Origin of the sequence: Lentimicrobium sp. S6 (genome assembly GCF_013166635.1) — a bacterium.
Taxonomy (GTDB): Bacteria; Bacteroidota; Bacteroidia; order Bacteroidales; family UBA12170; genus UBA12170.
Genome location: NZ_JABKBZ010000043.1, coordinates 1 through 46,681 on the forward strand (window position 1 = coordinate 1; position 46,681 = coordinate 46,681).

General features: G+C 35.3%; 40 protein-coding genes. 9 read left to right on the plus strand and 31 right to left on the minus strand.

The annotated features are described in order from the left end of the window. A partial coding sequence (locus HNS40_RS13950) for a T9SS type A sorting domain-containing protein (protein ID WP_172281853.1) occupies window positions 1-1,401 on the plus strand: 1,401 nt, incomplete at its 5' end. 330 nt (window positions 1,402-1,731) lie between these two features. On the opposite strand, the gene HNS40_RS13955 is transcribed toward HNS40_RS13950, so the two are convergent. From HNS40_RS13955 to HNS40_RS13985, 7 genes are all read right to left on the minus strand, one after another. After that, window positions 1,732-2,790, minus strand: a complete 1,059-nt coding sequence (locus HNS40_RS13955) for a DUF4421 family protein (protein WP_172281855.1) — start codon at window positions 2,788-2,790, stop codon at window positions 1,732-1,734. 194 nt (window positions 2,791-2,984) lie between these two features. Continuing rightward, window positions 2,985-5,057, minus strand: a complete 2,073-nt coding sequence (locus tag HNS40_RS13960) for a response regulator (protein WP_172281857.1) — start codon at window positions 5,055-5,057, stop codon at window positions 2,985-2,987. A 4-nt stretch (window positions 5,058-5,061) separates the two neighbouring features. Next, window positions 5,062-5,865 carry an MBL fold metallo-hydrolase gene (locus HNS40_RS13965; protein ID WP_172281859.1) on the minus strand — a complete coding sequence of 268 codons (804 nt, stop codon included), beginning with the start codon at window positions 5,863-5,865 and terminating at the stop codon, window positions 5,062-5,064. A 171-nt stretch (window positions 5,866-6,036) separates the two neighbouring features. Continuing rightward, the gene (locus tag HNS40_RS13970; protein WP_172281860.1) at window positions 6,037-7,170 is read right to left on the minus strand and encodes a response regulator; all 1,134 of its coding nucleotides are present in this window, start codon (window positions 7,168-7,170) and stop codon (window positions 6,037-6,039) included. Window positions 7,171-7,175: 5 nt separating this feature from the next. After that, complete coding sequence (locus tag HNS40_RS13975; RefSeq protein WP_172281862.1) at window positions 7,176-7,751, minus strand: DUF4136 domain-containing protein; 576 nt, start codon at window positions 7,749-7,751, stop codon at window positions 7,176-7,178. A 124-nt stretch (window positions 7,752-7,875) separates the two neighbouring features. Then, on the minus strand, window positions 7,876-8,484 hold the full coding sequence (locus HNS40_RS13980; RefSeq protein ID WP_172281863.1) for an RNA polymerase sigma factor: 609 nt from the start codon (window positions 8,482-8,484) through the stop codon (window positions 7,876-7,878). Beyond that, window positions 8,475-9,596: a glycosyltransferase gene (locus HNS40_RS13985; protein WP_172281865.1), complete on the minus strand. Its 1,122-nt coding sequence runs from the start codon at window positions 9,594-9,596 to the stop codon at window positions 8,475-8,477. Before HNS40_RS13985 ends, HNS40_RS13980 begins: the two co-directional genes overlap by 10 nt. 200 nt (window positions 9,597-9,796) lie before the next feature. Between HNS40_RS13985 and tgt the strand changes: the two genes are divergently transcribed. Together tgt and HNS40_RS13995 are read left to right on the plus strand one after the other, a co-directional pair. Beyond that, entirely contained in the window at window positions 9,797-10,927 is a 1,131-nt protein-coding gene (tgt, locus tag HNS40_RS13990; protein ID WP_172281866.1) for a tRNA guanosine(34) transglycosylase Tgt, read from the plus strand. Window positions 10,928-10,930: 3 nt separating this feature from the next. Beyond that, entirely contained in the window at window positions 10,931-12,013 is a 1,083-nt protein-coding gene (locus HNS40_RS13995) for an LptF/LptG family permease (RefSeq protein WP_172281868.1), read from the plus strand. 271 nt (window positions 12,014-12,284) lie between these two features. On the opposite strand, the gene HNS40_RS14000 is transcribed toward HNS40_RS13995, so the two are convergent. From HNS40_RS14000 to ettA, 3 genes are all read right to left on the minus strand, one after another. Beyond that, window positions 12,285-13,292 carry a hypothetical protein gene (locus tag HNS40_RS14000; RefSeq protein WP_172281869.1) on the minus strand — a complete coding sequence of 336 codons (1,008 nt, stop codon included), beginning with the start codon at window positions 13,290-13,292 and terminating at the stop codon, window positions 12,285-12,287. A gap of 512 nt (window positions 13,293-13,804) precedes the next feature. Continuing rightward, window positions 13,805-15,058, minus strand: a complete 1,254-nt coding sequence (locus HNS40_RS14005) for a sugar MFS transporter (protein ID WP_172281871.1) — start codon at window positions 15,056-15,058, stop codon at window positions 13,805-13,807. 35 nt (window positions 15,059-15,093) lie between these two features. After that, a complete protein-coding gene (gene ettA / locus HNS40_RS14010; RefSeq protein ID WP_172281873.1) occupies window positions 15,094-16,785 on the minus strand; it encodes an energy-dependent translational throttle protein EttA in 1,692 nt (563 codons plus the stop codon). Between the two features lie 656 nt (window positions 16,786-17,441). On the opposite strand from ettA, the gene hutI reads away from it, so the two are divergent. Further along, window positions 17,442-18,683, plus strand: a complete 1,242-nt coding sequence (gene hutI, locus HNS40_RS14015; RefSeq protein WP_172281921.1) for an imidazolonepropionase — start codon at window positions 17,442-17,444, stop codon at window positions 18,681-18,683. A 564-nt stretch (window positions 18,684-19,247) separates the two neighbouring features. On the opposite strand, the gene nhaD is transcribed toward hutI, so the two are convergent. The 15 genes from nhaD to HNS40_RS14090 form a co-directional block, all read right to left on the minus strand. Beyond that, window positions 19,248-20,642, minus strand: coding sequence for a sodium:proton antiporter NhaD (gene nhaD / locus HNS40_RS14020; RefSeq protein ID WP_172281875.1), 1,395 nt, complete (start codon window positions 20,640-20,642; stop codon window positions 19,248-19,250). 204 nt (window positions 20,643-20,846) lie between these two features. Continuing rightward, a complete protein-coding gene (locus tag HNS40_RS14025) occupies window positions 20,847-21,416 on the minus strand; it encodes a 1-acyl-sn-glycerol-3-phosphate acyltransferase (protein ID WP_172281877.1) in 570 nt (189 codons plus the stop codon). A 24-nt stretch (window positions 21,417-21,440) separates the two neighbouring features. Continuing rightward, window positions 21,441-22,517 (minus strand): endonuclease, encoded by a 1,077-nt coding sequence (locus HNS40_RS14030; protein ID WP_172281879.1) that lies wholly within the window; start codon window positions 22,515-22,517, stop codon window positions 21,441-21,443. A gap of 85 nt (window positions 22,518-22,602) precedes the next feature. Next, the gene (locus tag HNS40_RS14035; protein WP_172281880.1) at window positions 22,603-22,992 is read right to left on the minus strand and encodes a hypothetical protein; all 390 of its coding nucleotides are present in this window, start codon (window positions 22,990-22,992) and stop codon (window positions 22,603-22,605) included. 10 nt (window positions 22,993-23,002) lie between these two features. After that, window positions 23,003-23,362 carry a DsrE/DsrF/TusD sulfur relay family protein gene (locus HNS40_RS14040; protein WP_172281882.1) on the minus strand — a complete coding sequence of 120 codons (360 nt, stop codon included), beginning with the start codon at window positions 23,360-23,362 and terminating at the stop codon, window positions 23,003-23,005. A gap of 160 nt (window positions 23,363-23,522) precedes the next feature. After that, the gene (locus tag HNS40_RS14045) at window positions 23,523-24,527 is read right to left on the minus strand and encodes a DUF1028 domain-containing protein (RefSeq protein WP_216663710.1); all 1,005 of its coding nucleotides are present in this window, start codon (window positions 24,525-24,527) and stop codon (window positions 23,523-23,525) included. Between the two features lie 87 nt (window positions 24,528-24,614). After that, on the minus strand, window positions 24,615-25,631 hold the full coding sequence (gene aroF / locus HNS40_RS14050) for a 3-deoxy-7-phosphoheptulonate synthase (protein ID WP_172281884.1): 1,017 nt from the start codon (window positions 25,629-25,631) through the stop codon (window positions 24,615-24,617). A 4-nt stretch (window positions 25,632-25,635) separates the two neighbouring features. Continuing rightward, the gene (trpA, locus tag HNS40_RS14055) at window positions 25,636-26,397 is read right to left on the minus strand and encodes a tryptophan synthase subunit alpha (RefSeq protein WP_172281885.1); all 762 of its coding nucleotides are present in this window, start codon (window positions 26,395-26,397) and stop codon (window positions 25,636-25,638) included. Window position 26,398: 1 nt separating this feature from the next. Continuing rightward, window positions 26,399-27,574, minus strand: a complete 1,176-nt coding sequence (trpB, locus tag HNS40_RS14060) for a tryptophan synthase subunit beta (protein WP_216663709.1) — start codon at window positions 27,572-27,574, stop codon at window positions 26,399-26,401. Beyond that, window positions 27,571-28,194 (minus strand): phosphoribosylanthranilate isomerase, encoded by a 624-nt coding sequence (locus tag HNS40_RS14065; RefSeq protein WP_172281887.1) that lies wholly within the window; start codon window positions 28,192-28,194, stop codon window positions 27,571-27,573. The genes trpB and HNS40_RS14065 overlap by 4 nt, the downstream gene beginning before the upstream one ends. Beyond that, complete coding sequence (trpC, locus tag HNS40_RS14070) at window positions 28,188-28,988, minus strand: indole-3-glycerol phosphate synthase TrpC (RefSeq protein WP_172281890.1); 801 nt, start codon at window positions 28,986-28,988, stop codon at window positions 28,188-28,190. The genes HNS40_RS14065 and trpC overlap by 7 nt, the downstream gene beginning before the upstream one ends. Next, entirely contained in the window at window positions 28,985-29,974 is a 990-nt protein-coding gene (trpD, locus tag HNS40_RS14075) for an anthranilate phosphoribosyltransferase (protein WP_172281892.1), read from the minus strand. The genes trpC and trpD overlap by 4 nt, the downstream gene beginning before the upstream one ends. After that, window positions 29,971-30,555 carry an aminodeoxychorismate/anthranilate synthase component II gene (locus HNS40_RS14080; RefSeq protein WP_172281894.1) on the minus strand — a complete coding sequence of 195 codons (585 nt, stop codon included), beginning with the start codon at window positions 30,553-30,555 and terminating at the stop codon, window positions 29,971-29,973. The genes trpD and HNS40_RS14080 overlap by 4 nt, the downstream gene beginning before the upstream one ends. 10 nt (window positions 30,556-30,565) lie before the next feature. Further along, window positions 30,566-31,978 (minus strand): anthranilate synthase component I family protein, encoded by a 1,413-nt coding sequence (locus tag HNS40_RS14085; protein WP_172281896.1) that lies wholly within the window; start codon window positions 31,976-31,978, stop codon window positions 30,566-30,568. Window positions 31,979-32,377: 399 nt separating this feature from the next. Next, on the minus strand, window positions 32,378-33,583 hold the full coding sequence (locus HNS40_RS14090; protein WP_172281899.1) for a DUF4407 domain-containing protein: 1,206 nt from the start codon (window positions 33,581-33,583) through the stop codon (window positions 32,378-32,380). A 356-nt stretch (window positions 33,584-33,939) separates the two neighbouring features. Here HNS40_RS14090 and HNS40_RS14095 point away from each other — a divergent pair, with 356 nt between their 5' ends. Continuing rightward, a complete protein-coding gene (locus HNS40_RS14095; RefSeq protein WP_172281901.1) occupies window positions 33,940-34,758 on the plus strand; it encodes a choice-of-anchor J domain-containing protein in 819 nt (272 codons plus the stop codon). 98 nt (window positions 34,759-34,856) lie between these two features. Here the strand turns inward: HNS40_RS14095 and HNS40_RS14100 are convergent, their stop codons facing one another. From HNS40_RS14100 to HNS40_RS14115, 4 genes are all read right to left on the minus strand, one after another. After that, window positions 34,857-37,154 (minus strand): TonB-dependent receptor, encoded by a 2,298-nt coding sequence (locus tag HNS40_RS14100; protein WP_172281903.1) that lies wholly within the window; start codon window positions 37,152-37,154, stop codon window positions 34,857-34,859. 534 nt (window positions 37,155-37,688) lie between these two features. Continuing rightward, on the minus strand, window positions 37,689-37,871 hold the full coding sequence (locus HNS40_RS14105; protein ID WP_172281905.1) for a hypothetical protein: 183 nt from the start codon (window positions 37,869-37,871) through the stop codon (window positions 37,689-37,691). A 94-nt stretch (window positions 37,872-37,965) separates the two neighbouring features. Then, the gene (locus HNS40_RS14110; RefSeq protein ID WP_253916365.1) at window positions 37,966-38,364 is read right to left on the minus strand and encodes a GtrA family protein; all 399 of its coding nucleotides are present in this window, start codon (window positions 38,362-38,364) and stop codon (window positions 37,966-37,968) included. A 9-nt stretch (window positions 38,365-38,373) separates the two neighbouring features. Next, a complete protein-coding gene (locus HNS40_RS14115; protein ID WP_172281907.1) occupies window positions 38,374-40,155 on the minus strand; it encodes a M20/M25/M40 family metallo-hydrolase in 1,782 nt (593 codons plus the stop codon). Window positions 40,156-40,288: 133 nt separating this feature from the next. On the opposite strand from HNS40_RS14115, the gene HNS40_RS14120 reads away from it, so the two are divergent. Genes HNS40_RS14120 through HNS40_RS14135 form a run of 4 tightly spaced genes read left to right on the plus strand, consistent with a single transcriptional unit; the run spans window position 40,289 to window position 43,479 of the window. Next, window positions 40,289-41,272, plus strand: coding sequence for a T9SS type A sorting domain-containing protein (locus tag HNS40_RS14120; RefSeq protein ID WP_172281909.1), 984 nt, complete (start codon window positions 40,289-40,291; stop codon window positions 41,270-41,272). Further along, a complete protein-coding gene (locus HNS40_RS14125) occupies window positions 41,272-41,976 on the plus strand; it encodes a 16S rRNA (uracil(1498)-N(3))-methyltransferase (RefSeq protein WP_172281911.1) in 705 nt (234 codons plus the stop codon). The genes HNS40_RS14120 and HNS40_RS14125 overlap by 1 nt, the downstream gene beginning before the upstream one ends. A 10-nt stretch (window positions 41,977-41,986) precedes the next feature. Next, a complete protein-coding gene (locus tag HNS40_RS14130; RefSeq protein ID WP_172281913.1) occupies window positions 41,987-42,646 on the plus strand; it encodes a DUF4159 domain-containing protein in 660 nt (219 codons plus the stop codon). Window positions 42,647-42,651: 5 nt separating this feature from the next. Continuing rightward, window positions 42,652-43,479, plus strand: coding sequence for a transketolase (locus tag HNS40_RS14135; RefSeq protein ID WP_172281915.1), 828 nt, complete (start codon window positions 42,652-42,654; stop codon window positions 43,477-43,479). Here HNS40_RS14135 and HNS40_RS14140 read toward each other — a convergent pair. After that, window positions 43,462-43,956 carry a DUF5362 family protein gene (locus HNS40_RS14140; protein WP_172281917.1) on the minus strand — a complete coding sequence of 165 codons (495 nt, stop codon included), beginning with the start codon at window positions 43,954-43,956 and terminating at the stop codon, window positions 43,462-43,464. The two genes, HNS40_RS14135 and HNS40_RS14140, sit on opposite strands and share 18 nt — an antisense overlap. Window positions 43,957-44,035: 79 nt before the next feature. Further along, window positions 44,036-46,150 carry a peptidylprolyl isomerase gene (locus HNS40_RS14145; protein WP_172281919.1) on the minus strand — a complete coding sequence of 705 codons (2,115 nt, stop codon included), beginning with the start codon at window positions 46,148-46,150 and terminating at the stop codon, window positions 44,036-44,038. Window positions 46,151-46,681: the final 531 nt, after the last annotated feature.

Below are 46,681 nucleotides of genomic sequence, written 5' to 3' on the forward strand. Positions count from 1 at the left end.
TCTAACCAAGGTACTTGGACTGATGTTTTCACCATTGAAATACATCCTGACAATATAGTATATATGCCAGAGCTGGCTTATGCTGCTCACAACTTCGACCCTGCTGGCGAAGATGATGACAACCTTCCTGAAGGTGGAGAAACCATCAGAATGCCAGTAAGTCTTTTCAATTCTGGAAACCAAATGGCTACTGGTACTGAAGCTATCCTTTCTACTCAAGATCCTGATATCACTATCACCGATAATTCTGAAAATTATGGGGAAGTGAATATCAATGGTGAAGAATGGTGTGATTACGATTATAATTTTGATATTGCAACAGGAATCACTCAAGAAAGAGATGTGGAATTCACCTTAGACATTACTTCTAATGAAGGCACTTGGACTGATACTTTTATCGTAACCATTTATCCTGATAATGAAACTCCTTTACCGAATTTAGTGTACCAATCTCATTATTATGTTCAAGCAGGTGAAGACGATGATGACCTCCCAGAAGGTGGCGAATCCATCAGAATGCCTATAGAAATATTAAATTCTGGTGTTGCTAAAGCCAATGGTGTATCTGCTACTATTTCTACCACAGACCCATCTATTACAATTACAGATGATTTCGAATACTATCCTCCAATAAGCCCTAGTAACGATAAGTGGTCTGACTATAATTTCAACTTCGATATTGCACCTGGTATCACTCAAGCGCGCTTTGTAGAGTTTGCTATTGAAATGAATTCAGATGAAGGAACATGGATAGACTTCTTCTCTCTTGAAATTTTCCCTGACAACAGTTTACTTATGCCAGAACTTGTTTATTTTGATCATGAAATAGATGATACTGATTCTGATGAAAGTGATGGAGATGGTATTCCTGAATCTGGAGAATCTGTACAGCTACCAGTGAGAATTTACAACGAAGGCAACGGAATGGCCAATAATGTTTCTGCAGTACTTTCTTGTGATGATCCACATATTCAATTAGTGGACATTAACGAAAATTATGGAGATATTGATGCACTAGAGACCGAATGGAGTAATTATTCATATGATTTTGTAATATCGCCTAATTGTCCAGCGAAAGATGTCATGTTTACCTTGGAAATTACTTCCGATGAAGGAAGCTGGACTAGTTATTTTGCAATATCAATTTCAGAACCTGACAGTAAAGATATGACTTACCCTAATCCTAGTAATGGAACATTCAAAGTTCTATCTACAACACTTGATGGTAGCTATAAATATCAATTATTAGATATTTCTGGTAATGAAATACATAATGGGGAAGTATTTATTGCCAATCATCATGAACCGGTTATGAAATTTGATGGTTTGGTAACAGGAATATATTTCTTGAAGCTAGATAATGGTACTGAAATAAGAATGCAAAAAATTATTATTCAATAATTTTTAATAAACAATATGAAGCGAGCTTTATTCATTTAAAGCTCGCTTTTTTTTGAATAGTGCTCTGTAAAATTGTTTCTAATGTCTTTCTTTTATCTCTAAACTAATCAAAGGAACCAATGTTTTGAGCATAGTGAGCTGATTAGCAGCCATTAAAAAAAACTCAGAACTTGTGCACTGAAAGACAAAATTAAGGGCAAAATCTGATTATTTAATTTTACTATTCCTAATGTAAAATTTCGGAGTGGAAGTCCTTTAAATTCCTGATGACAATCTTTATCTTTTAGCTAATCAATAATTGAAATTAGATATTAATTTGTTACTTAGTAGCTAATCTAAAAACACATACTTCATCCAATTCCTTTTTTTAATAGGGAAGCGGTAACCAACAAAGATTTTAAGATATGTATAAGAAGTAGTTGCGTACCTATCAGCGAAGAGGTCACTGGCATAAATATCGGCTACAGCGAACACTCCTCCATAAAAACGTTTTCCATTATACCCTGCTGTTATTCTAGTATAAATAGAGCCTCCTAGACTATTGGAAAAGCGAACCTCATTCTCATTATGTAAAAGTATATCTCCATAACTATACAGTAAGCCAGGAATTAATGCAGCATGGATATAGTATTTCTTCTTAATACTAAAAGTATACATATAGCCAGCATTCAACCCTATTTTTAGATATTCAGCTTTTTTAAAATTGAGATAGGAATTTTGTAAACTATCTATTTTAATGATGGGTGTTGGAGAGTATATTCCCTCCATGGTGGCCAAAATACCAATGACAGGAGAGCCAGCACTTTTTAATTGCTGTTCTATTGGGCGCAGTGCCGCTTTATTGGAATATTTTTTATGATTAAATGTGTAATATACGCTTAGGTTTAATGTCCTGTTTCTTAAATTCTTAAGGTATGGATAGTATTCTTCATTTAAGAACCAGTCGGGATATAATCCTTCTACATTCTGGTGAGTAAATCCTTTTGTCCCTCTGTAATAAGCATTGGCACGAAGCTTTCTACCGGAGATACCTAGCTTAATAGCAAATGTTTCAGAATCACCTTTGTCTTTGTCATTTAGCTCAAGTCCGGGGATGGCATAAGTTATTTCCAATGCCAGCCATTCGTAATCAAAACCTAATCCAAAGCGCAAAGGTGTATTTGAAACAAAACGATAACGATAATCTGTTTTGGTGTTTACTAAATCGATTCCCGTTTGCTGACTTACAGCAATTGGAGCTAAATGAATATGATCACTTCTGCTTTCAATATAATTAGTGTCATATTTTAATGGTTTTAACTTGAAATTAGTGTCTATTTCAATAGCCCATGAACTCCATGACAGGAATACAAGAAGAATAAAATATATATGTTTATTTAGCGGATGCATTATTTGGTAAAACTAGATATAAGTCTTTTTATTATCGATAGAAGAAAAATAGTTTTATAAACATATTTCACTTGAAAATAATGAGAAATAAAAAGTGCTTTTCACTAACTTTTGTGTTCTGTTGAGGGAGTGATACTCTGTTCTTATAGAGTAGGAAGGCTTGTTTAGCTCGTTTTGTATTGCCAATTTTTATCCTATACAAATTTACTCAAAGTTTCTAAAAGCTGTTCTTGTTTAAAAGGTTTGCTAATGAAATCATTCATGCCGGCATCCATGCTTCTGTCCATATCTGCTTTCATGGCATTAGCAGTCATACTGATGATTGGAATGGCTTTCAGACCTTTCTCATTCTCATATTCTCTAATGATTCGAGTGGCTTCTAGTCCATCCATCTCTGGCATTTGCATATCCATTAGGATGATGTGATACTTGTTTTGCTCAAATTTCTGAACCGCTTGTAAGCCATTTTCGGCTATTTCCACGTGGTGTCCTAATTTCTGAAGTACAGTGATGGCAACTTTCTGATTAATTAAATTATCCTCCGCCAATAAGATTTTTAGAGGAGGAATTTTATATTTATCCTGACTAGTATTTTTTTCTTTTTGCTCTACCAATTCCTCGCTAAATAATACATGCATTAATGTCCTCTTGAGTTGCTCGAGTTTAATGGGCTTATAGAGATAAGCCTGAAATCCTGCTGTCTGGAATTCCTTTTTCAAGCTAAGTTGTGTCATAGATGATAAGAGTACCATCACTGCATTTTTAGTTTTTGGACTCTTTCTTACCATTTTTGCAAATCCAAAACCATCTATATCTGGCATCATATAGTCTGAAAGTACAAAATCGTAGGGTTGATGATTATCATAAGACTCCTCTAAAAGTTTAAAGGCTTCATAGGCAGGATATGCGGAGTCGCTCTTGCATCCCCAGAAACCTAGATACTTCTCTAAGATTTTTACATTGGTAGCATTATCATCTAGAATAAGTGCTTTTAAACCGGCCAGTTCTATTTCTGGTTCTTGATAGGTCTTATTCATGTCCATTTTCAACTTAGCGGTAAAGCTAAAGGTAGAACCTTCTCCTACTTCACTTTCAACTGACACATCGCCTTTCATTTGATTTGCGAGTCTTTTTGCAATAATCAATCCAAGGCCAGTCCCTCCAAACTTTCGTGTGGTAGAGGCGTCTACCTGGCTAAATGGTTTGAATAGTTTATTCATTCCTTCCTTTGAAATACCAACACCTGTATCTTGGATTTTAAAGAGGATTTCCACTTCATCATAAATCACTTCTATTACCTCTGCAGAAATTAATACTTCGCCACCTTCTGGAGTAAATTTAATGGCATTATTGGCAAAGTTGATCATGATTTGTTTTAAACGAACGGGATCCCCTAATAATTGATGTTTCACATCTATTTTGGTATAAGTGATGAGCTCTATCTTTTTATGGTCTGCTTTAAACACCAATAAATCGGCAATTTCACTGACTACCTCATCGATATTAATTGGGGTTTGTTCTAATTCAATTTTCCCGGCTTCTATTTTCGAGAAATCTAGAATATCATTAATGATACTTAATAGATTATTAGCTGAAGTATTAATAACATCTAAATATTCAACCTGCTCCTTGTCGAGTGTAGTTTGCTTTAATATTTCTGTCATTCCCATAATACCATTCATGGGTGTTCTGATTTCATGACTCATATTGGCCAGAAAAGCACTTTTAGTTTTATTGGCTAAAATGGCTTTCTCTTTGGCCTCTACCAACTCATTCATCAGTTTCTTACGTTCAGTTATATCGGTAATAAAAGTAAGTATTTTAGGTTTGCCATCCTCTCCGGTTAATAAGGAGGTATCTGCTAAAACATATTTGTCTTCTTTATCTTTTGATATTAATTGCCAATCTCTTCTGATGTCATTTTTTCCTCTATATAAATCGTAATAATCCTGTTGGATTTGTTCCAGATCACTTTTATGGAAAATGCCCCATATATTTTGACCTTTGAGATCGAATAAAGAACAATTCATGAGCTCACAAAAGGCAGGGTTTACATATTCAAATACAGCATTTTCATCTGAGACTGACATTCCAATAGGAGTATTCTCAATAATATTACGAATTCGCTTTTCACTCTCTTTTAGTTTGCCAGCTGAAGTTTTGTATAACTTTTCAATGGTTTTCCATTGTTTCATGGCTTGCTTGAGAAAAGCGTTTTCTTTTTCAAGGCTTTTTATTCTCTTTTGAAATTCGTCGGCTGTTTCCATAATTCTAATGACTGAGTTCGGGATATACAATATCTAATCCACATTTTAAATCTTCTAAATATTTAATGGCATCAATTACGTATTCTTTTGGGATAATACTTCCATGTTGTGGTAAAATGCAATTTATTTTTTGGTCTTGAATTTTCAAGGCAAAGCCTTTTGCTGCTACATTAGAGGCCATATAATCCAAATGGAATAAATCTAATTTCATTTGATGGTCTTCAAAATCATCAACTACCAGATTCCAATTGATATCTAGAGCCGCCCAAATATCACCACTCAACAAAAAATGGCTCTCTCGGTCTAAGGTGGTAAAGGCACCAGGGAAATGTAAAAATGGAGCCTCAATAAACTCTAAAATTCTACCATTTGAAAATTGATATTTGAAATCATTATCTTCACCAATACTATAGAATTGGTAATCTTCAACCCCATAATGAGGTATTAAAACTTGAGTGCGGTCGGAGGTGATTATTTTTAGTTCTGGTATTAGAGTTAGCCAGTCAACCATGGAGCCAGCCACATCAGGATCTTGATGACATAATACAATACCTTTGAGCTGTTCTAAAGGAATAACTTCTTCTACTCTTTTTCTCACAAAATCAAAATAGGCTCTGCTCCCAGGATCGAATAGAATAGCTTCTTCACCGCTTACTATGAGATAGGTGTTACATCTAAATGCTGTATCCTCTGGTATTCCAAGCCAATAGATAGCGTGTTGGGCATCATTAATAAAGACAGGGCAAGGTTTGCCGGTCAGCTGGTCGATAGGGATATTTAATTCGCCTAAATTAATCTGGTTTTCCATAGTTTTAAAAGATTGTTCACTACCAAATATAAGAAAAAATAGGTAATAATACAATCGGAAAATATAATAAACCATGGTATTTTATAGAAAGATAGAGGAGCTTTAAAAATTAGCCTAGTGTTTAAGGGTTTGATAATTAGGTGTTTAATTCTAGACAAACGGCTTTGGATACTATTTGCAGAGACGGAAACGAGTAGTAAAAGTAAAACAAGAACCCACTCCTTTTTCGCTTTTTAACTCGATATCACCACCCATAATTTGGCTTAATCTTTTCGAAATGCTCAAGCCTAGGCCACTGCCACCAAACCTTCTAGTGATAGTTTGGTTGCTTTGTGAGAATGGTTTAAAAATGTCTTTTTGCTCTTCCTCATTCATTCCAATTCCGTTATCGCAAACCTGAGTGCTTATGAATAAATGGTTTTCGCTTTTATTCTCAATGATGACATTAAGTTTAACCTCACCGCCTTTGGTGAACTTGTTAGCATTCCCAACTAAATTATATAGAATTTGCTTATAGCGTGTAATATCCCCAGATAATTGCACTGGGATATTATCGTCAATATTTAAAAAGAAACTATTTTTATTTCCTGTATTCTGAAGTTCGAAAGACTTGATCATTAGTTCCAGCTCTTTCTTCAGATTAAAATGAGAGCGGTCAAGTTCTATCTGGCCCATTTCTATTTTTGAATAATCAACTAAGTCATTCAGCAAACGGGACATGTGATCGGTGGAGGAACTTAGTATATTCAGGTAGGTTAATAGTTCAGGATCTTTAATATCGTCACGCATTAAGTCTGCAATACTAGCTATGACGCCAAGCGGATTTCGTATTTCATGACTTACCGTTCCAACAGCAAGGATCTTATCTTCTAGGGCTTTTAAGGATTTAGTCTTCTCTATTTCCAGATCTCGTCGAGATTGTTCAATCTCTAAAAATATAAGGACTTTAGATTGAAGGATTTCCATATTAAGTGGTTTTGTCATATAGTCTACACCACCCTTCCTGTATCCTTTGAAAATACTGAACTCATCAAAGTATACCCCACTGATAAAGATGATTGGGGTTTTGCTATTTCGATAGCCACTTTGTATTATTTCTGCCAACTGAAAACCATCCATTTCAGGCATTTGTACATCAAAAATCAATAGTGCATAATTTTTACTATTAATCCAGTAAATGGCTTCTTTTGCTTTGGTTGTGATATCAATATCAGCTCCTAGATGTTTGAGTGCTTCAGCAGTTACTAAAAGGTTTTGCTTGTCATCATCAACTATTAATACACGTGGTCTTTCGCTGAGTTCCATTGGGTTTATTTTGAGGCTTGAAGGGGGAAACCTTTAAAAAGTTTTTCCATAACTACATTTATGGCCTCACCGTCACCTTTTTTATGAGACTTTAAAGTCTTTTTAGCAATACCTTGCCAAGCCAATTGTTTTTTCTTCACATCCAAAAGGTCAACTATTAATGTTCCTTCTTCATAATCGTAACTATGCATGGTTCCAACAACAGAAACTCCACCTGGGCTATTATATCCCCAAGGGCCATAATAATATCCTACAGTTGGGCCACCAGAAGAGTAGAAGTCATTAAAAGTAGCAGTTCCAGTTTTTTCATCAATTATTAAAAATAGATTGACGACTAAATCTGTTTTTCCTTCACCTTTTACATAACCTATTTTTTCTAATTGAGCTGTGCAAGCAGCTCTAAATCTTTTTTTATCGCGCTCACTTAAAATCTCATCACTTTGTTTGTTCCATGGTACATAAGAAAATGTTTTGTATACGCTAAAATCAGCTTGCGGATCATAGTCAACGGTAGTTTTTACAGTATTACAAGAGGTGAGAGCCAATGCAAGTATGATAAGTAAAGGGAAAAGTTTATTCATAATGGATATTTTAAATCGTTTTATAATTTTAAAGATACTTGTTTATACAAAGAAAATCAAATATTTTCAATTAATATTAAAAAAAATGAAAAAGGAATATTAGGATAATTCGTGAAATTTGGTTCTAAATTTTGTCTTTAGATTCTTTCAAAACATTATAGAGAAACTCACGAGCTCTAAACAATTGGGCTTTAACTGTTCCTAATGGGAGCTCTAGTTCTTCAGCAATTTCTTCATAGGAATATTCTTTGAAATACCTGAGTTCAACAAGTGTTTTATAGTGCGGCTTCAACTTGTCTACTATTCCTCTCATCAACTGAATTTTTTGCTGTCTAATGAAAGCTTCCTCTGGGTCTAATCCTCCAGATTCAATATTTTGTGACATATCAGGCCCTTCCTCACTATTGGAGTATGGTTTGTCGATGCTTAGTGTGTGTTGCTTTTTCTTTCTAATAAAATCAATAGCATTATTGGTTGCTATTTTAAAAAGCCAGGTGCTAAAAGCATATTTGGGTGAATAGGATTTGATATTTTTAAATGCTTTTCCAAAGGCTTCAATGGTTAAATCTTCAGCATCGGTGGCATTATTAGTCATTTTTAGGAGCATGAAGTAAAGGCTATCCCTATAATTTTTCATCAATTCTGCATAAGCATCTTGATTACCTTTTAGGGCCTTTAAAACTAATTCGTAGTCTCGTTGAGCTTTATGAGTCAGCTTATTGTTTACTTCCATTTGTTTTTAGTGTAGATGGTGTTACTCATTACCAATAAACTATTGAGTAAAAAGATAAACAGTTCTAATATTGGCGAAGTTAAAAATAATTTCTTTTCGTTGAGCTTATTCATACTAGTTTTCTGAATCACCATGAAACTGATTAAACGAACAGCCAAAATGCCTAATACATAGTAAAATAGGAATCCAGTATACATCTGGAAAGCAAATAGAGAATAGAATAAGAGCAAGCTGAATGGGTATAAACTCAATACAAATTGATGTCTTTTTTTGTATAATTTACCCGCTGACAAATGTCTTTTCTTTTGTTTGATCCATTGACCAAAAGTCGTTTTAGGTACACTGTAGGTGAAGCTATCTGGATTAATACAAATTTTTACATTATTCTTTTTTGCAGTTTCGTTCACGAATAAATCATCGTCACCAGAAGCGACCCTATAATGTGAGATAAATCCATTATTCTTAAAAAAAAGGGATTTTGTATATGCCAAATTTCTACCTACACCCATATATGGCATCTTTGCTAAAGCAAAGGAAAGATATTGTAAGGCTGTGAAATAACTATAATATCTGATAAGTGAATTAAGAATTCCTTTTTTGGGTTGGTAAGGACCATATCCTAAAATGATTTGAGTTTGTTCATCAAATCCCATTTGCATATTCCTTATCCAGTCTTTGCTATTTACTTGACAGTCGGAATCGGTTAGAAGTAATATTTCATGTTTGGCCGATTTGATTCCAATAGAAAGTGGGAATTTCTTGCCAGGGTAAAAACTCACACTATGATTCATATTCACCACTTTCAAATGGTCATACTGATTATTCAATCTGTCTAGTAAGGCCATGGTTTCATCATCGGAGCGGTCATTTACCACTACTACTTCATATTCAGGATAGTCTTGTGTTAAAATACTGGGTAGATGTTTTTGTAGAAAGAAATAATCATCTCTAGCAGTAATAACCACCGAAACAGGTTTTTCAATTCGCTTATCTATGTTTGGTTTATAAAAAGCCAAACGCCCAAAAATGAACCAGATATAGATCATCTGTATCAAAAAGGCCAATGCAAAAACACCGAAAATAATAATGTTTATATCGTAGAAATTGATCATTTATGCTTTATTTACAAGAAACGAAAGTACAAAAGGCATGGACTGTATTTTTTCGGCCCTTGCTTATTTACTAAAGACCATTTGTTGATAAAAATGAATGCATGAAAGGAGCGCTTTTTCTTGAATTCCTTAACAATTAATAACTTACAAAAATAGCAGACAATAAGGCATTTTCTATCTTTGCAAAAAACTAGAATAGCATGGATTTTCGGATTGATAAATTAGACGATAAAAGTAAAGCAAGAGCGGGTGAGATTACAACCGATCATGGAAAAATACAAACTCCTATCTTTATGCCTGTCGGTACTGCTGGTGCGGTAAAAGCAGTGCATATACGTGATGTAAAGGAAGATACCAATGCCCAAATCATATTAGGGAATACTTATCACCTTTATCTTCGTCCTGGTATGGAAATAATGGAAGCAGCCGGAGGATTGCATAAATTCAATGGTTGGGATAGACCAATATTGACAGATAGTGGTGGATATCAAGTTTATAGTTTAGCTGGTACTCGTAAGTTGACTGAGGAGGGTGTTCTTTTTCAATCTCATATAGATGGTTCAAGACACATGTTTACTCCAGAGCGTGTAATGGATATCGAAAGAAGTATTGGTGCAGATATCATGATGGCTTTTGATGAGTGTACGCCTTATCCATGTGACTATGAGTATGCTAAGAATTCTATGGAAATGACCCACCGTTGGTTGGACAGGTGTGTGAATCAATTCAAAAATACAGAAGGAAAGTATGGGCATAAACAAGCCTTATTCCCTATTGTGCAAGGAAGTACTTATAGTGATTTGAGGAAACGGTCGGCAGAGTATATTGCTAATGTAGGAGCCGAAGGAAATGCAATTGGTGGATTATCCGTTGGTGAGCCAGCTGAGATGATGTATGAAATGGCTGAAGAGGTTTGTGATATCTTACCAAAAGATAAGCCACGTTATTTAATGGGTGTAGGAACACCAGTGAATATTTTAGAGGGAATTGCTTTAGGAATAGATATGTTTGATTGTGTGATGCCTACTCGTAATGGAAGAAATGGAATGTTGTTTACCAGTGAAGGAATCATCAATATTAAAAATAAGAAATGGGAAAAAGATTTTAGCCCTATCGATCCAAATGGATTCTCTTTTGTAGACAGTATTTATTCCAAAGCCTATATCCGTCATCTATTTGTGGCCAAAGAAACTCTAGGTCCTATGGCTGCAAGTCTGCATAATCTTCGTTTTTATTTATGGTTGGTAGGCGAAGCTAGAAAGCATATCTTAGCAGGTGATTTTGCCTCATGGAAAAATATGATGGTTCCAAAATTACAGAATAGACTATAATATATGCTCAAAAAGATTGATAGATATATCATCAAGAAGTTTTTAGGAACTTTTTTCTATGCCATTACACTTTTGGCAGGGGTGATTATTGTTTTTGATTTATCGGAAAAGATTCAGGATTTGTTGGAGAATAAAGCTCCATTATATGAGATTATTTTCTCGTATTACTTAAATTTTCTCCCATACTTTATCAATCTTTTTAGTTACCTCTTTGTTTTTATCTCCGTTATCTTCTTTACTTCCAAATTGGCAACCAATACCGAAATTATTGCCATCCTCAGTAGTGGGGTTAGTTTTAGACGATTACTGAGACCCTATATGATTGCCGCTACTTTTTTAGCACTCATGTCTTTTGTGTTGGGTAATTTTGTAATTCCTCACACCAATGTTAAGATGCGAGAGTTTAAGCAGAAGTATATTTCTAACTTGAAGATGGATAGGGGACAAAATATTCATTTTCAGATTTCCCGGAATAACTTTGTTTATGTGGAGCGCTACGATGAAAGAACACTGTCTGCTATGAAATTTTCTTTGGAGCAATTTGATGATGACGGAAGCTTGATATATAAGCTCAATAGTGGAAAAGCTATTTATGATACAGTAAATAACAATTGGAAAATCAAGGACTTTTATATTAGAGAGATAGATGGCTTGAAGGAGGTGTTAACAAAAGGCTCCGAAATGGATACCACCTTGGCTTTGATACCCAAAGATTTAATTCTGATTAAAGAGGATTATGAAGTGATGGACTTTTTTGAAATCAATAAGTTTATCAAAGATCAAAAGATGAAAGGCGCCGGAAATGTCATTCAATACGAAGTAGAACAGCAAAAGCGAACGGCTTATCCATTTGCTGCACTTATTCTGACTTTAATTGGGGTTTCGCTATCATCTAGAAAAGTAAGAGGAGGAATGGGAATGCATTTGGGTTTAGGTATTGCCTTGACCTTTATATACATACTCTTCATGCAGTTTGCTACTGTTTTTGCAGTATATGGAGGATTATCTCCCATTTTGGCTGCTTGGATTCCCAATATAGTTTTCTCTTTTATTGCTTTCTATTTGGTTAGGAATGCTCCTAAATAGTGCTCGTCTATAAAGCCCAGCATCATCGTTGTTGCTCAAAATCCAAATCCTCAATTACACCAGTATTCTACGGTTTGAATTTTTCACACGCCTAGAACCGATTGAACGGAGCTCACGAACACAAAATATATTATACTATTTGTGAGTAATTTGAACTTTATAGTATATACATTCGACTTTATCGACAGACTCTAAATAGAGCGGAGTTGAACTGAAAAAGGAGCCCTTGTTTAAAAAGGCTCCTCCATATTTTCACATTTAGATATCAGTTTTAAGCATATTTTTCTGCATACCATTTATCTTCTTTCTTCAATGGAGAAAGAAATGAAGTAGAATAGTTAATGAGGAAATTTATGATGCCGAAAAGGGCAACCATAAAGGCTATAAACATAGCAACAACTGCAATTATTAAAACTAAAACCATGGAAGAATTGAATTCTCCTTCATAATCTCGTTGCCATGATCCACCATTGATACTTACATATTCTTTTGCCGCAAAACCAGCAAATAATCCAGTTAATATTCCACCAACAACACCTAGTTTTAAAGTGCCGAAAGTTTTTAATCTTTTTTCTAATGCATAAAGAGGCGTTTTACTAGATAAATAATAGAAAACTAATCCTAAAAGGTGTAATAGGATAAAGAAGCTGAATATTAAGCTTATATCTATAATGCCTAATAAAACGACAATACCAATTGCACATCCTATGATCCACTTCGATCCGGTAAAAACACGTTTAGTTCTATCATTATAGACTTCTGTAAATTCAGTAACCCTGTTTTTTATATCTTCATCACTAGGATCTAATCTTTTATTAATATAGTCAAGACCCATCTTAGTATGAACAGCTTGTTTCCCACTGGTAATTGTGACGAATTCGTTACCTTCATCATCGGTAATATTGCTCATCTGAGCCTCTATCCCTTCTAATATTTCAACTGCTTTTTCGTTGCATTGCTTCTCGTCCAGACCATCAACAAGCTCTATTTTATGGCTTTCAGTAGCAATAAAGATTTTTTCATTCATATTGGTATAAATCACTAGTGGAAGTAGAATGAAAACTCCCAGAAAATAGGCAATAGCAATAACAAGTGAAAACCAGTCTGTAGTTTTTTCTCGTGCTTGTTCACTTTTGCTTTCTTTCACGGTGTTTTCAAGGTCTTCACTTACCTTTTCTATTTCATTTTGAGGATTTGTTACCATTGCAGCACTGCTTACAGTACTTAATAAACCCATTGCTCCAATTAAGAAACACAGAATTAAGGTTTTCAATTTCATAGTTTTTGATTTTTGATTAGCGATTGATTTTCTTTGATGGTTTTAAGAGTGAATGAGGCATTTATATACTATTGTGTTTAACGTGGTTTACAGAAATTTCCAATTCAATTTCGGAACCTAAACTACCGAACATTTTTGATTTGGATGTAAAAGAACCTCTATCCGTTATGTTTGATGCCATAACTGTGGCTTCTCCTATCATATTCCTATTGGTTTGCGTTTATAAGGACAAAAGTAAAAAAGTCTACTGTTTTAATATTTTCAAAAAATTCTGTAATATTCAGATTATCAATCTGTAGTAGATGAATAATATTGAAATAACATTTCTCATTTTATTTGAGTTGAATAGATGAATAATATCCAATGGATTTTTTTAATCAGGAAATATGACCTAAATAAAAAGGAGCCCTTTATTCAAGGACTCCTCTGTATTTTCTATTTAAGAATTGATATGGCTTAGCGTATTTGCTTCAAGCTTCAAGCTTCAAGCTTCCAACTTCGGTCTTCTTTAACTACCACTTCTTAATCTTATACCCATAAGTAGAGAAAAACAAGATAACCAAATAGCAAGGTATCATAACGAAATAGGCTGTTTGACTACCATATAAATCGCTCATCTTACCCCAGGCTAATGGTAGAATCGCTCCTCCAGAAATGGCCATAATCAACATGGCAGAACCTGTTTTAATATGCCTTCCTAATCCTTTAATAGCAAGAGGCCAAATGGCTGGCCATACCAAAGCATTGGCAAATCCTAATAGGGCAATAAAGAGTACCGAAACAAAACCATCGGTGAATAGAGCCACAGTTGTAAATACAATTCCTAAGACTGCGGATGCTTGTAAAGCTCTATGCTGAGAGATGTATTTTGGAATAAATAAAATCCCCAAAACATAACCCACTAGCATGGAAACCATGGTGTAGGTGGTGAACATTTTAGCAGATTCCATGGATATTCCCAGTGACTTACCATACTGAATGATGGTATCACCTGCAATAACTTCTGCCCCTACATAAAAGAATAAAGTAAATACGCCTAAAACTAAATATGGATAAGCAAATACACTTGATTTATCTTCTTGTGTAGAATCATTGATGTCATCATTTCCTTCTGAATCTACTTCTGGAAGATTAGAGAATTTCAAACCTAAACCAACTATAAAAAGTACTATAGCCATGACGATATATGGATTCACTACTCTTGCGGCTAAGCCATCTAAGAAAATCGATTTATCTTCTGCACTTAAATTGACCAAGTTTTTAATGGCTTCATCATCGCCTTGTTGAACTACGAAATAAGCCAATACTAGTGGAGCTATTGCTCCTGCAAGTTTGTTGGCTATTCCCATCATACTGATTCTTTTAGCGGCAGACTCAATAGGTCCGAGGATGGTAATGTATGGATTTACTGCTGTTTGTAAAATAGACATCCCAGTTCCAAGTATAAAAAGCCCAACAAGGAAGAAGGAGTATATACGAGTAGCAGCAGCAGGGATAAATACCAAAGCTCCAACAGCCATCACCCAAAGACCAATAGACATTCCGTTCTTAAAACCAGTTTTTTTAAGTATCCATGAAGCAGGTAAAGCCATCACCGTATAGCTAATGTAAAATGCAAATGCTACAAATAATGCCTGAAAATCAGTTAGCTCACAAGCTGTTTTTAAATATGGGATTAATATTCCATTAAGCCAGGTAATGAAACCCAAAATAAAAAATAAGGAACCTATAATAATTAATGGCCCTGTTTTGCTTTGTTGATTCATGATTTATTCGTTTTGATTAATGGATTGTGTTTGTATTAATCTGCTTTTAGTTTCTTGAATTTGATACGTTTTGGCCCTTCATCACCTAAACGCTTCTTACGGTTGGCTTCGTATTCAGAATAGGAACCTTCGAACCAATAGACTTGACTATCACCTTCAAAAGCTAAAATATGAGTAGCAACTCTATCTAGGAACCATCTATCGTGAGAGATGATGACCGCACAGCCTGCAAAACTTTCTAAACCTTCTTCAAGAGCTCTTAGTGTATTGACATCAATATCGTTGGTAGGCTCATCCAGCAGCAAAACATTGGCTTCTTGCTTTAGTGTTAAGGCTAAATGCATACGGTTTCTTTCTCCACCTGAAAGCACTCCTGCCTTCTTTTGCTGGTCGCCCCCACTAAAATTAAAACGAGAAACATAAGCTCTGGAGTTCATGGTACGATTTCCAAGTTGAATGTTTTCATTTCCTTCAGTAATCACTTCCCACACTGTTTTCTCTGGGTCAATATCAGCATGAGCTTGATCCACATATCCTACTTTTACGGTTGGCCCAACAATAAAGTCACCTTTATCGGCTTTGTCCATTTCCATAATCAAACGGAATAAAGTGGTTTTACCAGCACCATTAGGACCAATAATTCCAACAATACCATTTGGAGGAAGCACAAAGTTTAAATCTTCATAAAGCAATTTCTCATCAAAGCCTTTAGAAACATTCACGGCTTCAATTACCTGAGATCCCAAACGAGGTCCATTAGGAATAAAAATTTCTAACTTCTCGTCAGTTTCTTTCACATCTTCACTCAATAAGGATTCGTACGCGTTCAAACGAGCTTTAGATTTGGCATGACGAGCTTTGGGAGCCATTTTTACCCATTCCAGCTCTCGCTCTAGAGTTTTTCTTCTTTTACTGGCTGTTTTTTCTTCTTGTGCTAATCTTTTCGATTTTTGATCTAGCCAGCTGCTATAATTTCCTTTCCAAGGAATTCCTTCGCCACGGTCGAGTTCTAAAATCCATCCTGCGGCGTTATCGAGGAAATATCTATCGTGAGTTACTGCGATTACCGTTCCTTTGTATTGCTGAAGGAATATCTCTAACCACTGAATAGATTCAGCATCCAAGTGGTTGGTAGGCTCATCGAGTAATAATACATCTGGTTCTTGTAATAGAAGGCGACAAAGGGCTACTCTACGTCTTTCTCCTCCACTTAAATGCGGAACTGGTGTTTCGCTTGGAGGACAGCGGAGTGCATCCATTGCACGTTCTAATTTGCTATCGAGTTCCCATGCATCCAAATGATCAAGTTTTTCTGTTAATTCGCCTTGAAGCTCAATTAACTTATTCATCTCGTCATCCGACATGGGCTCAGCAAACTTATTGTTCACTTCTTCGTATTCTTTCAATACGTTCACTACTTCCTGAACACCCTCCTCTACGATTTCTTTTACCGTTTTGGTTTCATCTAGATGAGGTTCTTGATCTAACATTCCTACTGAAAACCCAGGAGAGAATACTACATGACCATCAAAAGCTTGATCTTTACCTGAGATAATATTGAGGAGTGAGGATTTTCCGGAACCATTGAGTCCGATGACACCAATCTTAGCTCCATAATAAAAAGAAAGGTAAATGTTTTTTAATACTTGCTTGCTGGGGCCAAATTTCTTGGAAACCCCTTCCATTGAGAATATAATCTTCTTGTCTTCTGAAGGATCTTGTGCCATTTTTTCTTGAATTTAAAAGAGTGTTTATGTTCATAACACCTATGAACAGAAGCATAGAGGCTTTTATGATATGAATAATAATCACAAATAATGCCGCTTGCTAATCCTTGGCAAAGTAAAGAAAAAAAGCTGTTTGAGGAAATGTAAAAGGAAAAAAGAAATAGGAGCACTTTTAGTAATTAAAGTTATTTGAGTTGCTTATTTATCATCAAAATTATGAGGAAAAGGTAGCTCCTAATTCTTAATCTTCTCTCCAAAAGAAGATATGACAAAGATGCTATCTAAAACATTAAAATATAGTCAGTTAGATAACCTGTTCATCTGGTAGGCTCCCCTAGGTGGAAACACCTAAAATACTTAAAGAGTGTTAATTAAGGAATAGATGACGGGTGCTGGGTACTGGGTACTGGGTACTGGGTATTGGGTACTGGGTACTGGGTGACTTTTAGAAAATGAATAATTACATGGCTAATGATTACTTAGCCTTTGAACTATCCATATTAAATACCCTTATCACTCTAAGTACTTTAGGCACTCTACGAACTCTAGGCACTTCAAGTACTACTTTCAAAATTTCAGTAAAATATGGAAGACAAAGACCTCCAAGCATAGATATATATTTCTTAATTTTGCAATTCACAAAAACATACAATAAAATGTCTATCCTTATCCGCAATATCAAAGAATTGGTTCAAGTAGAAGAAACTCCTCAAAGCTGGGTGGCTGGGGCTGATATGAGCAAAATAAAAACCATTAAAAATGCTTGGCTTTTAACTGAAGGCGATAGAATTGCAGATTTTGGTAGCATGGATGATATCCCTACTGATATTAGTGCTGACGAGGAAATTAATGCCAATGGAAGAATGGTGTTTCCTGGTTTTGTAGACAGCCATACCCATTTGGTTTATGCTGCCAATAGAGAGATAGAGTATATAGACAAGATAAAAGGATTGTCCTATGAAGAAATAGCAGAAAGAGGAGGAGGGATTTTAAATTCAGCTAAAAAGATGGCTGAGGCCAGTGAGGAATTTCTACTGGAACAAGCTTTGGTAAGACTTAATACCATTGCAGAATATGGAACTGCTGCCGTTGAAATTAAGTCAGGCTATGGATTAAACACTGAATCGGAGTTGAAAATGTTGAGAGTCATTAAAAGACTTAAAGAATTATCTCCTTTACAAATAAAATCCACTTTCTTGGGTGCTCATTCTATTCCATTAGAGTATAAAGGACAGCAAGAAAAATATGTAGATATTGTTATTAACGAGATGCTTCCAAAAGTAGCCGAAGAAAATTTAGCTGATTATATTGATGTCTTTTGTGACAAAGGATTTTTCACTGTTGAAGATACCGATAGAATTTTAGAAGCTGCTGCTAAGTATGGCTTAAAGCCAAAAATTCATGCCAATGAATTAGATTATTCTGGTGGTATTCAAGTTGGAGTGAAACATAAAGCCCTTTCTGTTGACCATTTAGAGTTTACAGGTAAAGACGAAATCGCTAGCCTTTTAGCTTCGAAAACCATGCCTACTATTTTACCAGGTGCTGCCTTCTTTTTAAATATGGCTTATGCTCCTGCTAGAGAAATGATGGATGCTGGTTTGCCAGTTGCTTTGGCTTCTGATTTTAATCCAGGTTCTGCTCCTTCTGGAAATATGCAATTGATTATGGCCATGGGATCTATTCTTTATAGAATGACACCAGAGGAGGTTATTAATGCAACAACCATCAATACCGCTTATGCCATGGATTTAAGCAAAGAGATGGGAAGTATTTGTAGAGGTAAACGAGCCAGCTTCTTTATCACAAAGGAAATTCCTAGCTATGAGTATATGCCCTATTCTTTTGGCGATAACAAAGTAGATAGAGTGATTTTGAATGGTGAAGTTTGGAAATAAAAGAAGATAGTTAATAGTTAAGAACTAACAGTTAATAGTGAAAAGTTAACAATGATTTGTTTTTGGTTACTAGTAAGATATAGAGGATGTTATCCCTGAAGTAAAATGGGATAGCATCCTTTTTTATTTTTTTCTAGAATCAGCATCTAAATTTAAATTACCCTGTTAATCCTCTCACTATACTTAAGACTTTGATTCCTTAGGGTAATGTAAAGGATGGTAGCCCAGAAGAATGAGGGGATAGCGTCCTTGGTTTATTTTCCGGATATCAGGGCCTCAATCCCCTTTGGGGCTTTGATCCCTTTCGAAGTGTAAAGGATTATTTTTTCCTTGAATTCTAAAGAGATTAAGTTAATAGAAACAGTGAATAGTGAAAAGTAACAATTAATAGTTAAACATGACTCGTTAGGAGATATTGTTCGCAATTAACTTGATTTTAAATTGTATTTCCTCTCACGAAAACAGCCTACAAACTATTAGTTTTTAACTGTTAACTTTTAGTTTTTAGCACAAAAAAAAGGCTCCCTTATAATAAGAGAGCCTCAATAATATATATTGATTTTATTATGCGAACATTAACCAATAGGTGAAAGCACCTGATAAATATCCAATGAAAGCAAGAATACTAATCTTTTTGAAATACCAGATAAAGTCAATTTTTTCAATTCCCATGGCAGCTACACCAGCAGCAGAACCAATAATTAATATTGATCCACCTGTACCAGCACAAAACGCTAAGAATTTCCAGAAGTTACCATCTTGCATAAATTCAGCAGCATAGGCTTGGTCAGCAGCAGCTTGAACCATCTCCGGAGTAAATACATCATACATTCCCATAGAACCAGCTACCAATGGAACATTATCTACAATCGCAGAAAGAACTCCAATAGCTAAATTAATACCATAAATATTGTGGATGTTAGTATCTAGATATCCTGCTAAAATAGCAAGGTGACCTGCTGACTGTAAAGAAGCAACTGCAGTAAGGATTCCCATAAAGAAGAATACTGTAGCCACATCAACATGTTTAATGATTCCAATTACATTATATTTTTTCTTGAAAGCAGCTGATTTATGCTTAAGGATTATTTCAGTTGCCAACCACATATTCCCTAAACCTAATAGCATTCCCATATAAGGAGGAAGGTGAGTTACTGTTTTGAAAACAGGAACAAATAATAAAGAAGCAACACCTAAACCAAAGATGAAATTTCTTTGTCCAGAGGTGATAGATTCACCATTATCTTCATCATCTACTACAGCTTCTGCAGCTTTTACTTCACCTTTCATAAAGAAACTCATGATGATCACAGGAACAACCATAGTTACAAATGAAGGGAGGATGGTGTCAATAATAATTCTTTGAGCTGTAATTTGCTCACCAATCCAAAGCATAATGGTGGTAACATCACCAATAGGAGACCAAGCACCACCTGCGTTAGAAGCTAATACAACCATAGAAGCGAAGAACCATTTGTCTTCTTTCTCAGCCATGATTTTTCTAATTAAGGCCAACATTACAATTGTTGTGGTTAAGTTATCAAGAGCAGCAGACATGAAGAAAGTAAGGATAGAGAATATCCATAAAAGCTTCACTTTGTTTAATGTCTTGATTTTGTCAGTAATGATTCTGAATCCTCCATGACGGTCAACAACCTCAACAATAGTCATTGCGCCTAAAAGGAAAAATAAGATTTCAGCAATCTCAACTAAGTGATGTTCCAATTCGTGCTTGATGAAATGAAAAGTATCGTGACTTGCCCCATGTGAACCAGCGATTAAGTCGTTCCAAGATGTACTATAACCTAGACTAAGAATGCTATGGCCATTAAGAACATAAACAGTCCATGTTAAAACTCCAATTAATAAAGCCGAAGCCGCTTTATCAATTTTTAAGGGATGTTCTAGTGCAATTGCTGCATATCCTAGAACAAAAATGATAACCATTAATATAAACATGATTTTTGTTGTTTAGTTTTTTTTGATTTTGCGCAAATGTAAAAAATGATTACGATGCTTGACTAGTTTTTTAGGCATTATTTTGCAATTTATATGAGGTCTAAATTGGCTAAAAGGAAGGGTATACGGTTGATTTACAAATAATTGATTTGTAAATTCGGCTGGTATTAGTTGAGAGGGGCAATATTATGCTAAGATAGGTATTTAAGAACGTCCTAGACTTGGGTTTTGATTGAACTTTTCGGGGTATTTGGCTCCAATGGTTCTGTAAAATTGCATGATTTTTTCGAAGTCTGCATCTTTATTACCACTTAAGTATATTGTGGGGCCAACTCCAGTTTCTTTCTTTACAAAATCTAGGTAACCTAAAACCAAAGGTACATTGGCTCGTAATGCAATAGTGTAGAACCCCGTTTTCCAAAATTCCACATAAGAACGTGTTCCTTCGGGGGTGATGGCAAAAACAAATTCATCATTTTCCTCAAATAATCCAAGGATGTGGTCTATTACAGTTCCCGATTTGCTTCTATCTATAGGCATGGCACCTAGCCAACGAAATATATATCCTAGAGGAAAGAAAAACCATGATTTCTTCATAAGTACCTTGTTATCGATACCCATTACTGAAGTTGATAAGCGGCCAATAGGAAAATCCCAATTGGAGGTGTGAGGAGCGGCAATAAAAACAAATTTTTTTAGATCAGGTCTTTTGCCTTTAACTTTCCATCCCCAAAGTTTGAGAACCAATCCTGATATTTTGCTGTTTATTCCCATTTATACTTACTTTTATTTAGCTGACTAAGGTAAACTATTAAATTCAATATAAGTTGCTAGATGATCACTATAGCCACCAAAATATCTATTGCCAGCATAAGTTCGATTCGGGCGATTTCCTTTGCCATATTTATTATTATAATAATTCAATACCAAATCAGAATCGAAAGCATCAATAGCATCTTTGTGAGTAAATAGAGAATTATTGGTTTGGAGGAGGCTACCACTAACAATGATATGGTCTAAAATACCCCATTCTCCTTTATAACTATAGGTTCCTTTGCCTTTAACAGTATTGAGATAGTTGGTCAGACTATATAGTTGACCTAGCTCGAACTGTTTTAAAACGGTATCTGCTTTAAGTACGTTGTTTACAGCAGGGCCAAAATTATCTTCATTAAAATCACCGCCTGCAATAATGTTTGCTTCTCTATTTTGTGCAAAAATGAAGTTGATCTTATCTCGTAATACTGATGCGCAATATGCTCTATGCGGTATGGTTTCTTCCTCTCCATAATACATGCTTGTCCAGTGGTTTACTAAAACATGAAGTGTATCTTTCTTATTAATCAATCCTTTCACATAAAGAATATCTCGGCTAGTCATTTTTTGATTCTTACGATAAGCAATCTCTTCGGGCATACTTACTGGAATGGCTTCTTGGTGAAGCACTGTGAAAATTTGGGGGTTATAAAGCAATGCATTATCAATGCCCCTGAAATCAGGAGATTCGTAATGTATAATTTCATAATGGGCTTCAGCTAGTTTTTCTTGTTTTACTAAATCTTCTAAAACAGCTCTGTTCTCAACTTCTTCTAGGCCAATAATGGCGGGTAAACCTTTAGTTCCAATACTATCAAAAACATCCGCCAGGTTAGATAATTTCTTGAAATACTTTTTAGTATCCCAATTCTTCTCTGAACCTGGAGTAAATTCCTCATCCCATTTGTCTGGTGCGTCAATGGTGTCAAACAAGTTTTCTACATTATAAAAGACGATGGTAAAAGACTCTGCGGTGTTTTGAGACTCAGTGATTGGAGAGTTTTTACATGAAGTAAATATTAGTATGAAACCGCTTAAAAGTATTAGTAAATTACGCATATTATTGTTTTGTGCTTATATTATTGAGAGCAAAAGTGAAGCAATTATTTGATAAAAACAAATATATATAGAGCCTTGATTTACTTTATTCTTTAGCTGCTTTTACCAGGAAATATTTGTTTTCATTTGTGATAATCAAAGTGTCATTAATAAAGGAATAAGCTCCTGAATAGTTCAGGAATCCACCAATGGGGTCTGTATTTCCATCACAACACATTTTGCTACAAGCTGCAAACTGATAGATGATACTATCGTTTCTGATTTCTATTTCTGTGAAGCATGAGTTTACATCGAGGTTGAAACTGATTTTTCGATCTTCAACTTGAACAAGAAAATCTACTTGAGGGATTAAAATTCCATCATTGGTTTCAACTTGCATCAACTTCCATTGGCCGTTGATATCTTCTTTTTCATCGCAGGATTGAATAAAAACCATTAAAATTAAGGTGCTTATAAATATTGTTATTCTTCTCATGTCTCTTTTTTTAGAAAGTTAATACTTTATCACAATCCACGGTCCATTGTGCAAATTCTTTCATATTGCTGAGTTGGACTCCTTCTATAGTTTCTAGTTTGTCAATTCCACGAGCCTCAGAACAGCCTCCACAACTTTTTATCTCAGCTCCATTATTGACCACAGACTTCATCATACGCTGGATATTATAAAAGCCATTTGGAGTCTTCTGATTGGGGAGTCCACAGAATACGGCATCGGCCAATAAGAAAATATTTACTTTTACATTATCGCCATGATCTTGTTGTAAACGCATGGCCATTCTTAAGGCGTTATAAGCTTTCTCTGTTCCGTATGGGGCATCGTTAATGATGAGGAGTATGGTTTGCATATGCTTTTGATTTTGGTTTTGTGAATTTGGATGATGTCTAAAAAATCATGTCGGTCGTTGAACGGAGTCGAAAAGACCATTGAATATCAGTTGTTTTGTCACTTTGGATCCGCTCAGTGACCTATGATTCAATATGTTTTAGATAGCCTTTTTTACTGATTTATTTTTTAATAATTTTTTTAATGAAATTTTGCTTCTCATTATAGATCTGAAGAAAATACATACCCGAATCTAAATGACTTACATCGAAACTTAAGTTTTTAAGAATAGAACTTTGTAGGACTTGTTTTCCATTGATATCTACAATTCTAACTTGGAATACTCCATTTAGCTCAGATTCTAAGGACAATATATCCTCAACAGGATTGGGTTTTAATGTAAAGTGGTTCTCAAACTCATTAGACTCCTCAATACCCACACTTGGGCAATAATGAGTTTCATCAAATAATATTTGAAGAGAATCTATCGGTTCGATTCCGGCATTACTTGCTGTTCTTAATCCCAAAACAAAAGAAGGACTTCCAAAAATATCATCAGGCTGAGCCACTTTCACAAAGGAGAATAGTGAGGAGGTACCATTACTGGTACATCTCGTATCCGCTCCAACCATTTTAGCCCCTTGAAGTGCCGCCATTAGTTTACAAGCCAAATCGCCTTCTGCTCTGAGAAATTGAGCTTCCATACTATCTAGAACCATTTGTCCTAGCAGAATATTCCCTTGTATGGAATAGTTAGGACCCGTCACATGATTTTTGTAATCATCTGTGTTTACTCCTGTATATCCTGCAGATTCTGGAGAACCATCCACCATAGCCACTATCCCGTACTGTCTTTTAGTAGGATTGTTTTGAACATCATTTTCTTCCAGCCATGTAATAATTTCTGATGGAGTCATTCCTTCATTCATTCGGTTTCGAGCATTCACCTGATTGTTTGCCAAATAATAAGCTTGGCAATTTATAGCACCTACACCCGGGAATAATTCTCCCAAAAAGTGATTGGTCATGTTAGGATAAGGAATAAGGTTGACACATGAGGCTCCAGCGCTGCCTACTTCTCCGGTAACTGAATCAACAGCTACTATAGAAAAGGTATCCTGAGAAAAGGAATTCAAACTTAATAATAGAATGAAGCTGAGTAAAATGGATTTTATAGAAATGTTCATGTTTTTGTTTTTTTTGGTGCTCTCAAAAATAGGAAATAAAGTCTTTGTTTGTATAATTGTTTTTTGGAGGGGGAGTTATCCCTTTGCCTAATTATACCAATTACCCAAAATACCCGAAAGACTATTCAGTTTCCCCATTAAAGAATTAAACTCATTATAATCAATGGTTTGTTGTCCATCAGTAGCTGCTTTGTCGGGTGTTTCATGAATTTCAATAATCACACCATCAGCCCCTGAAGCTATGCTGGCTAAGGTCATAGGGACAATGTGTTTCCTCAAACCAATTCCATGACTTGGATCCACAATAACAGGCAAGTGGGATTTTTCTTTTAAAATGGGAACAGCATTTAAATCGAGGGTATTTCTGTAGGCTTTCTCATAAGTACGGATGCCTCTTTCGCAAAGAATGAGTTTCTCGTTCCCATTTTTGAAAACGTATTCTGCCGAATAGAGCAATTCATCAATACTTCCACTGATCCCTCTTTTTATCATCACAGGTTTGTCAATTTGCCCTAAGGCTTCTAAAAGATTAAAATTTTGAGAATTCCGAGCACCAATTTGAAAAATATCCACATATGGAGCCATGGCGTCAATTTGTCCAGTTTCCATCACTTCCGTAATGATTTTTATATTATTGGCTTTGCAAATCTCATGAAACATTTTGAGTCCCTCCATACCATGACCTCTAAAACTATAAGGACTTGTTCTAGGTTTATAGACTCCTCCTCGCATGATTTTCACACCATGTTTTTTGAGTTGCTCCACCGTTTTTAATACCTGAGACTCATCTTCTATGCTGCATGGCCCAGCCATCACCGTCATTTCTCCAGCACCTATTTCTATTCCATCTCCAATGTCTATTATACTTCTTTTTACTTTCCATTTACTACTCACCATTTTATGAGTTCCATTTACTCGGTGTACATCTTTTATTCCATGAAGTTGACCAATTCTTCTGATATCGAAATCTTGATTAGGAGTGCAAATGAGATATTCACCCAACTGGGTATTGACGGGATAAAATGGAATTTTGAGTTGATCTAAACCCTGTTTAAGTTGAAGGTTTTCTCCTGCTTTTATATTTGTATTTAACTGAATAATCATGATTCTAGGATTTAATATAATTGATAAATTGTTGGGTGTCTTGGGATAAATCTTTGCTGTTTTCTATATGTTTGATGAAGGCACTTCCTATGATTCCACCACTGGTGTATTTACTGGCAAATTTGAAATCTTCTGGGCTGCTGATATTGAATCCTACCATGACAGGAGTTTTAAGCTTCATGGAAGCTATTCTTTGAAGATAATTTTCTGCACCTTGTATTCCTTTTTTGGTGCCCGTTGTTCCGGCGCTACTAACCGCATAAATAAAAGAAGTAGAATGTTCGTCTATCTTTCTGATTCTTTCTTCTGTGGTTTCAGGAGTGATGAGTAGGATAAAGCTTAATTCATATTTTTCAAAGATATCTTGGTATTTCCTTTGATATATTTCCAAAGGCAAATCGGGGAGGATGACTCCGCTAATCCCATTTTCAAAACATCTTTTGCAGAATTCTTCCACTCTAAATTGCAGCACAGAATTAAAATATCCCATCATGATTTTCGGGATGCTACTTGAGGAGCTTTCCAATTGTTGAAATATGAGTTCTAAAGTAATTCCGTTTTTCAGGGCTATGCTATTGCTGTGTTGAATAGTTGGTCCATCGCTAAGTGGGTCGGAGTAGGGAATGCCTATTTCTACCATATCAACCTCCGCTTCCTCTAGCGATTTGAGAAGCTCGGGTAGGCTGTCTATATTAGGAAAACCAGCTGAGAAATAAATATTCAGAAGTGGTTTCTGGTCTTTTTGAAATAATTCTTGTAGGCTCATCTTAAATAAATTTTGAGTAAGTACTGAGGTCTTTGTCGCCACGACCACTTAAATTAATCAGGATTCTATCAGTTGGTTCCCATTCTTGTTGCTCCAAATAAGCAAAGGCATGTGCAGATTCAAGCGCTGGAATAATTCCTTCTTTTTGTGTTAAGAGAAATGCGGCTGCAACAGCTTCTTCATCGGTAGCGCTTACATATTTTACGCTTTTGTTTTGATGTAAATGGGCATGTTGAGGGCCAATTCCAGGATAATCTAAACCTGCTGAAATGCTATGAGGTTCAATGACTTGTCCGTCCTTGGTTTGCAAAAGGGTAGTCATGCAGGCATGTAAAACCCCAGTAGTACCCAAAGTTAAAGTGGCTGCAGTTTCATTGGTGTGAATACCTTTGCCGGCTGCTTCCACTCCAATTAAGTTTACATGCTCTTTGTCTAAAAAGTGATAGAATGCACCAATGGCATTGCTGCCTCCTCCTATACAAGCAATAATATGTGTAGGCTCCTCTGGCATTTGAGTTATGATTTCTTCACTTATTACAGATTGTAATCGGGCTACCAAATCTGGATAGGGATGCGGCCCAACCACTGAACCTATGATATAGTGAGTATCTGTAGGATTTGTAATCCAATCGCGGATGGCTTCATTGGTGGCGTCTTTCAAGGTTTTGCTCCCACTATGTACTGGAATGACTTCTGCACCGAGCATTTTCATTCTGTCTACGTTTGGTGATTGACGTTCCACATCCACGGCACCCATATAAACCACGCATTGCATTCCCATTAAGGCGCATGCTGTAGCGGTGGCTACTCCATGTTGTCCAGCTCCTGTTTCTGCAATGATTCTGCTTTTCTTTAGTCTTTTGGCCAATAATATTTGCCCCAAAGCATTATTGATTTTATGGGCTCCGGTATGGCAGAGGTCTTCGCGTTTCAAATAAATTTGAGTTTTATAGTGTTCACTTAATCTTTTGGCATGATAAATAGGGGTGGGGCGACCCACATAGTTTCTAAGGAGCTCTTTAAACTCCTCTTGAAATTCCTTTGAATCCAATATTTCAATATATGAAGATTTCAATTCTTCAATATTAGGCTGAAGCATTTCAGGAATAAAGGCTCCCCCGTAATCGCCATAAAATCCTTCACTGTCTATATGGTTTGATATTTTTGTATTTTTCATCGTCTAAATTCTTTAATCATTTTCTGAACCAAGTCAATATCTTTTAGTCCAGGTTCTATTTCAAATTTGCTGTTGATGTCAATTCCGGCAAGCTGTGGATGTTGAAACTTTTTAATTTGCTCTATGTCTTGTATAGAGATGCCTCCGCTCAATAGAAAAGGTGTTTTTCCCTGATAGTTTTTGAGAATATTCCAGTCGAACTGTTGACCGCTTCCACCATGATTAGGACTTGAGGTATCAAAAACAAAATAGTCACAATAGGCTTCGTATGCTTCAGTGCGATCCCATTCGAATGCATTACTCATAGGAAAAGCTTTAATAATTTTATAGCCATAGTTCTTTAGTTTGATCACTTCTTCAATGGGTTCTTTGCCATGTAATTGTATATAGTCGAAGTGTAATCCCACTAGATCGGAAGCAATAAATTCAGCTGACTTATTTACAAATACAGCCACTTTTGATATGTTTTCATCAAACTCGCGAAAGCTCATCTCCAAAACTTTTTTGTCCACAAACCGCTTTGATTTTGGATAGAAGATGAAGCCCATCATATCGGGTTTTAATGAAGCAAGAGCCGATATATTATCGGAATATTTCATTCCACAAACTTTCATTAACATGATAACTGGTTTTGAATGTTTGAAATCAATTCGCGACAAGCCACAACCGGTTCAGCCATTTTCATAAAGTGCCCGCCCACTAAGAATCCTTTGAATCCATATTCCTTCAGTTGTAATACTTGTTCAGCTTCCGTAATACCACTTTCGCTAATTTTTACAAATTCTTCAGGGATGAATTCAGAAAGTTTCATGGAGGTTTCAAGATTTGTAGTGAAATCGTGGAGGTTTCTGTTATTTACTCCAACAATATCTATATGAGGATTGCAATGACTCTCAATTTCATTTTTTGCATTTACTTCCATTAATACTTCTAATCCTATCTTTTGGGCAAATTCAGCGAGTTCGATACATCTTTTTGGGCTTAAGTTGGCTGCAATGAGTAAAATACAATCCGCTCCAATGCTTTTGGCTTCTAGTATTTGATATTCATCAATAATAAAATCTTTGCGGAGGATGGGGCAATAATTGAATTTTCTGGCTTCGGTGAGGTCTTTGTTTTGGCCTCCGAAATAAGTTTGGTCGGTGAGTACAGAAAGTGCGGTGGCTCCAGCTTGCATATAGCCTATGCTTAATTCTTCAATATTCACGTTTGATTTTAACTCTCCAGTACTGGGAGATTTCCTTTTGATTTCGGCAATGATTCCGACTTTATCTGTGCGAAGCAGATATTCTTTCATGGAAACTTTTTCGGTTTCGAAATAAATGCTCTTCTCCAAAAGTTTAACTGGGGTCATTGATTTATTATGGGCGACTTCTTCTAATTTGGTCGCTATTATTTTTTCTAAAATACTCATGATGAAATTAAGGTTTTTAGGGCTTGTTGTGCTTTTTTACTTTCCAAAGATTCTTGTGCCATATTTAGACAATCTTCAAAGGATTTTTCTGAATGAACTGCATTAATGGCCATAGCAGCATTTGCAATTACGGCTCTGTTTTGGGCATAAGTTCCTTCTCCATTTAATATGCTGGTGAATATTTTTGCTGATTCAGCTACCGTTTTACCTCCTTTTAAATCTTCTGGGTTTATTTTTTCTTTGCTGATGATTTCTGGACTTAGCATATATTCTTTGTCAGGGCTGATAACCTTAGTCGGAGCGGTTAAGCTGATTTCATCATATCCATCCATACTATGAACAATGCGGTAATTCTTATTTTCTTGCTCATAAATATATTTGTAATAGCGTTGAAGTTCCATAGAATAAACGCCCACCATTTGATTTTTGGGAGATGCTGGATTCACCATAGGCCCTAGCATATTAAAAAATGTTTTTACCCCAATATCTCTTCTGATAGGTGCTACATTTTTCATAGAAGGATGAAACAGAGGAGCGTGTAAAAAGCAAATTCCGCTTTTATCTATTTGTTGCTTAAGTATATCGATTTGATTGGTGAATTTATAGCCTAAGTGTTCCATTACATTGGAGGAACCGCAAGAGGAACTCACTCCATAATTCCCATGCTTGGCTACTTTAAGCCCTGCTCCAGCAGTAATGAATGAAGACAATGTGCTGATGTTAAAAGTATCTTTTCCATCGCCACCCGTTCCACATAAATCTACAGGATTAAACTCGTCTAGATTAATGGGAATACAGCGTTCTATCATACCATCTCTAAAACCACTCAGCTCGTCAACGGTAATACTCCTCATACGAAAAACAGTAAGGAATGCGCTCACTTCACTGGTGTTATACTTTCCTTCGGAGATGAATCCTAATATTTCCTTGGCCTCTTCTCGGCTGAGTTTTTGTTGCTGAAATAATCTTTCTAATATCATTTTCATGAGGCTGTAGATTTACAGATTTCAATAAAATTGTCTACCATCTTCTTTCCTTCTGAGGTCATGATGCTCTCTGGGTGAAATTGTAAGCCAAAAAGATTCAATTCTAAATTTTGAAGGGCCATAATGCTTCCTTGCTCATCTATAGCGGTGCATTCTATTTTTTCAGGAATATTTTCTTTATTTAATTCCCAAGAATGATATCTTCCTGCTTCGAAGTTTTCTGGCACATTCTCAAAAATGGGAGATGCTTTTTGTGTGCGAATAATGGGTGTTTGCATGCCATGAAGCACATCGTTTCTATTGATGATTTCGCCACCTAAATATTGTGCAATCGCTTGGTGGCCTAGACAAATTCCTAAAATTGGTACTATCCCAGCACAAGTTTCAATAATGCTGGGCATATTTCCTGCTTCTTCTGGAATTCCAGGCCCTGGTGACAATAGAATACCATCATATTTTAATGCATCCTCATTTGATATTTTATCATTTCTTATCACATCAAATTGTATTTGGTTTTGTTTCAAAATATAAACCAAATTATAGGTGAAGCTGTCGTAATTATCTAATACTAATATTTTCATCTTAATTGATTTATAGGGTTTGTGCTAATTCAATGGCTTTTCTAAGGGCTGCTACTTTGTTATCTACTTCTTGTAATTCTCCTTCAGGAGTACTGTGGGCAACAATTCCGGCACCAGCTTGGTAATTGAGAGTTTGGTTTTTGCTCAATAAGGAGCGAATGATGATGGCATGATTGATACTCCCATCAAAGCCCATAAACCCTAATGCGCCTCCGTAGAAGCTTCGGGTGCAGGTTTCGGTTTCATTAATGATTTCCAAGGCTCTATATTTTGGTGCTCCTGAAAGTGTACCTGCAGGAAAGGTGTCGGCGTAGATGTCTAATCCATTGGCTCCTTTTTCTAATTTCCCACTTACTCTGCTGACCATGTGAATAACATGAGAAAAGTATTGGATTTCGGCATAGGTCTCTACATTTACTTCTTCGGAGTTGATACTTAGGTCGTTTCTGGCCAAGTCTACCAACATGACATGTTCTGCTTTTTCTTTAGGGTTATTCTGTAAAGCTTTTGCTCTTTCGGCATCTTCAGCAGAATTTTGGCTTCGCAATACAGTACCCGCAATGGGATTGATATAGGCCATTCCCTTATTTATTTGCAATTGAGATTCTGGGGAGGAGCCCATGATTTTGAAATTCCCATAATCAAAATAGAAGAGGTATGGGGATGGATTGATGCTTCTTAAACTTCGGTAAACATTAAAGTCATCTCCTTTGAACTTTTGTTGAAATCGGCGTGATAAAACCAATTGGAAAACATCACCTCGTAAACAATGTTGAATTCCCTTAGTGACGTTATTCTTAAAAGTATCTGCATCAATATTTGCTGATTCCTCACCCTCTTTATTGAATTTGAATCCTGGGTCACTTTGTAATCTTAATAATCCTTTGAATTTATCCAAACCCTTAGGACTAGCGATATTTTTATCGATGCTGTTTTGAGTGATATAGAGTTCATTTTTGAAATGATCGAAAACCAAGATAAATTCAAAAAGTTGATATTTCATATCGGGATTATCCTTCATAATATCACTTGGGTTATTCATTTCAATCTCTTCCATATACTGGACTGCCTCAAAAGAAGAATAGCCAAAAAGGCCTGAACTATTGAAGGGTAGGTCAGTCTCCACTGCTTCGAATGACTCAATAAACTCCTTAAAAGATTGGAGGATGTCTTCGTTTTTAGTAGCGACTATTTTTTGAGCCTCCTCTCCGGGATATTGTATCTCATAGTTCTTTTGAGTGGCCTCGAAACCTGCAATGGGATTCAGACAGATAAAGCTTTTACTATCGCTTCTATCATGGTAATCTGCGCTTTCGAGTAAGAGGGCATTGGGATAGTGATCGCGTAATGCACTATAAACGCCAACGGGTGTGATGAGGTCGGCAATGGTCTTTAAATAACTGGTGTAAACTTTTCTTTTCATTATTTCTTGGGTATAAAAAAAGCCTGCAAGAAGCAGGCTTATATGTGATGTATATATATATAATAGTCTGGGGCTTCTTAGGTCTGGATTCCTGAGTAGCGCCACCAATATTTAGCTGAAATTGTCATTGTTGTTGTCATGTTTTTTAATTTTTTTGCACAAAAAAAGACCTGCTCTTAAAGCAGGTCTTGTAAAATATTTTATATAAATATAGCTGCTTCTTAGATTATAGATCTAAAAGCCACCAATTATTTATGTTCATGTTGTTATTCATTTCGAAGGCAAATGTAGACATTTTTTTGAATGATCAAAATGTGGTTGTTTAAATTAATCTTCTGTTAACATTAAGACTAAGAAACGAACCAAAATATAAACAAAGAGAATTTGAATTTTTGAACTTTATAAATTTCTGTTTCTCATCAATTTAAAATTGACATGATTCAAGAACTCCTCAAAACTTTGTTGAGGGGATGATTTCCACTCTTCAAACATGAGCTCTAATTGCTCTTGCTGTTTTGGTGGGGCTAGTTTGTAGAGTTCAGAGGATAATAGTTTGTCAGCTTCTTGTGCAACTTGGTAAGTATGTTGATGGAAATCTAGATTTTGTTCTTGATTAATTTGAGCTAGCCGTAGTTCTAATTGGTCTTGTAATCTTACTTTTTCATCATAGGAGCCAGTGGGCAAATAAAGCTTACTGATGATGGGAATGAGTTCGAAGAGGACCAATATTAAAAGAATGAGATAGTATCGTTTTTGGAGGGCAAAATGCTCGTCCTTCTCAAATAAACTCTGCAAAGCATTCACTCGAATGAGGAAGCCTTGGGAGAGCTTATTGGTTCTGAAATCTTCCGTTCCATAATTGACGATACTATCGATACTCGTTATTCTATCATCAATTTTGCTGAGTTCTTTCTTTTGAGACTCCTCTATGGCACTATATGCTTTTTGGCTTCTTAAATAGGCCTTTTCTTTTTCTCGAGCAATTCCAGCAATTCCAAATTTCTTTGAACCTCCAGTACCATCAATTTCATTTATATATTCTTTCTCAGCCCTTTCTAAAGCTGCATATCTGATAGATTTATCAATGTCTAGTTTGTTTTGCTGCGCAATAAGTCCTTCTTTTTCTGATTGATAAATGGATAATAACTCTGTTCTTTTTTCTTGTACTTTTTCTTCCTGAACAATAGAAATTTCTTGACTAATGTCTTTTTCAAACATCCATAATAATATAGGTTGGGCAATGAAAGAACCTAAGAGAATAGCCAATAAAACTCTAAAAGTAATGGCAATTTTACTCTTTTTATTCTTGTTAATACTTGCAATGAGCATTCTGTCGATACTGAGGATTCCGAAGCCAATCAATAAACCAAGAGGAACAAATAGGAAAGGGGAGGATATACTTAAAGACCAAAAATACATCCAAGCTACGGTGGCATAAATCCAAGTAAATACAACAGCTGCTCCAATAATTCTGGCTCTATATCTATCCGTTGTACAGTCTTTTATTACTTCTGGAATGGCCGTAGAAAACCACCATAGTGTTCTTGTGAACTTACCCGGAACTGGCTTATGCCCATTCGGTAGTCCCTTAATTTGATTCCCCATCTGTCTTTTTTTGTTTTCATTGATTAGATGAAGAGTAGATGAAATGGTTACGTTTAGTTTCAATAGGACTCAATCTTCTTAAATTGTGAAGTAAATGTTAAAATATTTATTATCAATACTTTATTGTTTCACTATATTTGATTTTATTTTTTCAGCAGATATTCTGTTATTATGCCTTGGTAATATAATTATCACAAGGACTGTGCAGAATATCTTGCCGGTACATTAATCAATATTTGTTGAAAAATTGATGGTAAAATTCTCTTTATAAATCAATTCAATGTGGAGGTGTAACAATTATACCATTCTGCATTTATAAATATTGAGTAAGTTTGATGACATCAAAAATTATTATCATGAGAAAAAATGTAAATTTATTAATGTTATTATTTTGCTTCAGTATTGGTTTTCTTACTGCGCAGAATACAATGTCTAATGACATAAATGGAGTGAAGTATGCTGAAAATGCCAACTTGAGTCCTGATATTTGGAAACCTTTAGCTAATCCTGATCAAAAAAGCACTACTGATTTTGGGGAGGGATTTGATGATATTACAAGTCTTGCAGGAGATGGATGGGCGTTTAGTAATAACAGCCTTCCATTAGGTGCTACCGGCTGGTTTCAAGGAAATGATGCAGTTTTTAGTGCATATGATGGTGCTACAACAGCCTATATTGGTGTGAATTTTAATAGTGTTGCAGGTTCCAATACCATAAGTAATTGGATGTTTAGCCCAGAATTAACTTTGCAAAATGGAGATTCATTTTCATTTTATACACGAACAGTATCTGGTTCAGGTTGGCCTGATCGTTTGCAAGTAAGAATGAGTATTAACGGTGGAAGTATTGATGTAGGTGCTACGGCCACTTCAGTAGGCGATTTTAATATTTTATTGGATGATATTAATTCAAATTATGATATGGGTGGTTTCCCAGAAGTATGGACGCAATATACTTATACTGTAACTGGATTAGTTAATGGAGAGCAAGGGAGGTTTGCCCTAAGATATTTTGTTGAGAATGGTGGGCCAAGTGGTGTGAATAGTAATTATATTGGATTAGATAGAGTGGAATTCATTGAAGCTGCTCCAGTCCCAGTTTCCAATTGGAGTTTGATTATTGCGCTGGCTTTAATTGGTGGATTTATTGTGATTAAGTCAAAATGGATGAGCTAAATAAAAAAATAGAATAAAGAAGTATAGTATCTACCTAATAATAATGAAAAAGGCTGTTCAATAGAATTGAACAGCCTTAAGTTTAGCTTTTATTATTATTAGAATCTCAAAGTAAATCCTAAAGAAGGCATGATTGGTAATTGATTGACCCTTTCACGATTATAGATATTTACATAGAAGATATTCTCTCTATCTAAGATATTTGTAATACTGAAATTAGCTTCTAAAGTAGAGAATTCACCCAATTCAAATGTTTTCTTAATTGATGCATCTACTCTGTGATAATTCGGTAATCTTTGGCTATTATAGTCACCATATAAGAAACTCATATCACCGTTGGTAGTGGTGTAATCTTCATTGATTCCACCACTAAATCCAACTTGCTCGTAATTACCAGCCATGGGAGTAAATGGGAATCCAGAACCAAAGTTATATCTGATACTTACTTCCCAATCGTAGGCTCCTCCAAGTTTTAAACTGGATAAGAAGTTAATATTGTGTCGACGATCGAAATGAGGGTTATAAGTCATTTGTGGATCTGTTCTTTCAACATATCCTAAAGAATATACAGCCCATACAAATAGTCTATCGTAATCATATTTTAAAGAGAAATCAACACCTTTAGCATTTCCTTTTTCAACTATGAAATCTAATTTTAACTCATCAGGAACACCCTGTGTATCACTGTTATATACTTTATTTCTGTTGAGATTAGTTAATTGACTAAAGTTCTTATAATATCCTTCAACATTTAATGTCAACCTATTACTTAAGTCAAATTCAACGCCCAAAATAGCATGTTGTGCTTTTTGTAATTTATCACTTACATCTTTGCCTTCAAATGTTTCTGGAATACTTTCAGGACCTGCTAAGAAGCCATAGAATAAATTAACTACATCTCTATCAGAAGTAGCTGCAATTAGATTCTGAGTATAGAATCCTCCAGCAAATTTGATTCGCATTCTATCTGTTGCTTTATACTTCATAGCTAACCTTGGCTCAGGTGAAATGGTACTTAAGCTAGGATAAAACTGAACTCTAAAACTTGGCTCAATAATCCATCTTCCTGTGGTCCATTTGTATTTAGCATAAGCTCCAAATTCAGTGGTGCTTTGTCTTTCCTCAATTTTTCTATTTGCAGAATTATAAAAGGAATAATCTGTTGTAAATCCTAGAATTTCAATTCCATATTTTAGTTCATCAGCACCTAAAAAATAAGTTAAATCCAAACCAATATTGAAATCATTAATTTGAGAATTACGAGGAGTAGATTGCGCTTCGTCTAATTCAATTTCATAATTGCTATAAGAAACATGGCCTTCTATCAAAACAGAACTAGTAGCTGGAATAACTACGAAATTTGATCCTCCTCCGAAACTATTCCAGGAGAAATTGGCCAATGATTTATAGTTTTTTACTTTGTCGTTGAAGCTGAATCCGAAGAAATTTATTTTTGAACCACTACCCATATTAATAGATGCTTTACCGTATAAATCAGTATAGCTAAAAGGAAGTCCTTCTTCATCAACATAACTATATATGCTTTCTGAGGTTTTGTCTAAATATGAATGCTTAGCAGATAATATAAATGAAGAACTACTTCCACCATCTTCACTTTGTTTTTTTAAGGGACCTTCTAGCAATACATTCGCACCAAATGTAGAAGCGCTTATTTTACCGGAAACTCGTTTTTTATTACCATCACGTGTGGTAATATCCATTATGGAAGATATTCTACCTCCATATTCCGCACCAAATCCACCAGTATAAATGTCGGCGTTTCGCATAATATCTGTTTCAAACACTGAAAATAAACCAATGGAGTGGAAAGGATTGTATATCACCATCCCATCAAGTAATACCTTGTTCTGAATCGGAGAACCCCCACGGATATATAGCTGCCCTCCTTGGTCTCCTGTAAAAACGACACCTGGAAGTACCTGAAGGTATTGGGCTAAATCTGCTTGTCCACCAATACTAGGAATTTGTTCTATTTGCTTTGGAGTAACCTTTGTAACGGAGATTTTGGTATCTGTTTTTAATGATTGACGTTCAGCAGAAACGTATACTGTTTCAAGATTAATACTTCCTTCATTTATATAAAACTTTTTACTTAATAATTGACCAGGAGCTAAGGTGATACTTTCTCTTATGGTATCATAGCCTAATGCTGTCACCAATAACTGGTAGCTACCAGCAGGAACTTTATTGATAACAAAATATCCGTTATCGTCAGTGGATGAGCCAATAGTGGTTCCTTCTAAAAAAACATTTACAAAAATAGATGGTTCTCCAGTTGATTTCTCATAGACAAAACCTTTGATACCGGCAGTTTGCGCATAGGAAGCTAAACCAATAAATAATAATAAAAAGCTTAAAAGAGTCTTTTTTCTCATGGGTATTAATATTACGTTGAAAGATCAACAATGATTTATGATGGTATTATTATGTGTCAAAAATTAACATTAATTAAATATTTTCAAAAGTACTATTTTTTCTGTTTCTTTTGATTGGTGGGGCCTAAAATCTCAATTAAATTAAAAGATTATACATAAAGAGGCAACTTTTTCTTTTTTTCAGGTCTTTATATTAAATCATCAAAATAAAAATTGAAATCATAATTTGGTTTGTTGTGAAACGAACAGGTGTATTTCAATTTAGTAAAATAAATGTGCATTTCAGATGATGGATATTGATAAATATAAAAGAGATTGAGTCAAACATTAATTGCACAGAAAAACAAAGCCCTGGCGACAGGAAATATTTGAAATCTTTGGTATAAGCTTCATTCAGTCAAATTCAACAAAAAGTTAACCTTAGATTCGTTCAAAATTCTCAAGTTCATGTATAAGCCATCTTATTGATGGCTTATTTTTTTGCATAAAAAAAGCCTGAACAAGTCAGGCTTTCGGTCTTTTATGTAGCTATTGCTATCCAGCTTTCATATTTTCTGCTCCAGGTAACATTCCTGCTAATTTTGCAGGATCATGAATTAATACAGGAATATGTTGTGGACAAATCCAATATTGGCCCTGCATATAAGCTAATTGTACCAATGGTACTTCATTTTGATTTTGTTTGCAGAATACACAAACTTGTTCTTTATTTTCCATGATTATTTTCTTTTGTGCAAATATCAATAATATTTACGTATTAAAGTACCAGATTGTGTTTTATATCTTCGATTTTTATGTATTTAGAATAACTCTAAGCAAAAGTGACCAATATATTGGCTCCAAAATTCCATACAGTAACTACAGCAATGGCTACTAATTTTGCGATATAGAAATTCCATTTGAGCTTGCTAACGATGAGCCATAATACTAAGGTGTTGATAGCTAGTCCTAATAAGCTGATGAACATAAATTGGCTGTATTCTACCAATACTTTTGGGTCTTCGCTATGAAAGGTCCAAATTCGATTAAGAATATAATTAGAACTTGCTGCCATCATAAAACCAATAGCATTTGAGAAATATTTCTGAACCCTTAGCTTTTCTTTAGAAAGAAAAGTGAATCCGAAATCAATGAATAATCCACTAAAGCCTACAATACCAAACTTAAGGAATTTTCTGATCAGCTCTTGCGATAATTCAAATAGTAGCATGGGCTAATGTTAAAGTTGTACGAGTAGAATTTGTCTTTCCTCGTTTCTGATGATATCCACAGAAGCTGTTTTCCCTTTTTCTAAAGTGTTGAGACGGTGCATATAATCATAAATATTCTTGATGTCTTTTCCGTCTATAGCCACAATAATATCACCTTTTTTCATTCCAGCTTTGTCTGCTGGGCCACCATTTCTTACACCATCAATTCTTAAACCTGAATTTTCAACACCAGCATAATCGGGCATAATTCCCAGTGTAACGCTAAAACCTCTTCGGCCTCTTTTTCTTTGGTCGGTCATATCGTTTTCTTGGTAAGTCAAGCTTTTATCCATGTTAAGAAGCTCATTAGTTAAAGCAAAAGAATAATCAGAAAGCTTCTTTTCACCTTCAATATTGATTTTCTCTACATCATCAAATGGAGTATGATACTCATCATGAGCTCCTGTAGAAAGGAAAAATACAGGAATGCCTTCAGCATAGAAAGCAGCATGATCAGAAGGACCGTATCCATCAGGGGAATAGCCCAATTGTAAAGTGGTATCCACTGATTCTAATTTCTTTAGTAAGGCTTCCCCTTCTATTGATGTTCCTACTCCTGCCAATAATATTCCATTGTCTTCTTTCATTCTTCCAACCATATCTAAATTGATCATGGCTTTAAACTGCTTCACATCAAATTCAGGATGATTCACAAAATATTTAGAACCCAATAAGCCCATTTCCTCTGCACTAAAAGCGATAACAAGTAAACTTCTTTTATTATCTTGTTGAGCTAGTTTCTCAGAAATTTCAATGATAGCAGCTACACCACTGGCATTATCATCAGCTCCATTATGAACAGCGATAGTGTCAGGCATTCTAGAGCCTGATTCAGGTCCGCCAAAACCTAAGTGATCATAATGTGCTCCAATAACGATAATCTCATCTTTTAATACAGGATCTGTACCTTCAATAAATCCCAATACATTATGAGTATTCACTTTTACTTGATTTACTTCTGTGCTTCCTTTTACTTGTGCTTCTATTGTAAAGCTATGGGCTTGACGAGTACTATTTAACTTTTCTTCTAATTGAGCTACGGTGAATCCGCTATTTTTTAATATCTCATTGGCGACTTTCCTCTTGATGTTCATCACCGGAATACCAGAGTTGCCTTGAGTTTTATCAAAATGAAGGCTGATTAGTTTGTCTCTAGTATCCATCACCGGACCACTCACTAATAAAACACCTAAAGCACCAGCATCAGTAGCTGTTAAGGTTTTTTCACGATCCCCTGAATAGGCAGCATAGATAGAGTTTGCACTGTCAATTTCAGGATCACCCGTGAGCATCAAAACCCATTTTCCCTTTACATCAATGCCTTCAAAATCATCCCATTCCACACCTTTTTTATTGAAACTGAAACCATATCCAGCGAAAACAATATCAGAATTCAGCTCTTTGTTGGCAGTGAAGGAATAAGGAACAAAATCTTTGCCCGCAGCATAAATAGAATCTCCAATACTTAGCATATTGTTTTCTCCTCTAGAAATATCTGTGGTGACTTCAAATTCTTGTAATCCTTTTTCTGCTAAAAGTTTTATTCCAGCTTCGTTATAAGCATTTCTGATATAATTAGCCGCTAATTCCATTTCTGGTGTTCCAGGGAAACGACCTTTAAGAGAATCAGATGATAAATAGCTGATATGATTATGAAGTTCTTCTTTTGTAATCTCAGGATTAGGACCACATGAGGTGAGCATAATGGCCAGCAGACCAATAAAGCTAATGATAAGATTTTTGTTAAGCATAAGAGTTTTTTTTAGGCTGTAAAGATACAAGAGTTTTTAGTAATTTTGTTTATCAAAAAACTGTTAATCCTTCAATAATTATCTCATTGTTTTTCTTTGATCATTATGGGGCCTAAGCACTTAAATTTAAACTATGAAAAGAATTCTACAATCCATTATATTGATAGTTTCCATTTTGTTGAGTATTAATATAACAAATGCACAATGTACTCCTGACCCTAATTGTACCGACCCTGAAGGAGATGGTGAATTTTGTCCTACCGATTTTCCTAGTGCTATCGAGGATGAGTATTACGAACAAGTCTTGACAATTATTTCTCCAACTGAGCAAGAGGGAGTGGTGTTAGATCATATAGAAATAGTGACTATAAATAATATTCCTCCAGGAATGAATTATCAATGTCAGGATAATAACTGCGATTTTTATCCTCAAATCCCTAAATGTGTTAATGTTTTTGGAACACCAGAAGTGGACAGTTGGGGGGAGTATAAGCTATATATTACCATTGAAGTATTTATCGATTTATTTGGTGTAGTAATCAGTGCTGGGGAAATTGTGGATTCCTCCTCTGTGGTGACCGTTTTACCTAAATTGCATAGTGATTTTAGTATTAGCCTTGAAGAAGATAATGTAATGTGCTATGAAAACACATATGAAGTTAATTATACTGGAAATGCCAATACTGATGCTATCTATCATTGGAATTTTGGAGAGAGTTTAATTATATTAAGTGGAGAAGGTCAAGGTCCTTATATGGTATCGCCTGTGAGTGGGTCTGGGTTGGATAGTATTACTTTATTTGTGGAGGAAGGCGTCTATACCAGTCCTGTCTCTTCAAATTCGTTTTTCATTACCTCTTGCATGGGACTTGATGAGCAATTTGCTTCTCTGTTTACGGTCTCTCCCAATCCTTTTGTGGAAGGTATTACTTGTTATGGTTTGAATGGTGAGCCAGTTGAATTGATAGTTTATGATTTAAGTGGGAATCAAATTCATGTAGAAATAATTTCTTCGAATGATCATTATATCGATTTAGGACAACTCAATAGGGGAGTCTATCTTTTGTCACTCACCAACACTCAAAGCACTCAAACCTTAAAAATAATTAAGCAATAATGCATCTTTTTTATACACCAGATATACAAGGGAATACTTATCAGCTTTCCGAAGAGGAATCGAAACATGCGGCTCGTGTGCTCAGGTTAGATATGGGTGATGAAATAATTCTCACCGATGGAAAAGGAAACTGGATGATTTCAGAAATTATTGATCCGCATCCAAAAAGATGTTTGGTTCAAGTGAACGAAACCAAATGCGATTTCAATTCTAAGCCATATGAACTTCACATGGCAGTGGCTCCAACAAAGAATATTAATCGTTTTGAGTGGTATTTGGAGAAAGCCACTGAAATTGGCATTGATGTAATTACACCTATTCGAACAGAACATTCAGAGCGTAAAGAAATAAAATGGCCCAGACTTCAAAAGGTAATCACCTCGGCTATGAAACAATCTTTAAAAGCTTGGCATCCCGAATTGAAAGAGATGATGAAATTTAAAGATTTGATAAATCAAGATTTTGATGGAAAGAAACTTATTGCTTGGTGTGAGGCTGATAAAAGCGATCGTATTGATAGGTTTGTTGAGGCTGGTGAAAAAGCATTGATACTTATCGGACCCGAAGGAGGTTTTTCACCAGAAGAAGTGAATGAGGCTAAAGATAAAGGTTTTGAGCCTGTTAGTATTTCTAGCTCTCGATTAAGAACTGAAACAGCTGCAGTGGTTGCCTGTCATAGTATCGCATTTATAAATCAATCTTAGAGAATTCATAATGGTTAAAAAAACACACGTTCTATTGGTTTTATTATTAATGATTAGCTTCATGAGCTTTTCTCAAAAACCTGTTCAGATAGCTTTATTAAAATATAATGGAGGAGGAGATTGGTATGCAAATCCTACAGCATTACCCAATTTAATAGCCTATTGTAATGCCTATCTCCAGATGGATTTAGACCAAGATTATAAGACAGTAGAACCTAGTAGTCGTGATATCTATAATCACCCATTCATTCATATGACCGGGCATGGAAACGTAGTTTTTTCTGCACAAGAAGCCTCCAACCTTCGAGATTATCTAATTTCCGGGGGCTTTTTACATATCGACGATAATTATGGAATGGATCCTTTTATTCGTCCAGAGATGAAAAAGGTATTTCCTGAATTAGAGTTCGAAGAGCTTTCTTTTGATTATCCCATATACCATCAGAAATATGATTTTCAAGATGGGTTGCCCAAGATTCATGAACATGATAAAAAACCACCTCAAGGCTTTGGATTGATTTATGAAGGTAGACTGGTTTGTTTCTATACTTATGAATGTGATTTGGGAGATGGTTGGGAAGATGCAGAAGTTCATAATGATTCTGGTGAAAAAAGGATGGAAGCCTTAAAAATGGGCGCCAATATCTTGCAATATGTTTTTTCAAATTAAGAAGGATGAAAAAGAAATTTTCGAGTATAGAAATAGAGAATAAGGCAAAGGAAATTAGAAAATGTGTGCTTCGCATGATTTCCGAGGCAGGTTCTGGACATACTGGTGGGTCATTAGGTCTTGCCGATGTAATGGCCTATTTATATTTTAAAGAAATGAAGCATGATCCGAAGAATGCAAAATCGGAGGATCGTGATCGATTGATATTGTCCATAGGACATGTGGCACCCGTTTTATATGCTAGTTTAGCTGAAGCAGGTTATTTTGAGAAAGAAGAGTTAATGAGTCTTAGAAAGTTGGGCTCTCGCCTACAAGGGCATCCGGGTCGGGATCATGGCTTACCAGGATTAGAATTATCTGCAGGAAGTTTGGGACAAGGCCTTTCAGTTGCTGTAGGCATAGCCTTAGCAAATAAAATAGACAATCGAAACTCAAGGGTTTTCTGTCTCTTGGGAGATGGGGAATTACAAGAAGGCGCTATTTGGGAGGCGGCCATGAGTGCTGGTCATCACCAATTAAATAATCTTATAGGTATAGTAGATAGAAATAATCTTCAAATTGATGGTTCTACGGAGAAAGTCATGAAACTGGAGCCACTAGTTGATAAATGGAAGGCCTTTAATTGGGAAGTATTCGAATGTAATGGCAATGATATTCTAGAACTAGAATCTGTTTTTAAACAGATTGAAAAGAATAGCCAAAAGCCTTCAATAATCATTGCACATACCCTAATGGGAAAAGGCGTAAAATCTATAGAAGGAGATTATACCTGGCATGGTAAAGCTCCTTCTAAATCTGAATTGTACGATTTCTTACTAGAATTGGGAAGCTAGTATTCCACCCATAATTGCACCAACAAATGCCAAAGCATATAGTGCAATGATAACTATAACGAGGATTCCTATAAATTTGAAATGTTTTCTGAGATTATTGAATGAAGCTTCTATGAGCTCATTATTCATTTCTTTAATGGCTAATTGAGCCTTTTTAGAGAAATTGAAAAGGTATAATACAGGAAAAAAATAGAGGATGGCAAAAGCCAAATAAATGAAAGCCATGATGGGGCCAAATATGGCCATATTACCCTTGTTGCCTTGGTTACCTAACTGTTGAAAAGCATCCATCCCAAGTCCTTCATTCAATGATGGTAAAACGATTCCCATAAACAGGGCAAGAACTATAAATAAGGCAACGCCCACAAAGCCCACTATAGATAGGAATTTACTCCATTTCGCAGCTTCTGTAAGGTGTTGAATAGAGGAGGGACTAAGTTCAAACTTTTCTTCATTAGTATTAAATATACTTTCCATTTTAATAATTTTTCACGAATATAATAAAAAAAACCTCCCCTAAGATTAGGAGAGGTTTTTCAATATGTTTTTTCTTTTTTTAGAAGAATAAATGTCTATTGTCAACAATTTCTGATTGCTCTTCCATAGCTTTATAAAGCTTGAAGTTAACAGAAGAAAGGAATCTATTACTCATTTGATCTGATAACGCTTTATAGTTGGCCTTTTCAGTTGCAGCTTTAGTATTAACAGCTTCAAGCATAAATACTGCTTTGCTTCCTTTGATAGGACCAGCCATTTCTCCTTTATCTAATGACATAGCTACTCCGATAACATCAGCTTCAGGACCAAATCCAGGGAAGCTAGAGGTTTCGAAAGTTAGTTTAGTAGTCTCAGCTTTAACATTAAGTTCTGCAGCCAATTTGTCTAAAGAGCTTTTGTTTGAAGAGTTTTGCATCTTCTCCATAATCATATCAGCTTTCTTTAAGTTCTTAACAGCGGAAGAAATTTTTTGCTTTACATCTTCTAAAGGAGTATATCCTTCATCAGAGATTTTAGCTAGAGTAGTAACCAAATAACTAGCACCCATATCAAATAATTCTAAGTCGTTAAGCTCTCTATCTTGACCATAAGCCCAAATAATAATTTGACGACCTTCTTTTTGTCCAGGGATATTTTCTTGCATAGCATCTAAATCAGCTAATGATCTTTTACTTAAACCCATTTCTTCAGTTACAGCATCGAAACTTGAAACTTTGCATTTACTTGCAAACTCATTGGCTTTAACATAAACATCTTGGTAAGTTTGGTTACTAGGCTGGATTTCTCTTTCCATTTTGGCAACTTTTACTTTATCAGAAAAATCTTTCTTGCCATCGATTCTCATAACATGGAAACCGAATACAGATTCAACTAAAACAACAGAGCCATCTTTATTATCTAAAATTGCTTGATTAAATTCAGGAACCATTTGTCCATCAGCAAACCAATCATAATGTCCTTTGTTTTCAGTAACACCACCATCGTTAGAAAAAGCAATTGCTAATTCTTCAATTTTCTTAGGGTTTTTCTTAACAATAGCTAAAAGACTATCTGCTAATCTCTGAGCTTCAGGTTTAATTCTTGTTACTTCTGGATTTGCTCTAGTGGCACCAGCGTAGGCGATAAGTATATGTGATGCTTTTAAAGAATCAGGACGGTTTCCTTTTTCTAATAAGATTGCAGTATGATAAGCATTATTGCTTAGGTAAGGAACAACAGTAGCGCCTGGCTCACCATCAAACATGGTAGCTTCAATTTGTAAAGGGAGTTCACCTCTTTTATACCATTTGTCTTCGTATTTCTTATCAGATATAGAATTAGTGAAAACAGTAACTTCATTTAAAGGTATCGTTTTCATTTCCTCATAATACTCATTAAATTTCAATTGTTGTGCCTGACGGTCATCAGCAGAAGGCTTTACATTGAAAACTACATAATCTAAACTTCTAGTTTCTTTTTGTTTGAAACTTTCTTTCTTCTCATTATAGTATTTCTGGTAATCAGCATCTGTTACTTCAACTTTATCATCAGCAATAGATGAATAATCTTGAGCAAGATATTTCACCTCTACTTCAGCTTCTTTTCTTGAATCTGCCATCTTAGCAAATGCTGAAGGATAATAATATGCTTTAGATACCAAGTTGTTGAATTTTGTGTTCAATTGGTCATCTTTAATAGCTCTTTCAAACTCAATCCACTGTAATTGACTTTCACGAGGCATTTGATCCAATCCTTGAAGATATTGTAACACCAATTCTCCATTGAATTCACCTGTGTTTGGGTCTTTAAAATACTGAAGAATATAACGATGAGGATTCGAGCCTTGTACTAAGTTGAATAATTCATCAGCAGTGACTGCCAATCCAATTTCCTCTATCTCTTTTTTCATGATGACTTCTTTCACCATGTTATTCCAAGTATTTTGTTTGATTCTGAATACTTCTGAAGAAGTTAACTGAAGTTTTTGCTTATTTGTTTTTTCAGCTTCAACAGCTTGTTCTACCTCTAAACTAAAATCCCTGTAGGATATTTCTTCTCCGTCTACTACGCCTATATTGACAGCTTCTCTGGTTTGTCCTTTAAATAAATCGCCTAAAATAAAGGCGGCGAGTGCAATACCAATGATTGCTACTAATAATCCGTAGTGCTTTCTAATTTGTCCAATTGCGGCCATAAAACTTAATTTTTTTTACAAGCTGCAAATGTACAATAGATTAGATAAATTAAAAACATTTTTTTACGCTTTGGGAAATTAGTTTTTTAATACTGTGCTTATAAGGTATTCTCATTCATGTGTTATGGGCTTAAATCGCATGTTATCAGCTTTTAATATGGGTTATGGAGCCGAAAAACACCACTTGAGTTATGAGTAGTATTAGTTCTTTTCTATAGGTGTTTTGTAATTTTTTCTATTATTTATTGTGAGACAATTATTTAATTACATCTTATAATTTGATGAGATTGTTTCTTGTTTTTCTGGATACTTTAATCTTGAATAGTATAATGATTATATGATAGATTTGGAGCGCTTATGATTCATATCTACACGAAACTAGTAGATTATCTTGATTTAATAATAAAAAAACTCCAAGAACTAGAATAAAATTCCAGTCCTCAGAGTTTTTTTAATAAAGCTCTATACTCTATGCTCTTCGCCCTAAGCTACAAAATCAAAGTAACAGAACCCTTATAAGTCTCCACGTTA

What these genes read in the sequence shown, in the direction of transcription:
- trpD (WP_172281892.1), bottom strand. Translation starts at nt 29,974, where the DNA reads ATGAAAATGATATTAGAAAGATTATTTCAGCAACAAAAACTCAGCCGA.
- HNS40_RS14035 (WP_172281880.1), bottom strand. Translation starts at nt 22,992, where the DNA reads ATGAGAAGAATAACAATATTTATAAGCACCTTAATTTTAATGGTTTTT.
- HNS40_RS14130 (WP_172281913.1), top strand. Translation starts at nt 41,987, where the DNA reads ATGGTTAAAAAAACACACGTTCTATTGGTTTTATTATTAATGATTAGC.
- trpB (WP_216663709.1), bottom strand. Translation starts at nt 27,574, where the DNA reads ATGAAAAATACAAAAATATCAAACCATATAGACAGTGAAGGATTTTAT.
- HNS40_RS14005 (WP_172281871.1), bottom strand. Translation starts at nt 15,058, where the DNA reads ATGAATCAACAAAGCAAAACAGGGCCATTAATTATTATAGGTTCCTTA.
- HNS40_RS13985 (WP_172281865.1), bottom strand. Translation starts at nt 9,596, where the DNA reads ATGATCAATTTCTACGATATAAACATTATTATTTTCGGTGTTTTTGCA.
- HNS40_RS14100 (WP_172281903.1), bottom strand. Translation starts at nt 37,154, where the DNA reads ATGAGAAAAAAGACTCTTTTAAGCTTTTTATTATTATTTATTGGTTTA.
- HNS40_RS14120 (WP_172281909.1), top strand. Translation starts at nt 40,289, where the DNA reads ATGAAAAGAATTCTACAATCCATTATATTGATAGTTTCCATTTTGTTG.
- HNS40_RS13960 (WP_172281857.1), bottom strand. Translation starts at nt 5,057, where the DNA reads ATGGAAACAGCCGACGAATTTCAAAAGAGAATAAAAAGCCTTGAAAAA.
- ettA (WP_172281873.1), bottom strand. Translation starts at nt 16,785, where the DNA reads ATGGCACAAGATCCTTCAGAAGACAAGAAGATTATATTCTCAATGGAA.
- HNS40_RS14110 (WP_253916365.1), bottom strand. Translation starts at nt 38,364, where the DNA reads ATGCTACTATTTGAATTATCGCAAGAGCTGATCAGAAAATTCCTTAAG.
- HNS40_RS14140 (WP_172281917.1), bottom strand. Translation starts at nt 43,956, where the DNA reads ATGGAAAGTATATTTAATACTAATGAAGAAAAGTTTGAACTTAGTCCC.
- HNS40_RS14115 (WP_172281907.1), bottom strand. Translation starts at nt 40,155, where the DNA reads ATGCTTAACAAAAATCTTATCATTAGCTTTATTGGTCTGCTGGCCATT.
- HNS40_RS14030 (WP_172281879.1), bottom strand. Translation starts at nt 22,517, where the DNA reads ATGCGTAATTTACTAATACTTTTAAGCGGTTTCATACTAATATTTACT.
- HNS40_RS13975 (WP_172281862.1), bottom strand. Translation starts at nt 7,751, where the DNA reads ATGAATAAACTTTTCCCTTTACTTATCATACTTGCATTGGCTCTCACC.
- HNS40_RS14045 (WP_216663710.1), bottom strand. Translation starts at nt 24,527, where the DNA reads ATGAACATTTCTATAAAATCCATTTTACTCAGCTTCATTCTATTATTA.
- HNS40_RS14025 (WP_172281877.1), bottom strand. Translation starts at nt 21,416, where the DNA reads ATGGGAATAAACAGCAAAATATCAGGATTGGTTCTCAAACTTTGGGGA.
- HNS40_RS14095 (WP_172281901.1), top strand. Translation starts at nt 33,940, where the DNA reads ATGAGAAAAAATGTAAATTTATTAATGTTATTATTTTGCTTCAGTATT.
- aroF (WP_172281884.1), bottom strand. Translation starts at nt 25,631, where the DNA reads ATGATTATTCAGTTAAATACAAATATAAAAGCAGGAGAAAACCTTCAA.
- HNS40_RS14105 (WP_172281905.1), bottom strand. Translation starts at nt 37,871, where the DNA reads ATGGAAAATAAAGAACAAGTTTGTGTATTCTGCAAACAAAATCAAAAT.
- HNS40_RS14040 (WP_172281882.1), bottom strand. Translation starts at nt 23,362, where the DNA reads ATGCAAACCATACTCCTCATCATTAACGATGCCCCATACGGAACAGAG.
- nhaD (WP_172281875.1), bottom strand. Translation starts at nt 20,642, where the DNA reads ATGTTTATATTAATGGTTATCATTTTTGTTCTAGGATATGCAGCAATT.
- HNS40_RS14135 (WP_172281915.1), top strand. Translation starts at nt 42,652, where the DNA reads ATGAAAAAGAAATTTTCGAGTATAGAAATAGAGAATAAGGCAAAGGAA.
- HNS40_RS13970 (WP_172281860.1), bottom strand. Translation starts at nt 7,170, where the DNA reads ATGGAACTCAGCGAAAGACCACGTGTATTAATAGTTGATGATGACAAG.
- hutI (WP_172281921.1), top strand. Translation starts at nt 17,442, where the DNA reads ATGTCTATCCTTATCCGCAATATCAAAGAATTGGTTCAAGTAGAAGAA.
- HNS40_RS14145 (WP_172281919.1), bottom strand. Translation starts at nt 46,150, where the DNA reads ATGGCCGCAATTGGACAAATTAGAAAGCACTACGGATTATTAGTAGCA.
- trpC (WP_172281890.1), bottom strand. Translation starts at nt 28,988, where the DNA reads ATGAGTATTTTAGAAAAAATAATAGCGACCAAATTAGAAGAAGTCGCC.
- trpA (WP_172281885.1), bottom strand. Translation starts at nt 26,397, where the DNA reads ATGAGCCTACAAGAATTATTTCAAAAAGACCAGAAACCACTTCTGAAT.
- HNS40_RS14085 (WP_172281896.1), bottom strand. Translation starts at nt 31,978, where the DNA reads ATGAAAAGAAAAGTTTACACCAGTTATTTAAAGACCATTGCCGACCTC.
- HNS40_RS13995 (WP_172281868.1), top strand. Translation starts at nt 10,931, where the DNA reads ATGCTCAAAAAGATTGATAGATATATCATCAAGAAGTTTTTAGGAACT.
- tgt (WP_172281866.1), top strand. Translation starts at nt 9,797, where the DNA reads ATGGATTTTCGGATTGATAAATTAGACGATAAAAGTAAAGCAAGAGCG.
- HNS40_RS14065 (WP_172281887.1), bottom strand. Translation starts at nt 28,194, where the DNA reads ATGTTAATGAAAGTTTGTGGAATGAAATATTCCGATAATATATCGGCT.
- HNS40_RS14080 (WP_172281894.1), bottom strand. Translation starts at nt 30,555, where the DNA reads ATGAAAATATTAGTATTAGATAATTACGACAGCTTCACCTATAATTTG.
- HNS40_RS14090 (WP_172281899.1), bottom strand. Translation starts at nt 33,583, where the DNA reads ATGGGGAATCAAATTAAGGGACTACCGAATGGGCATAAGCCAGTTCCG.
- HNS40_RS13980 (WP_172281863.1), bottom strand. Translation starts at nt 8,484, where the DNA reads ATGGAAGTAAACAATAAGCTGACTCATAAAGCTCAACGAGACTACGAA.
- HNS40_RS14000 (WP_172281869.1), bottom strand. Translation starts at nt 13,292, where the DNA reads ATGAAATTGAAAACCTTAATTCTGTGTTTCTTAATTGGAGCAATGGGT.
- HNS40_RS13955 (WP_172281855.1), bottom strand. Translation starts at nt 2,790, where the DNA reads ATGCATCCGCTAAATAAACATATATATTTTATTCTTCTTGTATTCCTG.
- HNS40_RS13965 (WP_172281859.1), bottom strand. Translation starts at nt 5,865, where the DNA reads ATGGAAAACCAGATTAATTTAGGCGAATTAAATATCCCTATCGACCAG.
- HNS40_RS14125 (WP_172281911.1), top strand. Translation starts at nt 41,272, where the DNA reads ATGCATCTTTTTTATACACCAGATATACAAGGGAATACTTATCAGCTT.